We start from the raw sequence: 42,117 nt of genomic DNA on the forward strand, positions 1-42,117 counted from the left end.
CAAGTAACTAGACAAAACCAGACAATCCAAGACTAGTCATGACAACAGTGAAAAAACGCTAACAAACCGACAAAATCATAACCAATAATTATGCTTATGGTCTATAAACTTAGTTTATTTGGGTATATAAAAGATTAAATAAAACTTAAGAAGTTATTTTCAGGTCGAGAAAATATAAAACAAAAGGCGGACAAATTCGCTTCGCAACAATAAAAACGAATCACAGAAGACATGAAAAAGACAAAATGATTGGGAGAGATTCGGAGGGGGAATATTCTCCGAATCGCATAATAGCAAGAGGTAAAATCAGGAAGATTTCTTCCAGAAAAACTCATTGAAAATCAGCAGAATCGCACCGATCGTGATAGCAACATCAGCCACATTGAAAGTCGCATAATGCCAGTTCCCTACATAGAAATCGATAAAATCGGTTACACGTCCGCTCAAAATGCGATCGATAAGGTTTCCGACCGCACCGCCAAGAATAAAATTGATCCCGACAGATTCGATCGATAATTTGGCAGGTAATTTCTTAAGCCAGAATAGCAGAATCACGCTCATGGCAATCGCCAGAAAAGCAAAAAACCAGCGCTGCCATCCGCCCATCTCAGCAAGAAAACTGAAGGCTGCTCCATGGTTATAGACCAGAGTCCAGTTCAAATACGGCATCACCTCGTAAGGGACACCAAAACTCAGATAGCTGACAGCCAGATATTTCGTCAGGTGATCGACAATGATCACCAGCACGCTCACCCACAGGGTCTTCAGCGCCGTAGAGGAAGAAAAGGACATTCCATTACCTTTTAAATTTACTATTGCATAAAAAACCGGGCCTCAAGCCCGGTTAAATTCTGTCTATATCTTATGCGAAATGACGCACTTCACCATCACCGACAACATTATCGACGCAGCGCTGGCACAGGTCAGGATGATCCGCATGCGCCCCGACATCAGACCTATGATGCCAGCAACGCGCGCATTTCGGCTTAGCGGTCGCTCCCGCGTCAACCCATAGACCGGATAGCTCGGATTCAATCGCCGCCGCAGTTTTTTCGGCCAACGGAAGAATTTTCGCTTCGGAAGTGATCAGCACAAAACGCAACTCATCCTGTAAACGGGATATCTTGTCGAACAACTTATCATCCGCATACAAGATAACTTCAGCAGTCAGAGAACCTTTAATAACTTTCTCGTTACGCAGTACTTCCAGCTGTTTGGCAACGGCAGAACGTACTTCCATCATTTCATTCCAGTAAGCGGAATTCATCGCAGCCGTCTCATCGAGTTCGGTCAGCGCATCGTACCATTGGGAAACAAACACCGTCTGTGCTCTGTCACCCGGAAGCACCTGCCAGATCTCTTCGGCGGTGAAACTCAAAATCGGTGCAATCCAACGCGTCATGGCTTCAACGATATGATACAGAGCAGTTTGAGCTGAACGGCGTGCCAGGCTATCCGCTTTACAGGTATATTGACGATCCTTGATGACATCCAGATAGAAAGCGCCCAGCTCGATCGAACAGAAGTGCGTCACCGCCTGATAGATATTGTGGAAACTATAGCTTTCGTACGCTTCGATAATCTCTTTTTGCAGTTTGGCCGCATGACCGATCGCCCACTTATCAAGCGGTAACAATTTGTCATATTCAACCAAATCGATCTGCGGATCAAAACCGTTAATATTCGCCAGCAGGAAACGTGCGGTATTGCGAATTCGGCGATAGGCATCGGCGGTACGACTAAAGATTTCGTCTGTGACTGTCATTTCATAACGATAGTCCACAGCGGAAATCCATAAGCGCAGAATATCGGCTCCGTATTGATTGGCAATATCCTGCGGCGCGATTCCGTTCCCCATCGATTTGGACATTTTCTTACCGTCCTTGTCTACGGTAAATCCATGTGTCAGAACTTGCTTGTATGGCGCCTGACCATCGATTGCCAGAGCCGTCAATAACGACGACTGGAACCAGCCGCGGTGCTGATCCGACCCTTCCAGATACAGATCGGCCGGAGCTTGCAATTCATCGCGTTGCCCAAGAACTGTGTAATGAGAAATACCGGAGTCAAACCAGACATCCAGAATGTCGGTGACTTTTTCATAATTATCCGCTTCGTCACCCAGCAATTCAGACGCATCCAGATCATACCAGGCGTCGATCGATTTCTCTTCAACCATCAAGGCAACTTTTTCCATCAATTCGGTGGTTTGCGGATGCATTTCACCGGTCACCTTGTGGATAAAAATGGTAATCGGCACACCCCAGAAACGCTGACGGGAAATACACCAGTCCGGACGTCCTTCAACCATACCTTCAATACGGTTCTGCCCCCATTCAGGAATCCATTGCACTTGAGGAATCGCTTGCATGGCCGCATCACGCAAACCGGCTTTTTCCATTGAGATAAACCATTGCGGAGTCGCTCGGAAAATCAACGGCGTTTTGGTTCTCCAGCAGTGCGGATAACTGTGCTCAATGACTTCGATGTGCACCAGCGCCTTATGCTCTTTCAATACTTCGATCACGTGATCGTCGACTTTCAGAACGTTTTCACCTGCAAACAAAGGTGTACCTTCGACGTAGTTGCCGTTGCCGTCAACCGGGCAATCCACTTCCAAATCGTATTTCAGACCGACCTGAAAATCCTCGACACCGTGGCCCGGCGCCGTATGAACACAGCCTGTACCGGCATCAGTGGTAACGTGATCACCCAGAATCAACGGCACGATTCGATCATAAAAAGGATGCTGCAGACGGATCAGATCAAACTGCTCGCCGCGCCCGTAAGCGACCACTTGGTAATTTTCGAAGCCCCAACGATCCATTGAGTCCTTGATCATTGCTTCAGCAAGGAACAATCTTTCGGGACCATGTTCGCCTTCGACCTGCACAACGGCATATTCCAATTCGGGATTGATGGAAACCGCTTGGTTAGCCGGCAGAGTCCAAGGCGTCGTTGTCCAGATGACGACCGATAAAGGCCCTTCACCGGTATGATCTTCAACATGATGACAACGCTCGAAAAAGGCCGCTTCGTCAATCACCTTAAAACGCACATCAATCGACTTCGAGCGCTTATTTTCATATTCGACTTCCGCTTCCGCCAGAGCTGAACGCCCACCGACAGACCAATAAACCGGCTTGGTCCCTTTGACCAGGTGCCCGTTTTCAATAATTTTTGCCAGAGCACGGATTTCATCCGCTTCAAATTTAAAATCTTTGGTCAGGTAAGGATGTTCCCAATCGGCCATTACACCCAGTCGTTGGAAATCCTTCATCTGCCCTTCGACCTGCTTCTGCGCGTAATCTCGGCACGCCTGACGGAAATCGGTCGCATTGATTTTTACACCGACTTTACCTTTTTTCTTTTCGACGTTCAGCTCGATCGGCAGACCGTGACAATCCCAACCCGGAACATAAGGTGCATCAAAGCCGTTCAAACCTTTCGATTTGACAATAATATCTTTCAATACCTTATTGATGGCATGCCCGGTATGAATATCGCCGTTTGCATACGGAGGGCCGTCATGCAGAATGAATTTCGGGCGCCCTGCCATATGTTCGCGAACCGTCTGGTACAGCGACTCGGACATCCAGGTGTCAACCTGTTTCGGCTCACGGTTCGGCAAATTGCCGCGCATCGGAAAATCGGTTTCCGGCAAATTCAAGGTCGGTTTATAGTCGGTGGTAGTGCTATCTTGGCTGTTATTGCTCATGCGTTACTCTCTAAAAACGTCGGAGGTCAAATCCATTAATTTCTTTTTTAATTATATTTTACGTGACAATCCAGACCGGCTTAATCGTCACCAGCGGCAAAAAACGCTCGTGCCTGTTCGGCATCTTGAGCAATCTGCTGCTTCAAAGCTTCCAAACCGTCAAATTTCATTTCCGGACGGATAAAATACGCCAGGTTGACGTCGATATGGCGACCGTATAAATCCTGGTCCCAATCGAACAGATGCACTTCGATTGACGGACGAACACCGTCAACCGTCGGGCGTAAACCGATATTCGCCACTCCCGGCCACGGACGGTCGGCAATACCGTCGACCCATACCGCAAACACCCCCATTACCGGCATCTGAATGCGCTTCGGATTCAGATTCAACGTCGGAAAACCGATGGTGCGCCCCAGCTTCTGACCATGAATAACACGGCCGTTAAAGGAAAACGGTCGTCCGAGCAATCGTTGTGCCTCAGCCAAATCCGGCTTTTGCAATGCGGCACGAATCCGCGTACTACTGACACGCTCTTCTTCTCGGCAAAAGGTCGGCATATCGGTCACGCTAAAGCCGAAAGATTCTCCGGCCTCTTGCAGGAAAGCATAGTCACCGAGGCGCCCTTTGCCGAAACGAAAATCGTCGCCAATCACCAGATGCTTGATATTCAACGCATCGACCAGCACCTGCTTTACAAATTCCTGCGCAGTCAGATTGGCAAAATCGGCATTGAACGGCATGCACAATACATAGTCGATCTGGGTATCCGCAAAGGCTTGCAGCTTCTCTCGCAAATTCATCAATCTATCCGGGGCACTCTGCGGAGAAAAATATTCGATCGGTAGAGGTTCGAAAATCATCACTACCGTCGGCAAACCGGTTTGCTTCGCCGTGCGGCAAAGTGCTTTCAAGACCTGTTGATGGCCCAGATGAATTCCGTCGAAATTACCTATAGTGAGAATGCAACCATCGAAAAAGCGTTTCTGACACGCCGATAAATTGTGTAAGCCTCGAATTAATTGCATCCCGTAATTACGCCTGTCGCCCAAGGTTTGAAAATCAAACGCTAAATTATAGCCTATTGCCAAGCATAACTATAGTCTATGCACATAAATAGCGCTTTGATAAATCACTGCAATTTTGCCGGCTTTTCCTAATTCCAACCTGCTCAATTCAAGCACGTTTGATCAAACGACGAGGAGACAGTCCCAAAAGCGCCAGAACAGCGAAATACAGCAGCATGGCACCGGCGACCAACGCAGACAGATAACCCAGCCGCTGCCAGGCGTCCATACTCATCCAGTCATTTAGAGACGGCGACAACATAAGCAGCAGCAGAGACATCGCCACCGAACCCAACGCAATCTTAACGGAAAAACCGATCCAGCCTTGCATAGGGGCAAAGACCTGTTGCTTACGCAGATACCAATACAGAAGGCCGGCATTCAAAAATGCGGAAATCGACGTCGCTGCCGCCAGCCCCACATGAGCAAAGGGCCCGATCAACGCCAGGTTCAGAACCATATTACTGACCAAAGCGATCACCGCCACCCTGACCGGTGTTTTCATATCCTTCCGGGAATAAAAGGCCGGTGCAAGAATCTTGACCAGAATAAAACCGAGCAATCCAAATGAATAAGCCATCAAGCTCAAAGACGACATTTCGACATCCTTGGCACTGAATTCACCGTAATAGAACAGGGTCGTTACCAGCGGCCCTGCCAGAATCAACAAGCCGAGCATGGCCGGCAATCCGATCAACAGAACCAGTCTGAGAGCCGAATCGAGATCCTGCCGAAACCCCTGCCAATCCTCTTTTGCCGCCATTTTCGACAACCCGGGTAAAACCACCGTTGCCAGAGCCACCCCGAAAACACCGAGCGGAAACTCCATCAAACGATCGGAATAGTACAGCCAGGAAACAGATCCGGTCACCAGAAACGATGCCAGAATGGTATCGACCAGCAAATTGATCTGCGCCACCGACACCCCGAAGAGTGCCGGAATCATCAAGCGCTTGACCTCCTGTACTCCCGGATCGGAATGTCGGGACGGACTCGGCAAAAGTCCGAGTCGATACAGAAACGGCAGGTGAAACAGCAACTGCACGACACCGGCGACCAGAACCCCCCAGGCCAGAGCCATGACCGGTACTTCCATAAGAGGAGAAACCCAAACGGCAAACGAGATCAAAACCAGATTGAGAAACACCGGTGTAAATGCCGGGACGGCAAACTGATTGTAGGTGTTCATAATTGCCGACGAAAACGCCACCAATGAGATCAGTAGCAGATAAGGGAAGGTGATTGACAGCATATCCGCCGCCAGATCGAATTTTTCCGGTTCATCGAGGAAACCGGGAGCAAACACCAGCATCCACAAAGAGGAACCGAACACCCCGAAAGCGGTCAGCAACAGCAGTATACCGCCTAGACGGAAACTGATCGCATCCACCAGATGTTTAACCGCCGCATGCCCGTTCTTCTCCTTTGCTTCGGCAAGAACCGGTACGAATGCCTGGGAAAATGCGCCTTCGGCAAACAGTCTGCGGAAAAAATTGGGAATTTTAAACGCGACAAAAAAAGCATCCGCGCCCATGCCGGCACCGAAATAACGGGCAATAATCACATCGCGAACAAATCCCAAAATTCGCGAAATCATGGTCATTGAGCCGACCGTGGCCGTTGCTTTAATAATGCGCTTCACCGCTGTTGTCTCTTACTTAAGGCCTGTTAACATCAGGGCCTGTTGAAAACTCGGATTTGATTCTGCTACCGGATAAAAAATTCAATCGTCGCGGCGCTCAGAGCGAGGTTTGCTTATCCCAAATAAGCAATGAGCAACACAAAATACTGGGGTTTCAACAGACTCTAGCGTGATTCGGCATTGTATCAAACCGTTTCGCTTCAACCTATCACTTAGTTGCCTTTCGTCGACAAACTGCATGCGAACGGTTTTTTTCGTCCGACAAGTGTGCCAAGATAGAAACCGACATCACTGGGAGGAGATTGCGATGAAAGCGGCCGAGCTGTTTGTAAAATGCCTCGAAAACGAGCAGGTGGAGTTTATTTTCGGTATTCCCGGAGAAGAAAATCTCGATCTGATGGATGCACTGCACGACAGTCAAATTCGCTTCATCCTCACCAGACACGAGCAAGGCGCCGCTTTTATGGCCGATGTCTACGGACGTTTAACCGGCCGTGCCGGGGTTTGCCTGTCGACGCTGGGACCGGGAGCAACCAACCTGGTGACCGGCGTTGCCGACGCCAATATGGACCGCGCGCCAGTCGTCGCCATTGCAGGACAGGCCAGCACTACCCGCTTGCACAAAGAGAGCCATCAGGTTCTTGATCTGGTCAATCTCTTCGAACCGATCAGCAAATACAGCACGCAGATATTGACTGCGGAAACCATTCCTGAAGTGGTACGAAAAGCCTTTAAGGTTGCCGAAGCGGAAAAACCGGGGTGCAGCTTCATCGACTTCCCGGAAAATATCGCCCAGCAGTCTTTGGATAAGGTTCCGTTAAAACGCCAGAGTCCCCTGCCGTCTTACGCCCATCCTTTAAAAGTCCGTCAGGCCGCAGAAATTCTTTCCTCTGCAAAATTTCCGGTGATCATCGCCGGCAACGGCGTTATCCGCTCGCGGGCGCATGAAGCGCTGCAGGAGTTTTCCGACAAATTGAATATTCCGGTGGCAACAACGTTCATGGCCAAAGGCGCCTTACCGTGCGATAACGAACGCTCCCTCGGCACCATCGGCCTGCAAGCACACGACTATATTTCCTGCGGTATCGATCGCGCCGACGTCGTGCTGTGTGTCGGCTATGACATAGTCGAATACCCTCCTTCTCTGTGGAACAGAGAATTCACCGCGCAAATTATCCATATCGACAGCCTGCCGGCCGAAGTTGACGAACATTATATCGTTGCCGCAGGACTGGTCGGGGATATTGGCAGTACCCTGCAAGCCATTGCCGCGATCAGCAAGCGGCATAACGATTCGCCTTATCTGGGTTTAAAGCTGAGCATTGAGCAGCGTTTTCACGAATACGACAACGATCGCAGTTTTCCTCTCAAACCGCAAAAAATACTGCATGATTTGCGCCAGATACTGCAACCGGAAGACAAAGTGATCTGCGATGTCGGCGCTCACAAAATGTGGGTGGCACGTATGTATCAGACCCTGTCTCCGAACAGCTGCATTATCTCCAACGGCTTTGCATCGATGGGTATCGCCCTACCCGGCGCCATTGCCGCAAAACTGGCTCAACCGCAAAATACCGTCGTCGCCGTCAGCGGTGATGCTGGAGCACTAATGAATATTCAGGAAATCGAAACCGCGGTTCGCTTGCAGATTCCGATCATTGTTCTGATCTGGAACGATTCCGGTTACGGTTTGATTCGCTGGAAACAACAAAACCAGTTCGGCCGCGAAACCTCCGTGGATTTCCAAAATCCGGACTTTATCAAGCTGGCCGAAGCCTTCGGCGCCAAAGGCTATCGTATCGAGAGCCATGACGCTTTACAGGCAACGTTGCAAAAAGCGATTGCCGATAACTGTGTGGTATTGATCGACTGTCCGGTCGACTATTCGGAAAACCTTAAACTCACGGAAGAACTGGGGCAAATGGTGTGCCCGACCTGAAATCATCAAACGGATTTCAGGCATAAAAAAACCGGGCAATGCCCGGTTCCTTTCTCACAACAACGTAGCTTGGATTAAGCCATCGCTTTAATGCGCGCGTTGATACGGCTCTTAGTACGTGCCGCTTTATTTTTGGTGATAATGCCTTTACGAGCCATACCATCCAATTTAGATTGCGCAGAACGGAACAATTCGTTTGCTTGAGCTTGGTCACCAGTTTGAATGCTGGCCAATACTTTTTTGATTGCAGTACGCATATCAGAGCGTAGAGCAACATTATGCTGACGATTTTTTTCCGCCTGACGGGCGCGTTTTGCAGCTTGAGCTGAGTTTGCCATAAGGAATTCTCCAAAATATTTTTACGTGTTAAGGATCCGTAGACCTAACCATTAACAATTAACACAACACTGCGTTTATGCGTACACAAAGCGCAATGACTACGATGTGACCCTCCAACCACAGAAGGAATCGCGAATTATCCACAATTACAATCACTTAGTCAAGCAGTCTTTGAACTTCAATTATTGTCGAAAAATTTCCCCTTTAAACGGCTGTTCACCTTATTCCTAGCAGAATATTTCCTAAATCCGTCAAGATATTTCTAAAAATTTTCCGCAAAGTGACGTTAATTTCAATAGGAATTAGAGTAATTCATAAAACAACACACAACAACGGGAAGCAACAAAGACCATGCATATTTCTCTTAGCGCACTTTTCGGATTTATTCTCGGGCTAGGGTTATTTGCCACCGCGGTTTTCTTCAACACCAGTAACTATCTAATGTTCTTCAGCCTATCGAGTCTTTTGATGGTGATCGGCGGAACCGTCGCGGCGGCGATGATCTCCTACGACGGGCGCTACGTTATTCTGGCGTTCGAAGAGATTTTATTCACTTTGACAACCGCAAAAGTCAATCCGGTGAAATTGTACGAAGACGTCGGTACCTTGATCGACTGGGCCAAAATTGTCCGCAGTCAGGGCTTGGTACAGCTGGAAAAAAAGATCGACAAACCGGAAGACGGTTTAAGCTTTTTAAATCAGTCTTTTATGTTTCTGCTCACCGGTTACAAGGGAACCCAGCTATACCGTTTATTACAGCATTCAAGAGAATCGATCTACGAAAGCAATATGCGCCCGGCAAAAGTTTTGCAAACCATGGCTTCGACTGCGCCGGCATTCGGCATGGTCGGTACACTGGTCGGGCTGATTATTATGCTTAACAGCATGGAAGGCGATCCAACCAAAATCGGCAGCGGTCTCGCCGTCGCGCTTTTGACAACTCTATACGGAGTGCTGATGGCTCAGCTGATACTCAAACCGGCCGCGCGCAAGCTGGAGTACAAACAGGATCTCGAGGCCCAGCGCAATCAGATATTGGCTGAAGGTATCGTACTGCTGTCCAAAGGAGCTTCGCCTTCTCTGATCGAAGACACCATGAACTCCTACCTTCATCCAAAATATCAATTTCGCCGAGCGGATCGCTAGGTTATGGCCATGAATGATAACAGCAAAGAGAACAAACTCGGCAAACCGAGCGAAGAAGAATCCGATGAATGGATGGTGACCTATGCCGACGCCATGACGCTGGTACTGGGCTTTTTCGTTCTGATACTGTCGATGTCGGTTATCCAGCAGAGCAAATTCGAAGTGATCTCGAAAGGGATTGACGAAGGCCTGCTCAAAAAACAACCGACCGCACAACTCAGTCCGCTGGCTGACCTGCACAAAAATTTGTCCGACACTTTGGTCGAGCATCAGATGATTCCCGACGAAGCGATTGAATCGGGAGAAAATTACCTGAAGATCGATCTGCCGGGAAGAATTTTATTTGCCACCGCCTCGGCGGATTTAAACCCGAAATCACTGGAACTGGTTGAAGAGATTGCCAAAAAAATCAAAAATTTTCCGCTGGACAATTTCGACGTCGAAATCGAAGGCCACACCGACAATGTACCGATCCATTGCGAGCGCTTCGCTTCCAACTGGGAGTTATCCTCCAGCCGGGCGATCAGCGTCCTGCAAGTGTTTCTCGATGCCGGCTGGGACAAGCATAAATTAAAAGCGATCGGCTATGCCGACAGTTTTCCGAAAGTTGCCAATCTCGATGAACAAGGGCACGCCATTCCGGAAAATCAGCAACAGAACCGCCGGGTCGAGATAAAAATCAGCAAAAAGTACATCTAATCCAAAAGCCGAAGGCAAGGATCACTCTCTGTGATACGGGTGATTCTGAATGACCGACCAGGCTCGATATAACTGCTCGGCTACCAGAATCCGCACCATAGGATGCGGCAGAGTCAATTTAGACAAACCCCACTTCCATTGCGCCTGTTGCAGAATCAAAACATCCAAACCATCCGGCCCGCCGACAATCAAAGCAATATCCTGCCCACCCCCGAGCCAGCCTTCCATCTGCTCGGCAAGCTGCAAAGTCGTAACCTGCTTGCCGTGCTCGTCCAGAACCATCATCCGAGCACCCTTCGGGACGGCAGCAAGAATCCGTTTGGCCTCATCCGCTTTATACTGTTCGACCGAGCCGGTTTTTCCACGCGGAGCCATCGGCAATTCAATCAGATTCAAACTGCACGCTTTCGGCATGCGTTTGGCGTACTCCTGATAACCGTCTTGAACCCATTTGGGCATTTTTTGCCCGACGGTAATGAAGTGGATAATCATGAGGCTTGATCGGAATCCTCAGACTTATTGAAACGCGTGGTTTGTGATTTGATGTCCCATAGTTTTTCCAAAGCGTAGTGCGCGCGCGCTGCTTCGGTCATAACATGCACAATAGCATCGCCAAGATCGACCAACACCCAATCCGGTTGCGGCCCTGACTCTACACCCAAAGGCGGTTCGCCGATCTCTTTAAATGCCTGCTCCAAATGCGAGCCCAATGCTCGAACATGGGTGGTCGAAGTTCCGGTTGCAATGACCATCAAATCGGCAAAACTGCTGATTCCAGCGATATCGATCACCTGAATGTCGCGCGCCTTACCGTCATCCAATGTCTTGACGATTAACTCTTCGGTCGCTTTCAAATCCAAACTCATTTCGGTTTTTTCTCCTCAGCCTTATCGGCCTTTCTATCGAAGCTTATCGCTAAGTCGATATTAACAATGTCGCCTACAGTCCTTTTTGACCTAAAACGACGAATAAAGTTGATGGTCGCGAATATAAGCGGCCACACCCTCCGGCAGCAAATAATCCACCGGCTCTCCGGCAGACAGACACTGACGGATAAAAGTCGAACTGATGTCCAGTTGAGTCACCCCCAGATCAATTATCTGTCCATGGGGCTCGGTAAATTCCGCCACCGCATAGTCTCGAAAAATTTTCCCTGCCTCTCCGTCTTGAGGTGGCAGTTCGCCCGGACGATGCATAACAACCAGATTCGCCAGCTGCAGAATCCGCTGCCACTGATGCCATGACGAGAACTTGGCAAAGGCATCACTGCCGAGAATCAGCACCAGACTGTCTTCTGGAAATTTCTGCGCCAGACTGTCCAGCGTCATCACCATATATGACGGCCCGTCGCGCTCAATCTCGATCCGGTCGAGCACAAATTTTTCCTGCGCGCCGATAGCCAGCTCAATCATCCTGCAGCGTGCCTCGGCATCCACATTGGGTGTATCGCGATGCACCGGCTGGGCGCAAGGAATGAAACGCACCTGATCCAGATTCAAACGCGTCATTACTTCCAAAACAGGTCGCAAATGCCCGAAATGAATCGGATCGAAGGTTCCGCCATTAATACCGATCAGCCGCATGCCCAGCCTATTCTCGGATATTTCCGTCACCGAGAACGATGTACTTCTGCGAGGTCAACCCCTGCAATCCGACCGGCCCGCGGGCATGAAATTTATCAGTACTGATACCGATTTCAGCTCCCAGACCGTATTCAAAACCGTCGGCAAAACGCGTCGAAGCATTCACCATAACCGAACTGGAGTCGACCTCCGTCAGGAAACGGCGTGCAGTGGTAATATTTTCGCTGATGATCGACTCGGTGTGCCCGGAGCTATATTGCGCGATATGCGCCATGGCTTCGTCGACATCTTTGACCACACGGATCGACAAAATCGGCGCGAGATATTCGGTTGCCCAATCCTCTTCGGTCGCCTCTTTGATATCGATCCACTGACGCGTTTGCTCGCAACCACGCAGTTCGACGCCTTCCTGAACATAGAGCCCGGCCAGCTTCGGTAAAACCTTAGGTGCCTGGGATTCGGCAACCAACAGTGTTTCCATCGCATTACACACGCCGTATCGGTGCGTCTTTGCATTGAACGCCACCTTCACCGCTTTGTCGAAATCGGCGTCATCATCAATATACACATGGCAGATACCATCCAGATGCTTTATCACCGGAACACGGGCATCGGCACTGATGCGCTCGATCAGCCCTTTTCCGCCGCGAGGAATAATAACGTCTACATAGGCCGGCATAGCGATCAACTCGCCGACTGCTGCCCGATCCGTGGTCTCGACAACCTGTACCGCAGCCTGCGGCAATCCCGCCTGCTCCAGTCCGGTTTGAATTGCACTTGCCAGAGCACGGTTTGAATAAGCCGCTTCCGAACCGCCACGCAAAATCGCCGCATTACCGGATTTCAAACACAAAGCCGCGGCATCGACAGTTACATTCGGACGCGATTCGTAAATAATCCCGACCACGCCTAAAGGCACACGCATCTTGCCGACCTGAATACCGGAAGGACGATAGCTCATTTCGGAAATTTCTCCGACAGGATCCTGCAAAGACGCAACCTGACGCAGCCCCTCGATCATGCCGTCGATGACTTTGTCGGATAGTGCAAGGCGGTCCAGCATGGCCGCATCCAAACCGTTGGTTTTTCCTTGCTCAAGGTCTTTGGCATTTTCCTGTTTTAACCGTTCTCTTTGGGCGTCAAGCTGCTCGGCAATCGCCAGAAGAGCACGATTCTTTACTTGTGTATCGGCTCTCAGTAAGGCTCGCGAGGCTTGACGAGCCTGCTGCCCCAAAGTCTCCATATAGGCTTTAATATCCATTTTTATCTTATTCTCCGTCTTATTCGCATCTCTCAGGACGCCATGGCCACAACCAGATCGTCAAGAGTCGACCAGATTTCCTGGTCATGCAAAATAGGCTGTATGCCTTTAATTCTTAAATCGGCCTGCAAAGCGGAACCCAATAATTTTTGCCAGTGTCCAAGATCTCCGCGACCTACCGCTGCACGATACTCACCCTGTCGCGAGGACCAGATCCTGCACTGCTTAAATGCCTGCGGCAACGCAATCTGCCGGCAAAGCTGTGTCAGCTCGACCAACTGACGCAGTTCTTTGCTCAACAACCACAAAATAATGGCTGCCTCGATGCCTTCCTGCCTGAGACGCTGCAGGATTTGCAAGCTCTCGTTCAACTGACCGTTCAGCACCGAACCGGCCAGAGCGAACAGCTGGTAGTGCGCCTGATCGACTACCGTCTGCGCGACAAAATCAACACTGATTTGCCCGGACGGCGGCGATAAAAGCGCAATCTTTTGCAATTCCTGATCTGCCGCCAACAGATTACCCTCGGTCCGTTGGGCCAGCAGCGCTGCCGCTTCGGAATCCAGCTGCAACCCTAAAGAAGCTCCGCGATCCTGGCACCATTTCGGTAATGCCGCAATCGGAACCGGCTTAGCCTGTACGACCAAACCTTTCGCTTCAATCGCTGCAACCCACTTAGCCTTAAGCTGTTTACTGTCCAAGCGCTCGCATTGCACGATCAATACCGTTTCCGGTACCGGTCCGGTTTCATATTCGCCCCAGGAACAGATGAAATCACTCCCCTCTTTTCCCGGATTGCCTTTCGGCATATTCAATTGCAAATAACGCTGTTCGGAAAACAGTGAACCGGAAGCGGTTTCCATTTGCAAAGCGCGCCAGTCAAAACCGGCATCCACCTCATAAACATCGGAGCCGATATAACCGTACTGGACTAATTTCTGGCGCAGGGCATCACTGCAATCCCGCAAAAAAAGCGGTTCTTCACCATAGATCAGATAGACCGGCTTGACCTCGAATTGAGGAGAAACAATCTGGTTCAGAAACGCACTTGCCAGAATCACTGAGTGGAACCGCCTTTCAGTGTATTGAGATAAGCGCTGTAATCGGCATGAATCTTAAACAGCAGCTTATCGGCCAGGGTTTTCGACATCTGTTCTCTCAGGCTCTTCAACTCCGCCTCGGAAGCTAAAACCGCATCCGGCTGTAGTTGTCGATCCCTCTGAACCAGCAAACGCCCGGCACTAAGCAAGCGATCATTATTTTCGGCATACAGGCTGTATGCAACCGACAAAGTGAGCAGCTCAGCTGTGGTATCACCCTGTCCCGAACGCGCCGTTCTGCGCTGAGTAAATTCCGCCTGTCCGAGCGAAACCGTCACTTGGGCATCTTTGAGCGATTTGGCCAGCTGGATACCGCCGTCCGGCCAATAACTGAGTATCGCGCGGCGCAAGTCGTAATCGAGATTATCAAGCTCTTCGACATACACCTTCTGCAAAACGCCGGTCTGAGCGCCGGTTCCGCGCAGTTGAAAACTACATGCACTCAGCAATGCGGCCCATACGAGAATGAACCCAAACCGATACCAGCGGATTGATCCTTGTGTCGTCATCACAGCTATTACCTCCAACTAAACGCCACTTTACCTTAAGCGCTCGGTTTAACAACCAAGTTCACCAAGCGCCCCGGAACCAGAATTTCCTTGACGATCTGCTGCCCTTCCAAAAACTTCTGCACAGCTTCGTTTTCCTTGGCACTATTTAAAATCGAATCTTTATCGGCATCGGCAGCGACTTCAATCTTGCCGCGCAATTTACCGTTAACCTGAACCATCAATTCGATCTCTGACTTAACCAGTGCCGATTCATCGACTGCCGGCCAGGGAACATCAACCACCAGGCCTTCTTTACCTAAAGACTCCCACAGACTCTGCGCCATGTGCGGCGTCATCGGCGAAAGCATCAACACCAACACTTCTAACGCTTCCTGCATCAGAGCACGATCCGCATCCCCCGCTACACAGAACTTGCTGATGTCGTTCATCAATTCCATACAAGCGGCAATCGCGGTATTGAAGGTCTGGCGGCGCCCCATATCGTCACCGACTTTCTGCAAAGTCTCATGCAACTTCAGACGCAGCGCTTTAGCATCCTTGCTCAAACCTTCCGAACCGGTACCGGCTACAACCGCACCGCTTTCAAGGTGGCTGTGTACCTGACGCCAGACACGGTTTACAAAACGCGAACAACCTTCCACCCCTTTGTCCGACCATTCCAAAGTCTGCTCCGGCGGTGCGGCAAACATAATATACAGGCGCAAGGTATCGGCACCGTACTGATCGATCAATGTCTGCGGGTCGATACCGTTGTTTTTCGATTTCGACATTTTAATGATGCCGCCGTACTGCACTTCAGTGCCGTCAGACTTCAACTTACCGCCGATAATCGTGCCTTTTTCGTCGGTGATCGGCTCAACATCCAGCGGTGAATACCAATCCTGCTTACCGGACTCGTCCTGAGTAAACCAGCTGCTCGCCAACACCATCCCCTGCGTCAGCAAATTCTTGAAGGGTTCATCACTCTTGACCAGGCCTTCGTCACGCATCAATTTGTGGAAAAAACGCGCATACAACAGATGCAGAATTGCGTGTTCAATCCCGCCGATATATTGATCGACCGGCAACCAGTGATCGGCACGCTCGTCCAACATACCTGTCGTGCAATCTTTCGAAGTATAGCGCGCGTAGTACCACGACGACTCGAAGAAGGTATCGAAGGTATCGGTTTCACGCTTGGCGCGACCGCCGCACTGCGGACATTCGCAGTTTTTAAACTCTTCCAGTTTTGCCAACGGCGAACCGGCACCATCCGGCACCAGATCTTCCGGCAGGCGTACCGGCAGCTGGTCTTCCGGAACCGGCATCACACCGCACGCCGGGCAATAAATCGCCGGAATCGGACAGCCCCAATAACGTTGACGGGACACACCCCAATCGCGCAGGCGGTAGTTGGTCTGCTTCTCACCGAGCCCCTTTTCACTCAGCACCTTCGCCATAGCTTCCAGCGCCTCTGCGGATTTCAAACCATCGAACTCGCCGGAATGAAACAACACGCCTTTCTCGGTAAAGGCCGCTTCGGAAACATCCACCGACGCTTCGCCTTCCGGCAAAATCACCGCATTAATCGGCAAAGCGTATTTTTTAGCAAACTCGAAATCACGCTGATCATGTGCCGGAACCGCCATCACAGCACCTGTACCGTAACCCATCAATACAAAATTGGCCGCCCACACCGGGACGATTTCGTCGGTAATAGGATGGCGCACACGGACACCGGTATCGACCCCTTTCTTCTCCATAGTTTCGATATCGGCTTCGGAAGTCGAGGTGTGCGAACACTCTTCGATGAAACTTGCCAGCGCTTCGTTGTGAATCGATGCCTTATGCGCAATCGGATGATCGGCGGCAACCGCAACGTAGCTTACGCCCATCAAAGTATCCGGACGGGTGGTATAAACATCCAGCGTTTGATTCGGGCGACCTTCGATCGGGAACGAAATCTGCAAACCGTTGGATTTACCGATCCAGTTTTTCTGCATGGTCTTGACCTGTTCCGGCCAACCGTCCAACTGATCGATGTCCTGCAAAAGCTCTTCGGCATAATCGGTGATCTTTACAAACCACTGCACGATATCTTTTTTCTCGACCGGCGCCCCTGAGCGCCACCCTTTACCGTCGATGACCTGTTCGTTCGCCAGTACGCATTGATCGACCGGATCCCAGTTCACCTGCGACATCTTACGATACACCAAGCCTTTTTCCATCAGACGGGTAAACAGCCACTGTTCCCAACGGTAATATTCCGGATGGCAGGTTGCCAGCTCACGACTCCAATCGTAACCCAAGCCAAGTGATTTCAGCTGATTACGCATATAGTCGATATTCGAGTAGGTCCACTCCGCCGGAGCGCGCTGGTTTTGCATAGCGGCATTCTCCGCCGGCAAACCGAAGGCATCCCACCCCATCGGCTGCAAAACGTTCTTGCCTTGCATACGTTGAAAACGCGAGATTACATCGCCAATGGTGTAATTACGGACGTGCCCCATGTGCAACTTCCCGCTAGGGTAAGGAAACATCGACAGACAATAGAATTTTTCTTTATCGGAATCTTCCTTTACGACAAAGGTTTGATTCTCATCCCAAACTTTTTGAATTTCCGCTTCTAATTTCTGAGGTTGATACTGAATGTCTGCCATGGTAATTTCTTTAGGGTTCCTTTTAAGACGATGAAAGATTTTCCGTTAGTCGAATTATTTTGTCGTCCGATTGCAAAAACTTGTTATCAAAAATAAATAAGTTCAATATTATACAAAATAAAATCCTGTTTTATCGCCGTGAAATTCATGCATTTCAACCATCGGATTTCCCGAGAATAAACCCGGCGCCAAAACATCAAAAACGGAGACTTCACTCATGAACCGAAATAAAATGCTTCACGCCTACCGAACTTTATTGAATCATGCCAAAGAGACGCTCTTCTCCGCCGAGCAGAAAACCTGGCAACTGCTTGGTCAGGCGGTTGAAAAAGCCGAACAGGCGGACCACGATCTGGCGGAATTATCCGCGCGTGAGTTCGAGCAAGTGCAAAAAGATGTCCACGCCGATCTGATGCAGACCGCAGAATATCTGGCCGAAGTGGAACAAGGAATAGACGAGTTTCTGGAGATGGACCTACCGATCCTGGAAAAAATCTTGATCGACAAGGCACTAAGTCTGGCCGATCCGACCGAGATCACGGTATTAAGAATGCGTTTGGCAGCGGCAATGGACGAGAAGCACCCAGCCTTTTCACACCCAAACCACTAAGCCCGAAAACAAGACAGAGTACCGCAAATCCTCTGAATGGCAATTTGCGGTATATCGTCAAAGCATGAAGTTATGACAATCTAAGACTCTTGTTTAGCCTCAAGTCGCTTGCGCCATAGAAGAGCGAGAAGCATCAGTCCCAGAATCGTCATGATCGGCCACCATTTCCATTGCGCGTAGAAAGTCATGCCGTCATACGGTTGGATCATGCCACGCAAAAAGCCCGTTTGATAGGCGGGAATCTGCTGCTTAATACGCCCTTTGACATCCACAATCGCCGTATAACCGGTATTAGTCGAGCGGGCAATTTCCCTTCCAAGCTCCAAAGCACGCATCTGCACATCCTGAAGCTGCTGGGCCGGCTCAAAAGTGTGGGCAAACCAGGCATCATTACTGACGGTAATCAGATATTTGGCCTCCGGCAATTGCCTGGCCAACTCTTCTCCGAACGCCATTTCAAAACAGATACTCAGACCGGCTTTCTGCCCGCCCAACTCCATTGGCTTCGGTTCGTCGTTTCCGGCAGTAAAAGTGGCATACGGAATATCAAACAGATGACTCAAAAATTTAAAAGCATCGTTAAAAGGAAAATACTCGCTAAACGGTACCAGGTGATGCTTGTAGTAGCGATCTTCCGGCTTATGTACATTAATTAAAGCGTTGTAATAATCATTCGACTGCGGCGCACTGTCGATTACCCCAATTAAAACATCGGCATTCAGTATCTGCGCATCCTTAATAAAACTGAAGAGCGCGCCTTTTTCGACAATCTTGTAATAGGCGGGAATGGCCGTTTCCGGCCAGACAATCACCTGGGCATCCAAGTTCAACCTGGTCATACCGACATAGGTTTTCAAGGTCGGCATAAACTCTTCCGCCAGCCATTTTCGCTCCTGCGGAACATTCCCCTGTAACAGTGCAATGTCTATCGGCTTGCCAAGCGGCTTAACCCATTGAACCTGCTGTAACGCCAGGCCGCCAAACCAGACAAGCCCCATCACCAACGCGCTGGTGACCCAAGCCTGCTTCTTGACCAACAGCAACAGCACCGACGCACTCATGGCAACAGCCAAACTGACTCCCCAGACACCAAGCAAGGGTGCATAGCCGTCAACCCATGTATGTAAATGACTGACTCCGACCAGCAAAAACGGATAACCGCCGAAGACGCTACCGCGCAGCAATTCACCAAGCATCCAGACCAGAGGAAAAACCAGCAGCAAATTCCAGTAAGTATCAGCGGTACGTAACCGACACGCCAGCCACCCTGCAAGAGCGCTAAACAAGGCTAAATAAAAAACAAAACCGAAGGTCAAAATAACCGCCAGCGGCAGCCAAACACTGGAATAGAAATAAATACTGGAAAACAGCCAGCTAACTCCAAAACCGAACAGCCCCAAACCAAACCAGAGTCCGATTTTGAAACCTTGCCTCGGCGCGTCCGCTTTCAGCCACAACCAAAACAGACCCAGCAAAGAAAACAGCATCAAAGGCGATAAAAAGAAAGGAGCGAAAGACAAAACACCTAATCCACCCAACAACAGGGCAAAAAGATGAATTTTACCGGGAACAGCCAAATCCTTTATGGCGCGAAAGAATCTCATATTCAGTATCTCAACTTTACCTTCGACTTGTCATCAAAGGCCACAATTCATACCGTTTCGCATCAAGCGAACCAGTTCTGAAAGTTAAATTAATCTTTACGGCGCCCTGAAGACTAAAGCCGGTTGAAAATCCACATCCACAATTAGGCAGCGACAGAATCAGATATGAATTTTCAACAGACCCAAGTCGGAGCCACGATGTTTTAACAGATATAAACAAAGATTGCAAAACGGCTTACAGGAAGTTGGCGGGGAAATTTGAAATCAGCCTATAGCAAAGCCTGACAATAACACGGTGGGACGGAGAATATTATAGATGCAGATTTTTTTTAAAATCCCGCTCACATATCGGAAACGGGATCATAAAAATATGCAGACAGGAAAGTGAACAAACTATCCGGCAACCGGCATTCCCTCTCCAGCTTCAACCCCATCCAAAGGACGCACTTCGAGCAATTCCACTCGACGGTCGGAAGCTTTCAATACTTTGATATACAGGTTTTCATACTCGACTTCTTCCTCAACGCGAGGAACGTGCCCCAACTGCACCGCCAGAAAACCACCGATGGTTTCCGTGCTTTCATTCTCGATTTCGACATCAAAAAATTCACTAAATTCATCCAGCGGGGTAATCGCCTGCACAGCATAAGATTCACCGGCACGTTTCTGAATATTGCTTAGCTCGTCTTCATCGTGCTCATCTTCAATGTCACCGACGATCTGTTCCAAGACATCTTCAATCGTAATCAAACCAGCTAATTCGGCATATTCGTCGACCACCAGAGCCAAATGGTTTCGCGAAGTTTTGAAATCTCTCAGCAAGACATTCAAACGCTTGCTCTCCGGCACAAATTTCGGTTCGCGGTAAATTGCCTGCAGATCTTCTTTTGAGCTCAGCTCACCCTTTACCACCGCACGAAAAACGTCTTTTGCCAGCAAAACACCGACAATTTTATTCTCTTCCATCACAGGGTAACGCGAATGCGAACTTTCCAGCATAGATTCCAGAATTTTTTCCAACGGTTCGGATGCATCGATCAGTTCAATTTGCGGCCGCGGGATCATAATATCTCGGGCACGCAATTCGGAAACATCCAGAACACCCTCAATCATCACGAGGGCATCATCATCTATCACACCCTGGGACTGCGCTTCTTTCAATACATCTACAAGATCTTCCCGACTCTCCGGTTCATCTGAAAATACCTTTCCAAGACGCTCTAACCACGAAGAGCCGCTACTACTGTCACTCATTACCGTTATTTACCTCTAACTGGTCAAAAAACTCGGAGGTTCATGCGAGAAGCTAATATTCGTCCTGCGCATAGGGGTCCCCGTACCCCAAGTTGTGCATAATTTCACTTTCCAAGGATTCCATCTCCTCGGCATCATCGTCTTCTATATGGTCGTAGCCGAGCAAATGCAAGCAACCGTGTACCACCATATGCGCCCAATGCGCTTCGAGACTTTTTCCTTGCTCTTCCGCCTCTTTGCGAACTACCTCGGCGCAGATCACCAGATCACCCAGATAAGGTAACTCTTCACCCAAGTCAACCAAACCCGGAGGCTGCTCGAACTCAAACGACAGTACATTAGTCGGCTTGTCTTTATCACGATATTCGCGATTTAGTGTCTGGCTTTCCTCTTCATCGACAATTCGGATCGTAAGCTCTGTATAACGATCATAAAGTGCGCTGCCCAAGGACGTCGAAACCCAATGTTCGCACTGTTCCAAAGTTGGAATTTCCTGCGGTTCAATCGCCCATTGCAAATCGATATCAAGCATGAAATCCCCCTTTGATTACTCGTTCGACTTTTCCGGTTTGTTGAAGTTGTTTTTTTCGGCCTTTTTGCGGTCATAACGATCATAAGCATGGACGATTTTCTGTACCAATGCATGCCGAACAACATCCTGAGCCTGATAGAAAGTGAACCCGATTCCATCAACACCTTCCAACACTTCAATGACATGCCGCAAACCGGACATCTGATGCTTTGGCAAGTCGCATTGCGTGATATCACCGGTAATAACCGCTGTCGACCCGAAACCGATTCGGGTCAAAAACATTTTCATCTGCTCGACGGTCGTATTCTGAGCTTCATCCAAAATAATGAACGCCTCGTTTAAAGTCCGTCCGCGCATAAACGCCAGAGGAGCAATTTCGATCACGTTTTTTTCAATCATGCGCTCAACGGTTTCAAAGCCCATCATCTCAAATAGAGCATCAAACAAAGGGCGAAGGTAAGGGTCTACCTTCTGACTCAAATCGCCAGGCAGAAAGCCTAGCTTTTCACCAGCCTCCACAGCCGGGCGAGTTAAAATAATACGTCGTACCTGTTCATTTTGCAGCGCTTGTACCGCACAAGCGACCGCCAGATAAGTTTTACCCGTACCGGCCGGCCCGATGCCGAAATTCACATCATGCGTTTGAATCGCCTCAACATAACTGGCCTGATTCGGATTACGAGTCTGAATGGTTTTGCGACGGGTCTTGATTACCTGCTGCTGATAATCCATCGTCTTAGCTTCGTCGAAACCGAGTTCATGCAATACCAGATGAATTTTGTCCGGCATCAACGTTTCTTTTCCGGTCAGCTCATACAAATCCCGGATCACCTGCTCGGTTTTCACCAAACGATCCGCCAGCCCGGTGACGAAAACCTGAAACCCACGAACATTTATTTCGACACCTAATCGCAGTTCAACCTGCTCAAAATGCTCATTACGCCATCCCGATAAATTCTGCAAACGTTCATTATCTTCGGGATAAAGATAAAACTGGATGGTATGAAGTGTCGACAAAAAACGCCTCGGTGGTTATGGAAAATAAAAGGAATCAGGTTTCAGTAATCATCAGAGACCTCAAGGACAAGGTCTCAATATACACAGACACAAACGGATAGGGTTGACAATTAGTTTACAGTGCATAGAACTGAGGTGCAACGTGTCTGTCCGCTTCCGGCGTTGCAACCACTTTACCACGCAAAGAATTGGCAAAGGCTTCGAGGATTTCCACATCGACAAACTGGCCGATCAATTCCGGCGAACCTTCAAAATTTACCACGCGATTATTTTCGGTACGGCCTGCTACTTCGGTAAAGGAATTTCGCGACAAACGCTCGACCAATACGCGCTGAACGGTACCGACCATACCTTCGCTAATCGCCTGAGTCTGTTTATTAAGCAGTTCTTGCAAAGCGTAAAGGCGACGTTTCTTCTTTTCCATCGACTCTTCATCCGGCAAGCTTGCCGCAGGGGTACCCGGTCTAGGACTATAGATAAAGCTAAAGGAGCGGTCATACTCCAATTCCTCAACCAGTTTTAAGGTTTCTTTGAAATCGTCACACGTCTCCCCCGGGAAGCCGATGATAAAATCGCCGGACAAACTTAGGTTTGGACGCAATTTGCGGATCTTACGGATTGTCGACTTATATTCGATCGCCATATGATTGCGTTTCATCAACGCCAACACACGATCGGAACCGGATTGGATCGGTAAATGCAAATGCGACACTAACTCCGGAATCTCTGCGTAACAATCAATAATACTCTGCGTCATTTCGTTTGGATGCGACGTTGTAAAACGGATACGATCAATACCGTCGATCGTACGAATTGCATGCATTAAAACCGCCAGATCGGCAATCTCGCCATCTGCCATCACACCACGATAAGCGTTAACATTCTGTCCGAGCAGATTGACTTCACGCACACCTTGAGAAGCGAGGGTACGAATTTCACGCATGACATCTTCAAACGGGCGACTGACTTCTTCACCGCGCGTGTAAGGCACAACACAGAAAGTACAATACTTGGAACAACCTTCCATAACGGAAACCATAGCGGAAACCCCATTTACTTCCGGTTCCGGCAGGTTGTCGAATTTCTCGATTTCAGGAAAGGAGATGTCGATAACGGCGCGCTTTTTCTTGATGCTATCGTCACCGCGCAAACGTAACGCCTCATCGATCATTGCCGGCAAACGATGCAACGTCTGAGGGCCGAAAATAACGTCCACGCTTGGCGCTCTTTGACGAATCACTTCCCCTTCTTGAGAAGCAACACATCCGCCGACACCGATAATGCGATTAGATTTTTGCTTTTTCCATTTTTCCCAGCGCCCCAGCTCGGAAAACACTTTCTCCTGCGCTTTTTCACGGACCGAACAGGTGTTCATCAACACTACATCGGCTTTTTCAGGCTCATCCACCAGCTCCAAGCCGTAGGTTTTTTCCAGCAAACTGGCCATTTTCTCAGAATCATACTCGTTCATCTGACAGCCGTAAGTAATCAAATACAATCCGCCGGCAAAAGGAGTGTTGTGCGATTCAAGATTTCCGCTCATAGTTTCCGCTCATCTATTAAAAGGATTCGTTATATTGTTGTTACTTTCGGGCTTTTATGCCATGCGAAAGGATACAAATTTCAAGGGCGCGTATTCTAACACAGCGCAACACAAATCCCTAGTATAGTTTAAAAAACCCTTAATAAAACAAAACCTTAATTCTCGCAACCCCGTTAAGCTAATCAACAAACATTTAAAGACCGATAAACATTAAAACAGCTTGCAAAAGAACCCAACCACATCGTTGTCAGGATAATCCGCCATTGCCGCGGGATTATCTCCACCACCAGCCCAAACCAAAAAGCCACTGTTTCCTTTGCCGTCATCATAGCGACGATCCAAACCCTCCGCCTGCCCCGAATCAATCAAAGATGCGCACACCCAATTGCGACCGGCCGCAACAGTACCCGAACCAACCTCAAGCACGCCACCCAAAGAATGTAGCGGTGAAGCCCCACTCGCCGGGTCTCCTTTTAAAAATCCCTGCTCTCTTTGCGCTATCCAAAATGCCGCTTCATCATCAATCATGCCGTTAACATTAGTCACATCACCAGCCATGACCCCCATACGTTCCTGATATGCATAATGCGCCGCCGTCACACCATCCAGATCCTGAATAAGACTTTTTAATTTCGCATTCTGCAACATTTCCTGCCCTTTCAAGGCTCCGCCAATCAACAAACCGACGATGACCAGAACAATCGCTATTTCTATTAAAGTAAAACCTCTCTGCCGATTACGAACAACCAAGACCATTTTCATCTCACAACCTCCACACCCAATTTTCAATCAAGAGACAGGTCGATCCTAGCACAGCAATACCAATTAAGTAAATTTACTTATTTTATGTTTTCTATAAAGAGAGCTTTTAGTGAATACTCCACACAGCCGACAATTCCGATTTAATCTCATAGGATGAAATAACCATCAGCTGATCATCAAACAAATCTTTGGAATAAACCCCAAAAACAAGATAACGATCACCATCGCAATTTTCCTCCTCCCAAAGCGATTGAGACAAACAATTCACCATAGAACTCCCAATGCCGCGACGATTTACCGCCAGAAGCACTGCAGAGACAGAATGCAACTTAGCCTCAATATCACTACAACCACTCTCTGCCGCTTCACAGATAACAAAACCATTCTCGGCTGATTGCAAAGCGTTCGGCGGCGTTTGCAAATTAAAACGGGGAGCCGCATTACGTGCAAAATAGGACGCCGCATTATCGGCATCATGCAGTGAAACTTGGTTTTGCACACCCTGATCAACCGCATAAATAAAATTGCCTCCAAACGCATCCTTTAACTGCAGAGGGGGCAAAAATACATCCAGATACGGCACTGAACCATGGGTAAATTCACACTGATCCATCCCATCTCTATCCTCGCGCCCATCCCCATTCCCATCAGGACAAGGAAGAAATGCATTCACGCGAACAAAATCCAATAATGCCTGTTTAACACCGGACAACCTGGTTTCGGTTAATTCCCTTTTAGCCTCGAATTGCACACGCTGCACACCTTGCAGAAAAGGCCAGACCAACCAAGAAAGGATGACCACCACAACCATTAACTCCATCAGAGTAAAACCTGCGCAGCATCTCCTGACTTCCATTACTTTAACCGCCCCGAGTATATCAAGGTCATTTTGGCTTCATCCATGTCGATCCAACGTAAATATTGCGGCTTTTCAACAAAGGGATTCAGCACAAACTCTCTATCACCATCGCAGTTTTCTTTAACATTTGTCTCAAGTTCCTCGGCGCAAGAATCCCGATTGACAGAAGCTCCCGCCCCTCCCCACGACATGACAACCGCCATAGCCGATTTCTCTAGAAGGCTACCTTCTGTATCCCATATTTTCAAAGCATAGGCAACCGGAACCGTTCCAATCGGTGGCGTCGACAAATGAAAATACGGCGGCTGATTTAAATCCGGTCTCAAATCAACATTACTCAGGCAATCCATACGCTGATGATCGGCACCAAAACAAACTTCGCGACATTGTTCACCAGAATCCGTACAATACATAAAACCGCTACTCGGGCAAAACCAAGCATTTTCCAATCCAGACTCCCCCTGACTTCCAAAAACCGCTGCCGGCTGACAGATTTCATTTACATAATTCATTGACTCGGATCTTTGATGAACTCGATAGTAATAACGCCTCTGCCACATATCCCCTGCAGGAATTCCCAGGGTCTTAAAAGGCAGCATTCCCTCTCGATTACGACAGATTGAAACACCGGAAGAAATTAGTCGATCCTCAACACCATCACCATCGACATCAGGGCAAGGCAAAAAAGCATTAACCTGTAAAAAGTCCAAGAGGCTCTGCTTTCGCCTACCAATTTCTAATAACTGATCAACATCTTTTTGCTGGTATTTCTGAAAGCGGAGCAAATCAGTGTAGTCTGCCAGTATCCACGAAAAAAATAGCATCATGATTAACATTTCCAGCAACAGCGAACCAACCTGATACGTTGCGCAGCGACTCACGGACAACTCCACTCAAATCCATTCGCTCCGAGCGGATTGACTACCTGATCATATTCCCTAAACCAATGCCGCCCATCACCTGATTCCAAAGACATTGCGGCAATATATTTCTCTTTTTCCGCGCATAGACGTGATTCGAGCCATTTAGCGAGCTCACTCCAATGAATTCCGACAACCAAGTCCTGCAAAGCGCTTTCCGATTGAGAGCCCTGTACAAAAACACTATCTCCATCGCGATTTTCCTCATTTAACCCATCCACACCCGGGTCAATCAACAGTGCAACATAACCTGAACGGCCATTTATCACTAATACAGGTTCTCGTCCACCTTTTGCAGTATCCATTACGGACGGCGCTATGGGAGCAAAGCGATAGAGCTGCTGATTTGAGTAATTAGGATTGGAATGGACAAAGCGTTCGTCCACGAAATAATAGAACCGGGCAGTCTCAGAAAAATAGTAATGCCGACTGACAATCCTACCGGGCAAAAAACCAACACAGGGCGATCTACTACAAGAAATGCGATCTGGATCAGGCGCAAAACCACTATCTGCGCTTCCTGAAAACATCTTACCGCAACGCGTTTCCGAATCAGTTAACAAGCCGTTCGCATCCAAATCGACACAAGGAAAATATCCTGGTGAAGGTTGTTCGTCAGCACTTTGAAAAACACCTGAAGTATCGGTTAAATAACGCTCTGGCTGTAAAACGGCAAAAGCAAGCAGGCGCTTCTTCGCATCTAGTAAAGATTGCATACGCAATTCAAACTGGGCTTGCTGTAAAGAAAACAGCCATTTTGAAGAATAGGAAAAAATCAGAATAGAGGCCGCTACTGAAAGCACGGCAGCCAAAGAGAGCAATAAAAATCCGCGACTGCTTTTCATAACCGAACACATAAATAAGAAAAAATACTTATTTAAATATTCGCTTTACATTCATTGAATGTCAAAAACATTAGTTTTATCTAATTTAGCAAACAAAAAACCCCGCATTATAGCGGGGTTTTTAAAGTTCTTAATCAACTGACCTAAGTCAGCATGCAATTAGAACTTGTGAAGAAGACCAACGATGGTAGAAGTTTTGTCTTTACCAAGAGAGTTGTTTTTCATGTTCTCGTCAAGCTGAGAAACGTAAACATAAGCAGTGGTTTTCTTAGCTAGAGAGTAGTTCAAACCAGCAGCCCATGCAGAACCGTCTTTACCAGTTTTGTAGTCTACAGAAGAGTACTTGATTTTAGGCATGATTTTGCCCATTTTGTAACCAAGTTGAGCTTGAATGTTAGAACCTTCAGAAGCTGCATCGGCAGAATCACCATCATCAAAAGATTGGTACATAACGTTAGCAATCAAACCACCAGCTGCATATTGACCAGCTACACGAACGTCAGTGTAAGAACTATTTGTTACAGTGATACCGTTTGCAGTTTGAACCGCACCATTAATATCGCTATTGAAACTATCGTATGCAGCAGATAGGAATAGACCTTTTTTCGATGAACCATACATAGCCGCTACAGAGTAAGCGTCAGTCAATTCTGGCTTACCGTTGATTGCTTCTGGAGATACACCAGCACCAACGAAAGTGATACCAGCGAAAGAAGGAGAAACGTAAGCTAGAACGTTAGCGGCACGGATTTCACCACCCTTACCTAGAAGACCAAGCTTACCAGAGAATGGGCTAAGGTCAGCTGCGCCGTCGTTGAACAAGTCAGTAGGCTGAGACATTTTGAAAGGAGTATCGTGACGACCCATCAATACAGTACCGAAACCACCGGCTAGACCCAAGAAAGCGTTACGATCTTTAAGTGTAGTAGTACTAGTTGCAGCACCAGTTCCACCAGCAACATCAACTTCCCATTCTAGGTGGTAAACCGCTTTAAGGCCGTTACCTAGATCTTCAGCGCCTTTAACACCGATACGTGAAGCGGTAGAGTTTACCGTAGTACCAGCATCAGTTGTGTTGTTGATGTTCATGTTAATTTGACCGAAAAGAGTCGGAGCGTCAGCCATAGCTACTGGAGCAGCGATAGCAGAAGCGATTGCTAGAGCAACAATATTCTTTTTCATTGTTTTCTTCCTTAAATGAGTTAAACCTGCCCACTCAGCGGCGGGCTTGGAGGAAACTATAGGCCTTTGTTTTTGGCACCGCAACTTTTTTTTGCAAAAAAACTACAAAGTTTATTCATGTTGTTTTTTTACAACATACAGAATAATTGCACCTAATAAATTCCTTAAATCCCACGCCATTAGCACTTTTTAACCAAGCTGCTGTAACACCACCTTTGAAGCCGCCCATGAAGAAAAAACTTACAGACACAAAAAAACCCGCACTAGGGCGGGTTTTCGATTCATCAACGTATATAAATAATATATTAACGTTTTGAGAACTGAGGACGACGACGCGCTTTGCGAAGACCGACTTTTTTACGCTCAACTTGACGAGCATCACGAGTCAATAGACCACGTGCACGCAACGCTGCACGGTTACCTTCTTCGTAAGCCACCAATGCGCGAGACAAACCATGACGAACTGCACCGGCTTGACCGGTCGTTCCACCACCGACCACTGTGATCACAGCGTCAAATTTCTCAAGGTTTTCTGTTGCCTCAAGAGGCTGATTGATAACCATCAAATCAGTTTCACGAGCAAAATACTCATTTATGTCACGACCGTTTACAGTCATTTTCCCAGAACCTGCGCGCAAGAATACACGTGCGACTGAGCTTTTACGACGACCTGTTCCGTAGTATTGTTCTGTTGCCATTCTAGTGTACCCCTTAGATATCTAATGCTTTTGGTTGTTGAGCCGCATGCGGATGTTCAGTTCCAGCATAGACTTTTAACTTTTTGAACATTGCACGACCAAGAGGCCCTTTTGGCAACATACCTTTTACTGCAAACTCAAGCGGACGGTTTGGAGCCTTGTCAATCAACTTTTCAAAGTTAGTTGATTTCAAATGACCAACATAACCCGTTACGTGATGATACATTTTATCTTTACGCTTATTACCGGTAACAGCAATTTTTTCAGCATTGACAACAACAATGTAATCACCGCAATCAGCATGAGGTGTATACTCAGGCTTATGCTTACCACGCAAACGTGAAGCGATTTCAGCAGCCAAACGACCCAAAGTTTTACCTTCGGCATCCACAACATACCAGTCACGTTTGATTTCGGCTGGCTTTGCAACAAATGTTTTCATAATTTGTTCCTAAATTAATAATAATCCAAATCCAAAGAGCGCAAATCAACGAATTGACTTCCACCCACTTACTGTTTAACGGGCAATAAGGGGAAGGATTAACAAGGTGCAGAATTATACATCTCAAATAAAAAAGAAACAATCCTATATCACTATTTTTTGTATTTTTTTAATTACGACATTCAACATTAAAATCAATCACTTAAATAAAACGCTCAACTAGAGCTCCCGATACCAAATTTACAAGCGTTATATCACCGGATTTATCTTTATAAAAATTAAGCTCATAAAACTAAGCCTTACGACTAAGTCTTACGTATTTAAAACCGCAGACCATGCAAAATCCTGTCCGCTAAAAAACAAAACCGGCCAGAAGCCGGTTAAAAACTCATTTAAGATTTAAATCCGGTACAAAGACCCAACAACAAAAAAGATCTCAACGGATACGAAAAACAAAACAATTTTAGATCCATATGCAATAAATACCAGTAATTTCAATAGACTAATAAGAAAATACTTACTACACCTCGCCATAATGTCCAAAATGACGCACCAAATTGGAAAACACCCACCTGCAAATCAAACAGCCGCCTCTTTCCCATAAAATCGCCCTAAAGCATACGAACAAAACCGCATCAAGTAAGACCAACGACCACTCCAAACCCGGTCCACAACACAAAATTTTCGCACCAATAAAATTAAATTATCACCATGAATGTGCATAACAAAAAGATAAAACGTAATAACTTTTACGCTTTCTTATTTTAAATCAATAAATTACATAAACTGGCACATCAGATGCTATTAGCTACTGCGGATTATTTCTTCAACCACTCAATCCAAGGAAACATTATGAACAAGAACACTTCGCCAATTACAATGCGTCGAAAGCTTCTTAAAGCACTTTTCACTCTGCCAGCCGCAGTTGCGCTTGCAGGAACTTCATTTATTTCCACTGCTTATGCAGCGGAAGCGAACACAACCGGACTGGCAGTAACAGACAGTACTGTTAAAGTCGGGATTCTTCACTCTGTAACAGGCACCATGGCCATCAGTGAAACTGGTTCCGTACAAGCGGAAAAGTTAGCTATTGAGCAAATCAATGAGATGGGCGGAGTCTTAGGCAGAAAAATTGAATACATTCAAGAAGATGGTGCTAGTGACTGGCCTACCTTTGCAGAAAAAGCTAAAAAACTTTTGGTAAACGACAAGGTAGCGGCTGTATTTGGTTGCTGGACTTCTGCATCACGTAAAGCTGCTCTTCCAGTATTTGAACAATACAACGGTATGCTTTTCTACCCAACATTCTATGAAGGGCTAGAGGAATCTCCAAACGTTATCTATACCGGTCAAGAAGCAACTCAGCAGATTTTGGAAAGTCTTAACTGGGTTGTGCGTGAAAAAGGTGCAAAGAAATTCTTCTTGCTAGGTTCTGACTACATCTGGCCACGTACTTCTAACAAAATCGCTCGTAAACATATCGAGAAATTAGGTCTTAAAGTTGTAGGTGAAGAGTACTACCCTCTTGGCCATACTCAGTTCAACTCTGTAATCAACAAAATCAAGCTGAAAAAACCTGACGTTATCTTCCTGGATGTTGTAGGTGGATCCAACGTTGCTTTCTACAAGCAGTTAAAAGCAGCCGGGATTGACATGACCAAGGAAAAACCATTGGTATTAACCATTTCGGTAACCGAGGATGAAATCCTAGGTATCGGTGGTGAAAACATTGTTGGTGCTTATGCTTCGATGAAATACTTCCAAAGCTTGCCGAATGACAACAACCAGAAATTTGTTGCTGCCTTCAAAAAAATGTGGGGCGATAAAATCGTTATCGGTGACGTAACCCAAGCTGCATACCTTGGTCCTTGGATCTGGAAAGCTGCGGTTGAAAAAGCCGGATCTTTCGATATCGATGCTATCAAGAAAACACTACCTGGCATCGAAATTCCATTCGCTCCAGAAGGTTATGTCAAAGTGCATGACAACCATCACTTGTGGTCAAAATCTCGTATCGGTCATGCTAAAGCCGATGGACAATTTGACGTTGTTTACGAATCTAAAGAATTGATTGAACCGAATCCTTTCCCTAAAGGTTATCAATAATCGATCAATAAATAACCTGCGCGTGCGCAACCTCATTATTGGGTTGCCACGCCTAATTAAATGCTCTTTTCGGAGAGTATTTAATTAGGCGGTATCAAAAAAATAAAACCTTTACACCATTTTTAAACTTTTTCATTAAATCAATCACTTCCACTCTTTCAGGAGGAAAAGTTAAATGTTTGCGGACTATACCTGGGCCGAGTTAGGCTCAATTTTTGCGATGCAAGGCTTTTCAGGGCTAATACTCTTCTCGGTATTACTCCTCATGGCCTTGGGCTTGGCCATTATTTTCGGCCAAATGGGGGTAATTAATATGGCACACGGGGAGTTTATGATCCTTGGCGCCTATATCACCTACCTCACTTCGAATTTTTTTTCCACTTTCCTTCCTGAGCTGTTTGGTATCTATTTCTTTATCGCCATTATTTTTGCCTTTATCGGAACCTTTCTTCTCGGTGCTTTCGTCGAATGGTCGCTGATTCGCCACCTTTACAAAAGACCGCTTGACACCCTGTTAGCAACCTGGGGTCTCAGTCTGATTCTGCAACAGCTATATCGCACAATCTTTGGTACCCGTGAAGTAGGTGTCAGCCTCCCTGACTGGATGATGGGTTCTTACTCTCTGACGGATGCCATCGAAATTCCGATCAACGGAATGATCGTCATGGGCATTACCCTGTTCATTACTGTTGGCGTCTACCTTTTCTTACAAAAGTCCAGAAAAGGCAAGCAATCCCGTGCAGTAGTTCAAAACCGAGCTATGGCCGGTGCAGTTGGGATCAACACCGCAAGTGTTGACCGTTTTACCTTTGCACTTGGGTGCGGGATCGCCGGGATCGCCGGTGCAACCTTTACCATGATCGGTTCGACCGGTCCGACATCTGGACAGCTTTATATCGTAGACACCTTCCTGGTCGTAGTATTTGGTGGTGCAGCAAGTTTGCTGGGAACCGTCGCTTCAGCGTTCTCGATCGGACAAGCGCAATCCATTCTGGAATTCTTCTTAAGTGGATCCATGGCAAAAGTGCTGACGCTTCTGGTTGTTATCGTAATCCTGATGTTGCGTCCGCAAGGTCTATTCTCACTTAAAGTACGTCGATAGGAGGAATGATGTTACAAAGTAAATTCAAATCATTAACCCCGAGAAATGATGTACTTTCATTTATTGTTCTGGCGATCGTACTTATGGTTCTATTGCCGATCCTGTTCGACATCTTCCGTTTGAACCTGATCGGTAAATACCTGACCTTCGCCTTCGTTGCAATCGGCCTGGTTCTGTCATGGGGTCTTGGAGGGATTCTGAGTCTTGGACAGGGCGTCTTTTTCGGTATCGGCGGCTATGCCATGGCCATGTTCTTGAAACTGGAAGCCTCAACCCCGGAGAATACTGCAATTCAGTCAACCCCGGGGATTCCGGACTTCATGGACTGGAACCAGTTAACCGCTCTGCCATGGTTCTGGGAGCCCTTCCACAGCTTCACCTTCACGGTTGTCGCTATCATCGTCGTACCGGCCATTTTCGCCTACATTATCGGGGCTGCGATGTTTAAACGCCGCGTCGGCGGGGTTTACTTTGCAATCATTACCCAGGCGATTGCTGCCATCATGACCATCCTTATTATCGGTCAGCAGGGTTATACCGGCGGGGTTAACGGGATCACCGACTTGAGAACGCTACTTGGCTGGGATATTCGTACCGATTCGGCTAAATACGTTCTGTATTTTGTTAATGCATTCCTGTTATTAGCGGTACTGGTCGTTGCTCAATACATCCGAAAAAGTAAACTCGGACGCCTACTTGTGGCAATGCGTGACAGTGAAGACCGTGTACGCTTCTCAGGCTACGATGTTTCAAACTTTAAAATCTTTATCTTCTGTATCGCAGGTATCTTCTCCTCAATCGGTGGAGCGATGTTTACCCTACAGGTAGGTTTCATGTCTCCATCACTAATCGGGATCGTGCCATCAATTGAAATGGTCATCTTTGCCGCTGTCGGGGGCAACCTATCCATCATTGGTGCAGTATACGGAGCGCTACTGGTCAACTGGGCCAAAACCATTTTGTCGGAGTCTTATCCTGAGATCTGGCTGTTTGCAATGGGTGCGCTATTCATCGCGGTTGTAATGGCATTCCCTAAAGGTCTGGCGGGTCTATACGAGACCTACATTCAGCCAAAAGTCGATAAACAACTCGACAAATGGTTCAAAAAAGAGAAAGCAGAGTAAAAGGAAATTTGGAGAAAACCATGTATCAACAAAAAGATTTTGTACTCAGTGTTGAAGGTTTGACTGTTTCATTCGATGGTTTCAAAGCCGTGAATGACGTTTCCTTCTACATCGAAGAGCAAGAGATCCGCGTCATTATCGGCCCTAACGGAGCCGGTAAAACCACCATTCTTGATCTAATCTGCGGCAAGACCAAATCGACCGAAGGTTCCATCAAGTTTAAAGGCAAAGAGCTAACTAAGCTTAAAGAACATGAAATCGTTCACGCCGGTGTCGGACGAAAATTCCAAAACCCGTCGATTTATGAAGATTTGACGGTTTTTGAAAACCTTGAACTTTCTTATCCTCGTGGAAAGAAAGTATTCGGGGCCCTGACGTTCAATCGAGATCAGGAAGTTATCGACAAGGTAAATGAGATTGCCGAAATGATTTTCCTGGAAGAGCTGTTGCTGAGCAAAGCCAGCTTGCTGAGCCACGGACAAAAGCAGTGGCTAGAGATCGGCATGCTGTTAATCCAGGATCCTGAGTTACTCATGCTTGACGAACCGGTCGCGGGTATGTCGGTATCCGAGCGTAAGCAAACCGCTGCCCTTCTGCAAAAAATCACTAAAGACCGTTCCGTACTGGTTATCGAACACGACATGCACTTCGTTGAAGAAATTGCTGACCGCGTCACGGTAATGCATCAAGGCAAGGTTCTTTCTGAAGGATCGATGGAGCATGTCCAATCAGATCCTAAAGTCATTGAAGTTTACCTAGGTCATTAAGGAGTAGAGCGAATGTTGGAAATTAAAGATTTGCACGTGGCCTACGGTGAAAGCGAGGTCGTAAAAGGATTAAATCTTTCTTTGAAAGAGAACGAAATTATTGCGGTACTTGGACGCAACGGGATGGGTAAAACCACTTTGATGAAATCACTGATCGGCATGATTCCATCCAAGTCCGGTTCAGTCGAACTGAACGGCAAAGAACTCATTCACATGAAGAGTCACGAACGTGTTGCTTCAGGACTTGGATTTGTACCGCAGGGAAGAATGATCTTCTCAACCATGACGGTTCAGGAGAACATCGAAACCGGATTGACGACGACGAAGGAAACTCAGGTGCCGGAAGACCTTTATAACATCTTCCCTATCCTGCGCGACTTCCGTAAACGTCGCGGTGGTAACCTCTCGGGTGGTCAGCAGCAGCAGCTTGCAATCGCACGCGCTCTGGCAAGTAACCCGGATGTTCTGCTGCTGGATGAACCTACTGAGGGGATTCAACCGTCTATCATCAAAGAGATGGCACAAACCCTAAAAGAAATTCGCGACTCGCGAGGATTATCGATCATTGTGTCGGAACAAGTTTTAAGTTTTGCACTGGATGTTGCAGATCGAATCATCGTCATCGAGAAAGGGAAAATCATTCATGATCAACCTAGAGACGAAGTCGACGAAGAACAGGTCGCTAAATTCCTGTCTGTTTAATTTAGCAGTTTTCTCACAACCACAATGGAGCTTTTAAAATGGCTGAAACGATAATCAAAGTCGATCTTTCAAAGTCCGCCTACGAGAATGAGCAAATTCATAACCGTTGGCACCCAGATATTCCAATGGCTGCAACAGTCAAGCCTGGCGATGACTTCATCCTGGAATGCTACGATTGGACTGGTGGACAAATCAAAAACGATGATGATGCATCAGATATTCGTGATGTTGACCTTTCACAAGTTCACTTCCTTTCAGGACCGGTAGGCGTTGAAGGCGCTCAACCTGGCGATCTTCTAGTAGTCGATATCCTTGATATCGGTACACTTGAAGAAAGCAATTGGGGTTTCAACGGTCTTTTCTCTCTAAATAACGGTGGTGGCTTCCTTACTGATCATTACCCTGATGCACAAAAAACCATCTGGGATTTCAACGGAATCATGACTAAATCACGCCACATTCCTGGTGTAGAATTCGCTGGCCTATTGCACCCAGGTCTTATCGGTTGCTTGCCATCCAAAGAGATGTTGAAAGAGTGGAATGAGCGTGAAAAAGCGCTTTATGATACAGACCCTGATCGCGTTCCTGCTCTTGCAACTCTTCCGTATGCAGAAACCGCTCATATGGGCCAAATGAAACCGGATGAAGCCAAAGAAGCGGCCAAAGAAGGTGCTCGTACCGTTCCTCCTCGTGAACACGGCGGTAACTGTGACATCAAAGACTTGACCAAAGGTTCAAAAATTTACTTCCCGGTCTATGTTGAAGGTGCTGGTTTATCGGTTGGTGACCTTCACTTCAGCCAGGGTGACGGTGAAATCACTTTCTGTGGTGCGATTGAAATGGCCGGCTGGATTCATCTTCGTGTCAGCTTGATCAAAGACGGTATGAGCAAATATGCGATCAAAAATCCGATCTTCAAACCAAGCCCACTAACTCCTCGTTACGACGACTACGTCGTCTTCGAAGGTATCTCGGTCGATGAAGAAGGCAAACAACACTACCTGGACGTTAATGTTGCCTACAAACAGGCTTGCTTGAACGCCATCGAATATATGAAGAAATTCGGTTATACGGGTGAACAAGTCTACTCACTATTGGGCACGGTTCCAACTCAAGCGCATATCAGTGGTACCGTTGACATTCCGAACGCCAGCGCAACACTTTGGATGCCAACCGGCGTCTATGACTTTGACATTAACCCGAATGCTGAAGGCCCAACCAAACAGGTTGACGACAGCGTAACTGTACCGATCGCTCCAGACTTGAAATAATTAAAGGAGTTTAACCTATGCCAGTTTATGACTATAAATGCCAAGAACATGGAATTTTTCATGAGTTAGCAACCATGGATGAATCTTCTAACCCTATGCCGTGCCCGCAGTGCAATGTACTTGCACCGCGCGTTCTAATGATTCCACCGGAAATTCTTGATATGGCTCCTGACAAAAAGGCCGCCATGGAAAGAAATGAGAAGGCTCAGCACGAGCCGATGATGTCGACTAAGGAAAGTCGTGCGGAAGATGAAGAACGGCGCAAGTTTTATGCAGAAAGAAAGCACAAGCATAAACACGGTTGTGGATGCCAGCATCACCACAAAAAGAGCGATTCCAAGCTAATGTGGACCGCAAATGGTGAGAAAATGTTCCCTTCCATGCGCCCTTGGATGATTAGTCACTAAGCAGGCATAAACAAAAGCCCCGGCATTTTTTCAAATACCGGGGCTTTTTTATGCCCTGAGAAAACCGAAGCCGTTGGCATATTCAGGCTAAAAACGATTTAAAGACCTTTAAATAAAGCTTTGTCAATATCTGCGGCAATTTTTCCGCGTGCTCAACCACCTCAAACTGACCTCTTCTGAAAATCTTCTGCACATAGCGATCGGCATTCTTATCCAGAGACAGACAGAATGTTTTGCAGCCGGATGCCTCAATTTCCCTTACCGCAACAGCCGAATCTTCGATTAAATACTGCGGGTCATACACATCGATATCCGAAGGTTGGCCGTCCGTTATCACCAGAATCAACTTATGCCGTTCAGGACGTTTGGCAATCTTATAAAATGCGTGCCGTAACGCAGCCCCCAGCCGAGTCGAATAGGCCGCCTCAGCCAGCCCCAAAGTTGCTAGAGCGGCGTCCGACTCATCATCAAAGTCCTTGAAGTTAAAATAGGACACTTCGCCGCGGCCATTGGAATTGAACCCTTGAATCGCGTACGAGTGACCGAGACTATCCAGCAATTCGGAGAGGACGACGGTTGAATCCAGTGTGAGGTCCAGCACACTTTCCTCGCCTGCTGCATGCGGATCATTCATCGATTCGGACAGGTCGAGTAACACCAGTAAAGATAGCTCATGTTGCCGTTCCCTCACATGGTCTATATAGATGCGCGACTCTGAACCGGCTCCGCCTTTTTTGAGCTCGACCAGATAATCGATAATCGCTTCGAAATCCAATTCAATTCCATCTTCCTGCTTTTTCCTGCGATGCATCTGTGACTGGTAGGATTGAATAATATGTTGCAGCTTTTTAACGAAACTTTTATAGCGGTTAATGCGCTGTGAAAGCTCGTCCGAATTTTGTTCGTGCAGCCGAATTTCATCCAGTGAACACCACTGCTGCTTACAACGGGCGATCTTATAATCCCACTCCGGATACAAATACATCTGATGTGTCGGAGCATGATTCAGCAAGGTAGATTGAACCTCTTCCTCAACAGCAGAGAAAACCAGGCCATCAACTTCAAGTTCACCTTCCTTATAACTGGAAACCGCTTTACCGTCCTGAACTTCTTCATAACCGACACCGGTCACGCTGACAGGCTCTTCGACTTCGTTGGCCTGACCTGTCTCGGTAGCGACCTCTTCAAAGGTATTCCATAAATAGGAATTGTCGTCACGATAGTCAACCAGCGAAAATTCATCTCGTTCGTTCATGCTGATTCGCATCTGCCCGATATCGTTAGCCAAGGCCAGACCAACCGCTCTGAAAAGAGATGGATCGTGCGGATCTTCGGCAAAAGCCTGATCAAACAGGTGCACGGCTTTAGTAACAAAAGGATTTTCCGAAGTCTTTTCACCGTTCACTAACGCATAGGCAACTGCATAGGCAATTTCTTCAAACAGTAACGTATTGGAAGGCTCTTTCTGAAAACGCTTGCGGAAAAGGGACTGTATACCAGGGAAATGCTGATAGCACAGAGCTTCGACACGCGCATCTTCAAGCAGTGAAATCAGTACTAATTGGCGGTTATTCAACCCGTTTGAATCTTGCGGACTGGAATAGATAAGATGGGCTGCAGCATGAAGGGCGGCACTCAAAAAACTCTGCCGGGCTGCCTTCTCTGTATCAGCCTTAATGAATTCGGGAAGAAAGAGAGTGCCCGCTCTTACAGCAGGCACCACCTGAAAATCTGTTAGCGGAAGCACTCTGAACGAGTGCCCCAAAAATGCTAATAAGGTAAGTTCCAGTTGACGCTGTACATCATTTAAAAATACTTTATAACTCATGCAAACAACGTCAATCAGAGGAGCTTAGCGATGCTCGGTTGAGGTCTCTTCGTTAGGAATACCGTCGATAGGACATTCCGCCGTACCGACTGTCTTACGGGTAATTTTCTCAACTTGCTCTTTAGCTTTTTCCGGATCGTTGATCCAGGTTGAATAAAACTCGTAAGGACAAGCGGCAACACCTTGATCGCCTTCTCCGGAATTAATCTTACCGGTATAACCGCGGTGCAGAAGCTTGAACAAGTGGTTTTGAGATTGTGCATTCTTGCGGAAGTCACGGATCTGAGAAACAGACAGCTCGGCATACTGGATACCGTAATCTTCTTCACCACACTCACCCAAAGTGTGACCATCAAAACCGATGATTGCAGAGTGACCGAAGTATGAGTAGACGCCGTCAAAACCACTGGCATTAGCAACCGCAACATAGGTATTGTTCATCCAAGCCATCGCTTTAGAAACCATAACTTGCTGCTCTTTAGCCGGATACATATAACCTTGGCAACGAACGATTAATTCAGCCCCTTTCATGGCGCAATCACGCCAGATTTCAGGGTAGTTACCGTCATCACAGATAATCAAACTGATCATCATGCCTTTAGGCCCTTCGGTGACGTAAGTTTTATCCCCCGGATACCAGCCTTCCACCGGACACCACGGCATAATTTTGCGGTATTTCTGAACAATTTCACCCTGATCGTTAATTAGAATAAGAGTATTGTAAGGCGCTTTATTAGGATGCTCTTCGTGCTGCTCTCCCGTCAGAGAGAATACCCCCCAGGTTTTGGCTTTTTTACAGGCTTCGGAAAAAATAGCCGTTTCGTCACCAGGAATAGCCGAAGCGGTGTCGTACATTTCCTTGGCATCATACATAATCCCGTGAGTAGAATATTCAGGGAAAATAACCAGATCCATACCTGGTAAACCTTGCTTCATACCAATAATCATGTCCGCAATTTTCTGCGCATTATCAAGCACTTCGGCTTTGGTATGCAAGCGCGGCATTTTGTAGTTTACAACCGCAACACCAACCGTATCATTACTGGAAGAGATATCTCCATGTCTCATCTTCTGCTACTCCATCGTTTCCATTTCACATTGATTAAATTTGGATCGGGCCTCGGCTAAATTTTGGCTACATCACACTGTTGAACCAAACTTCGCATCTGTCGAACATCGTTAACTCATGCATCGAATTCTTAACATAATGCCCGAGCAGATACTAAACATTTTCTGTGCCATTTCTAAAACATCCAATACGCAATACCGCATACAAAAATAATACATACCATTGATTTTTAATAGAAAAATAAATTATTAACAAAATTAAAAAAAGTAATAACCATTCATTAACAGCGAATAACGGAGCGATTTCGCACCAACCATGTGCAAATTTTCACTATATAGAACAAAATTATCGCCTCAAGAAATTAAATCCCCTGAAAAAAGATCGGGCAAACTGAGGAATTGAACTTTAAATAAGAAGAAATCCGATCGCTAGAGCGATCGGATTGAACGAGTTTGACATTAGAAAAAATAGCTGACTTTAAAGCGCAATGCTCTCGGCTCAACAGGATGGAAATGGATGTCATCAACACCTTGCGCCGGTTCAAAACTCAAGCGCGATGTGTAGTAGTAATCGATATCGTGGTCGCGGCTACCCAACAGATTGAACACTTCCAGTTCCGTGCGCCACTTCTTCCAGGCATAACCTATCGACCCGTTCAGCACCGTACTGTCTTTCGATTTCACACTGTTATCGCTGGTTAAAGGTCTCGCGCCCAGATGGCGAATTCGCAAAGACTGACGCCAGCCAAGGTCGGGCATATGACTGATGCCGGCGCTAACGACGACAGGAAGCGCACCATCGATATATTTTCCTTCCCCGGCAACCGTATCTGTAAAGCGCGATTCGGTGTAGGAGGCTTCAAAGTCCAGGTTCACATTTTTTTGCAGGCGATAATAGCCGGCGAACTCAACCCCATAGCGTTCCGACGGACGGCTGGCTTCGGTATTCCCGGCATCGCCGACAAACAGCAGTTCCGAATCCAGTTTCAACCACCAGAAGGCCAGAGAGGCATTGAACAATCCCGGAGTCGAAAAACGTACCCCGGTTTCGGCACCCACACTGCGAACCAGCAGATCGACCGAGTCTACCGGCGTTCCGGATTGCGGATCGATTTCGATGGTCGCGCCGCGTGCGTCGTTTGAATGAAAGCCCTGCCCGGCATTCAGATAAGCTTCCCAGGCGTCGTTAAAGGCATAGCTCAAACCGCCTTTCAGGCTGGCGATGCCTTCTCCGGCACTGCCGCTGTTGGCACTCAAATCACTCTCGACATCGGCCGCAAAGTAATCGTAACGCGCCCCGCCCATCAGACTCAGTTTCGGAGTCAGATCAACATCTGCCATGGCATATAAGCCGATCGACTTTTCCGATACCTTGTCTTTACGGATGGTGTTGAACCTGGTGCGGTCCTGTGTGTTATACAAGGCGACTTCACCGATATCGTCATAGCGGAACTGTGCTCCGTACTGGGCCTGTCCCGAGTAGTTGCCGCCGAAAGGGAGAACCCGTTTGACTTCACCGCCGTAAATCCAGCGTTTATCGACCTGTTCAAACTGATCGCCCTGTGCTGGGTTATCCAGATAGTAGGTAAAATCCGACCATAAGTTCATATTCGACTGAATCGCATACAGATTGGCCGACCAGCCATCGTTACCCGACCACTGCCCCGACAAACTGTAACGGCTGGACTTCCCGCCGACGCTGGTATCCAGAGAACCGTAAGTATCAATGATTCCCTGATCGACGGCTCTTTGTGGGATCTGGTCAGCGGAGTCCCACTGATTGTCGTAGGCCATAAAGGTGACAGAGTAGGTTCCCTGTGGCGTATGAC

General features: G+C 47.5%; 38 protein-coding genes. 11 read left to right on the plus strand and 27 right to left on the minus strand.

Annotated features, from left to right (window positions below; translation table 11 throughout):
• Positions 1 to 306: 306 nt before the first annotated feature.
• From lspA to murJ, 4 genes are all read right to left on the minus strand, one after another.
• A complete protein-coding gene (gene lspA, locus H8792_RS09595; RefSeq protein WP_185978739.1) occupies positions 307 to 792 on the minus strand; it encodes a signal peptidase II in 486 nt (161 codons plus the stop codon).
• A 70-nt stretch (positions 793 to 862) separates the two neighbouring features.
• Positions 863 to 3,718, minus strand: coding sequence for an isoleucine--tRNA ligase (ileS, locus tag H8792_RS09600; RefSeq protein ID WP_185978740.1), 2,856 nt, complete (start codon positions 3,716 to 3,718; stop codon positions 863 to 865).
• An 80-nt stretch (positions 3,719 to 3,798) separates the two neighbouring features.
• Positions 3,799 to 4,746 (minus strand): bifunctional riboflavin kinase/FAD synthetase, encoded by a 948-nt coding sequence (gene ribF, locus H8792_RS09605; RefSeq protein WP_185978741.1) that lies wholly within the window; start codon positions 4,744 to 4,746, stop codon positions 3,799 to 3,801.
• Positions 4,747 to 4,894: 148 nt separating this feature from the next.
• A complete protein-coding gene (murJ, locus tag H8792_RS09610) occupies positions 4,895 to 6,427 on the minus strand; it encodes a murein biosynthesis integral membrane protein MurJ (protein ID WP_185978742.1) in 1,533 nt (510 codons plus the stop codon).
• A 307-nt stretch (positions 6,428 to 6,734) separates the two neighbouring features.
• Between murJ and H8792_RS09615 the strand changes: the two genes are divergently transcribed.
• On the plus strand, positions 6,735 to 8,366 hold the full coding sequence (locus H8792_RS09615) for an acetolactate synthase large subunit (RefSeq protein ID WP_185978743.1): 1,632 nt from the start codon (positions 6,735 to 6,737) through the stop codon (positions 8,364 to 8,366).
• Between the two features lie 74 nt (positions 8,367 to 8,440).
• Here H8792_RS09615 and rpsT read toward each other — a convergent pair whose 3' ends face one another.
• Complete coding sequence (gene rpsT / locus H8792_RS09620) at positions 8,441 to 8,704, minus strand: 30S ribosomal protein S20 (protein WP_185978744.1); 264 nt, start codon at positions 8,702 to 8,704, stop codon at positions 8,441 to 8,443.
• 352 nt (positions 8,705 to 9,056) lie between these two features.
• Here rpsT and H8792_RS09625 point away from each other — a divergent pair, with 352 nt between their 5' ends.
• Both H8792_RS09625 and H8792_RS09630 read left to right on the plus strand, forming a co-directional pair.
• Positions 9,057 to 9,851: a motility protein A gene (locus H8792_RS09625; RefSeq protein ID WP_185978745.1), complete on the plus strand. Its 795-nt coding sequence runs from the start codon at positions 9,057 to 9,059 to the stop codon at positions 9,849 to 9,851.
• A gap of 9 nt (positions 9,852 to 9,860) precedes the next feature.
• A complete protein-coding gene (locus H8792_RS09630; protein ID WP_185978746.1) occupies positions 9,861 to 10,550 on the plus strand; it encodes an OmpA/MotB family protein in 690 nt (229 codons plus the stop codon).
• Positions 10,551 to 10,571: 21 nt separating this feature from the next.
• Here H8792_RS09630 and rlmH read toward each other — a convergent pair whose 3' ends face one another.
• The 7 genes from rlmH to leuS all read right to left on the minus strand — a co-directional run bounded on the left by rlmH (position 10,572) and on the right by leuS (position 17,645).
• Positions 10,572 to 11,042 carry a 23S rRNA (pseudouridine(1915)-N(3))-methyltransferase RlmH gene (gene rlmH, locus H8792_RS09635; protein WP_185978747.1) on the minus strand — a complete coding sequence of 157 codons (471 nt, stop codon included), beginning with the start codon at positions 11,040 to 11,042 and terminating at the stop codon, positions 10,572 to 10,574.
• A complete protein-coding gene (gene rsfS, locus H8792_RS09640) occupies positions 11,039 to 11,416 on the minus strand; it encodes a ribosome silencing factor (RefSeq protein ID WP_324187611.1) in 378 nt (125 codons plus the stop codon). Before rsfS ends, rlmH begins: the two co-directional genes overlap by 4 nt.
• Before the next feature lie 90 nt (positions 11,417 to 11,506).
• Positions 11,507 to 12,133, minus strand: coding sequence for a nicotinate-nucleotide adenylyltransferase (gene nadD / locus H8792_RS09645; RefSeq protein ID WP_185978748.1), 627 nt, complete (start codon positions 12,131 to 12,133; stop codon positions 11,507 to 11,509).
• Between the two features lie 7 nt (positions 12,134 to 12,140).
• Entirely contained in the window at positions 12,141 to 13,394 is a 1,254-nt protein-coding gene (locus tag H8792_RS09650; RefSeq protein WP_185978749.1) for a glutamate-5-semialdehyde dehydrogenase, read from the minus strand.
• A 32-nt stretch (positions 13,395 to 13,426) separates the two neighbouring features.
• Positions 13,427 to 14,455 carry a DNA polymerase III subunit delta gene (gene holA, locus H8792_RS09655; protein WP_185978750.1) on the minus strand — a complete coding sequence of 343 codons (1,029 nt, stop codon included), beginning with the start codon at positions 14,453 to 14,455 and terminating at the stop codon, positions 13,427 to 13,429.
• A complete protein-coding gene (locus tag H8792_RS09660) occupies positions 14,452 to 15,003 on the minus strand; it encodes an LPS-assembly lipoprotein LptE (protein WP_194947660.1) in 552 nt (183 codons plus the stop codon). Before H8792_RS09660 ends, holA begins: the two co-directional genes overlap by 4 nt.
• A 35-nt stretch (positions 15,004 to 15,038) precedes the next feature.
• Complete coding sequence (leuS, locus tag H8792_RS09665) at positions 15,039 to 17,645, minus strand: leucine--tRNA ligase (protein ID WP_185978752.1); 2,607 nt, start codon at positions 17,643 to 17,645, stop codon at positions 15,039 to 15,041.
• 217 nt (positions 17,646 to 17,862) lie between these two features.
• On the opposite strand from leuS, the gene H8792_RS09670 reads away from it, so the two are divergent.
• Positions 17,863 to 18,255 carry a zinc ribbon-containing protein gene (locus H8792_RS09670; RefSeq protein WP_185978753.1) on the plus strand — a complete coding sequence of 131 codons (393 nt, stop codon included), beginning with the start codon at positions 17,863 to 17,865 and terminating at the stop codon, positions 18,253 to 18,255.
• 80 nt (positions 18,256 to 18,335) lie between these two features.
• Here the strand turns inward: H8792_RS09670 and lnt are convergent, their stop codons facing one another.
• The 12 genes from lnt to rplM form a co-directional block, all read right to left on the minus strand.
• Entirely contained in the window at positions 18,336 to 19,859 is a 1,524-nt protein-coding gene (lnt, locus tag H8792_RS09675; RefSeq protein ID WP_185978754.1) for an apolipoprotein N-acyltransferase, read from the minus strand.
• Between the two features lie 393 nt (positions 19,860 to 20,252).
• A complete protein-coding gene (locus tag H8792_RS09680; protein ID WP_185978755.1) occupies positions 20,253 to 21,113 on the minus strand; it encodes an HlyC/CorC family transporter in 861 nt (286 codons plus the stop codon).
• Positions 21,114 to 21,165: 52 nt separating this feature from the next.
• A complete protein-coding gene (gene ybeY / locus H8792_RS09685) occupies positions 21,166 to 21,645 on the minus strand; it encodes an rRNA maturation RNase YbeY (protein WP_185978756.1) in 480 nt (159 codons plus the stop codon).
• 15 nt (positions 21,646 to 21,660) lie between these two features.
• Positions 21,661 to 22,662 carry a PhoH family protein gene (locus tag H8792_RS09690; protein WP_185978757.1) on the minus strand — a complete coding sequence of 334 codons (1,002 nt, stop codon included), beginning with the start codon at positions 22,660 to 22,662 and terminating at the stop codon, positions 21,661 to 21,663.
• Between the two features lie 115 nt (positions 22,663 to 22,777).
• The gene (gene miaB, locus H8792_RS09695) at positions 22,778 to 24,205 is read right to left on the minus strand and encodes a tRNA (N6-isopentenyl adenosine(37)-C2)-methylthiotransferase MiaB (RefSeq protein ID WP_185978758.1); all 1,428 of its coding nucleotides are present in this window, start codon (positions 24,203 to 24,205) and stop codon (positions 22,778 to 22,780) included.
• A gap of 210 nt (positions 24,206 to 24,415) precedes the next feature.
• Positions 24,416 to 24,967: a type II secretion system protein gene (locus tag H8792_RS09700; RefSeq protein WP_185978759.1), complete on the minus strand. Its 552-nt coding sequence runs from the start codon at positions 24,965 to 24,967 to the stop codon at positions 24,416 to 24,418.
• Positions 24,968 to 25,073: 106 nt separating this feature from the next.
• Entirely contained in the window at positions 25,074 to 25,823 is a 750-nt protein-coding gene (locus H8792_RS09705) for a type II secretion system protein (protein ID WP_267463333.1), read from the minus strand.
• Entirely contained in the window at positions 25,823 to 26,707 is an 885-nt protein-coding gene (locus H8792_RS09710; protein ID WP_185978761.1) for a hypothetical protein, read from the minus strand. The genes H8792_RS09705 and H8792_RS09710 overlap by 1 nt, the downstream gene beginning before the upstream one ends.
• A complete protein-coding gene (locus H8792_RS09715) occupies positions 26,704 to 27,591 on the minus strand; it encodes a hypothetical protein (protein WP_185978762.1) in 888 nt (295 codons plus the stop codon). Before H8792_RS09715 ends, H8792_RS09710 begins: the two co-directional genes overlap by 4 nt.
• Positions 27,592 to 27,750: 159 nt before the next feature.
• Positions 27,751 to 28,773 (minus strand): porin, encoded by a 1,023-nt coding sequence (locus tag H8792_RS09720; protein ID WP_185978763.1) that lies wholly within the window; start codon positions 28,771 to 28,773, stop codon positions 27,751 to 27,753.
• 305 nt (positions 28,774 to 29,078) lie between these two features.
• Positions 29,079 to 29,471: a 30S ribosomal protein S9 gene (rpsI, locus tag H8792_RS09725; protein ID WP_185978764.1), complete on the minus strand. Its 393-nt coding sequence runs from the start codon at positions 29,469 to 29,471 to the stop codon at positions 29,079 to 29,081.
• 13 nt (positions 29,472 to 29,484) lie between these two features.
• Positions 29,485 to 29,913: a 50S ribosomal protein L13 gene (gene rplM / locus H8792_RS09730; protein ID WP_185978765.1), complete on the minus strand. Its 429-nt coding sequence runs from the start codon at positions 29,911 to 29,913 to the stop codon at positions 29,485 to 29,487.
• An 852-nt stretch (positions 29,914 to 30,765) separates the two neighbouring features.
• Here rplM and urtA point away from each other — a divergent pair.
• The 7 genes from urtA (at position 30,766) to H8792_RS09765 (ending at position 37,392) form a co-directional block, all read left to right on the plus strand.
• Positions 30,766 to 32,019, plus strand: coding sequence for an urea ABC transporter substrate-binding protein (gene urtA / locus H8792_RS09735; RefSeq protein ID WP_185978766.1), 1,254 nt, complete (start codon positions 30,766 to 30,768; stop codon positions 32,017 to 32,019).
• A 175-nt stretch (positions 32,020 to 32,194) separates the two neighbouring features.
• Complete coding sequence (gene urtB, locus H8792_RS09740) at positions 32,195 to 33,121, plus strand: urea ABC transporter permease subunit UrtB (protein WP_185978767.1); 927 nt, start codon at positions 32,195 to 32,197, stop codon at positions 33,119 to 33,121.
• Between the two features lie 8 nt (positions 33,122 to 33,129).
• A complete protein-coding gene (gene urtC, locus H8792_RS09745) occupies positions 33,130 to 34,245 on the plus strand; it encodes an urea ABC transporter permease subunit UrtC (protein ID WP_185978768.1) in 1,116 nt (371 codons plus the stop codon).
• Positions 34,246 to 34,265: 20 nt separating this feature from the next.
• A complete protein-coding gene (gene urtD / locus H8792_RS09750) occupies positions 34,266 to 35,012 on the plus strand; it encodes an urea ABC transporter ATP-binding protein UrtD (RefSeq protein WP_185978769.1) in 747 nt (248 codons plus the stop codon).
• 12 nt (positions 35,013 to 35,024) lie between these two features.
• Complete coding sequence (gene urtE / locus H8792_RS09755; protein WP_185978770.1) at positions 35,025 to 35,714, plus strand: urea ABC transporter ATP-binding subunit UrtE; 690 nt, start codon at positions 35,025 to 35,027, stop codon at positions 35,712 to 35,714.
• 38 nt (positions 35,715 to 35,752) lie between these two features.
• Positions 35,753 to 36,985, plus strand: coding sequence for a formamidase (gene fmdA, locus H8792_RS09760; protein WP_185978771.1), 1,233 nt, complete (start codon positions 35,753 to 35,755; stop codon positions 36,983 to 36,985).
• A gap of 17 nt (positions 36,986 to 37,002) precedes the next feature.
• The gene (locus H8792_RS09765; protein WP_185978772.1) at positions 37,003 to 37,392 is read left to right on the plus strand and encodes a zinc ribbon domain-containing protein; all 390 of its coding nucleotides are present in this window, start codon (positions 37,003 to 37,005) and stop codon (positions 37,390 to 37,392) included.
• Positions 37,393 to 37,474: 82 nt separating this feature from the next.
• On the opposite strand, the gene H8792_RS09770 is transcribed toward H8792_RS09765, so the two are convergent.
• The 3 genes from H8792_RS09770 to H8792_RS09780 all read right to left on the minus strand — a co-directional run.
• Positions 37,475 to 39,031 carry a nitric oxide reductase activation protein NorD gene (locus H8792_RS09770; RefSeq protein WP_185978773.1) on the minus strand — a complete coding sequence of 519 codons (1,557 nt, stop codon included), beginning with the start codon at positions 39,029 to 39,031 and terminating at the stop codon, positions 37,475 to 37,477.
• A 213-nt stretch (positions 39,032 to 39,244) separates the two neighbouring features.
• Positions 39,245 to 40,288 carry an aliphatic amidase gene (locus H8792_RS09775; RefSeq protein ID WP_185978774.1) on the minus strand — a complete coding sequence of 348 codons (1,044 nt, stop codon included), beginning with the start codon at positions 40,286 to 40,288 and terminating at the stop codon, positions 39,245 to 39,247.
• A gap of 459 nt (positions 40,289 to 40,747) precedes the next feature.
• A partial coding sequence (locus H8792_RS09780; protein ID WP_185978775.1) for a TonB-dependent receptor occupies positions 40,748 to 42,117 on the minus strand: 1,370 nt, incomplete at its 5' end.

The organism is Thiomicrorhabdus heinhorstiae, assembly GCF_013391765.2.
In the GTDB taxonomy this organism is placed as follows: Bacteria; Pseudomonadota; Gammaproteobacteria; order Thiomicrospirales; family Thiomicrospiraceae; genus Thiomicrorhabdus; species Thiomicrorhabdus heinhorstiae.

Excerpts from the sequence above, each read along its gene's own strand:
- rpsI (WP_185978764.1), bottom strand. The coding sequence starts at position 29,471 with ATGGCAACAGAACAATACTACGGAACAGGTCGTCGTAAAAGCTCAGTC.
- H8792_RS09765 (WP_185978772.1), top strand. The coding sequence starts at position 37,003 with ATGCCAGTTTATGACTATAAATGCCAAGAACATGGAATTTTTCATGAG.
- urtC (WP_185978768.1), top strand. The coding sequence starts at position 33,130 with ATGTTACAAAGTAAATTCAAATCATTAACCCCGAGAAATGATGTACTT.
- H8792_RS09680 (WP_185978755.1), bottom strand. The coding sequence starts at position 21,113 with ATGAGTGACAGTAGTAGCGGCTCTTCGTGGTTAGAGCGTCTTGGAAAG.
- H8792_RS09715 (WP_185978762.1), bottom strand. The coding sequence starts at position 27,591 with ATGAAAAGCAGTCGCGGATTTTTATTGCTCTCTTTGGCTGCCGTGCTT.
- lnt (WP_185978754.1), bottom strand. The coding sequence starts at position 19,859 with ATGAGATTCTTTCGCGCCATAAAGGATTTGGCTGTTCCCGGTAAAATT.
- H8792_RS09705 (WP_267463333.1), bottom strand. The coding sequence starts at position 25,823 with ATGGAAGTCAGGAGATGCTGCGCAGGTTTTACTCTGATGGAGTTAATG.
- H8792_RS09650 (WP_185978749.1), bottom strand. The coding sequence starts at position 13,394 with ATGGATATTAAAGCCTATATGGAGACTTTGGGGCAGCAGGCTCGTCAA.
- urtE (WP_185978770.1), top strand. The coding sequence starts at position 35,025 with ATGTTGGAAATTAAAGATTTGCACGTGGCCTACGGTGAAAGCGAGGTC.
- H8792_RS09670 (WP_185978753.1), top strand. The coding sequence starts at position 17,863 with ATGAACCGAAATAAAATGCTTCACGCCTACCGAACTTTATTGAATCAT.
- miaB (WP_185978758.1), bottom strand. The coding sequence starts at position 24,205 with ATGAGCGGAAATCTTGAATCGCACAACACTCCTTTTGCCGGCGGATTG.
- urtA (WP_185978766.1), top strand. The coding sequence starts at position 30,766 with ATGAACAAGAACACTTCGCCAATTACAATGCGTCGAAAGCTTCTTAAA.
- ribF (WP_185978741.1), bottom strand. The coding sequence starts at position 4,746 with ATGCAATTAATTCGAGGCTTACACAATTTATCGGCGTGTCAGAAACGC.
- leuS (WP_185978752.1), bottom strand. The coding sequence starts at position 17,645 with ATGGCAGACATTCAGTATCAACCTCAGAAATTAGAAGCGGAAATTCAA.
- H8792_RS09630 (WP_185978746.1), top strand. The coding sequence starts at position 9,861 with ATGAATGATAACAGCAAAGAGAACAAACTCGGCAAACCGAGCGAAGAA.
- lspA (WP_185978739.1), bottom strand. The coding sequence starts at position 792 with ATGTCCTTTTCTTCCTCTACGGCGCTGAAGACCCTGTGGGTGAGCGTG.
- H8792_RS09700 (WP_185978759.1), bottom strand. The coding sequence starts at position 24,967 with ATGAAAATGGTCTTGGTTGTTCGTAATCGGCAGAGAGGTTTTACTTTA.
- rpsT (WP_185978744.1), bottom strand. The coding sequence starts at position 8,704 with ATGGCAAACTCAGCTCAAGCTGCAAAACGCGCCCGTCAGGCGGAAAAA.
- H8792_RS09660 (WP_194947660.1), bottom strand. The coding sequence starts at position 15,003 with ATGACGACACAAGGATCAATCCGCTGGTATCGGTTTGGGTTCATTCTC.
- rlmH (WP_185978747.1), bottom strand. The coding sequence starts at position 11,042 with ATGATTATCCACTTCATTACCGTCGGGCAAAAAATGCCCAAATGGGTT.
- H8792_RS09775 (WP_185978774.1), bottom strand. The coding sequence starts at position 40,288 with ATGAGACATGGAGATATCTCTTCCAGTAATGATACGGTTGGTGTTGCG.
- nadD (WP_185978748.1), bottom strand. The coding sequence starts at position 12,133 with ATGCGGCTGATCGGTATTAATGGCGGAACCTTCGATCCGATTCATTTC.
- H8792_RS09720 (WP_185978763.1), bottom strand. The coding sequence starts at position 28,773 with ATGAAAAAGAATATTGTTGCTCTAGCAATCGCTTCTGCTATCGCTGCT.
- H8792_RS09615 (WP_185978743.1), top strand. The coding sequence starts at position 6,735 with ATGAAAGCGGCCGAGCTGTTTGTAAAATGCCTCGAAAACGAGCAGGTG.
- urtB (WP_185978767.1), top strand. The coding sequence starts at position 32,195 with ATGTTTGCGGACTATACCTGGGCCGAGTTAGGCTCAATTTTTGCGATG.
- rplM (WP_185978765.1), bottom strand. The coding sequence starts at position 29,913 with ATGAAAACATTTGTTGCAAAGCCAGCCGAAATCAAACGTGACTGGTAT.
- ileS (WP_185978740.1), bottom strand. The coding sequence starts at position 3,718 with ATGAGCAATAACAGCCAAGATAGCACTACCACCGACTATAAACCGACC.
- rsfS (WP_324187611.1), bottom strand. The coding sequence starts at position 11,416 with ATGAGTTTGGATTTGAAAGCGACCGAAGAGTTAATCGTCAAGACATTG.
- H8792_RS09625 (WP_185978745.1), top strand. The coding sequence starts at position 9,057 with ATGCATATTTCTCTTAGCGCACTTTTCGGATTTATTCTCGGGCTAGGG.
- fmdA (WP_185978771.1), top strand. The coding sequence starts at position 35,753 with ATGGCTGAAACGATAATCAAAGTCGATCTTTCAAAGTCCGCCTACGAG.
- ybeY (WP_185978756.1), bottom strand. The coding sequence starts at position 21,645 with ATGCTTGATATCGATTTGCAATGGGCGATTGAACCGCAGGAAATTCCA.
- urtD (WP_185978769.1), top strand. The coding sequence starts at position 34,266 with ATGTATCAACAAAAAGATTTTGTACTCAGTGTTGAAGGTTTGACTGTT.